Origin of the sequence: Streptomyces sp. NBC_01515 (genome assembly GCF_045040345.1) — a bacterium.
Lineage (GTDB): Bacteria > Actinomycetota > Actinomycetes > Streptomycetales > Streptomycetaceae > Streptomyces.
In genome coordinates, this window is the sequence record NZ_CP109416.1 from 3,022,245 (window position 1) to 3,079,915 (window position 57,671).

The 57,671-nt window shown below is 69.4% G+C and carries 47 protein-coding genes, 3 rRNA genes and 1 pseudogene (1 of these 51 only partly in view); 15 read left to right on the forward strand and 36 right to left on the reverse strand.

The annotated features are described in order from the left end of the window. The 9 genes from OG407_RS13340 to OG407_RS13380 all read right to left on the reverse strand — a co-directional run. On the reverse strand, positions 1 to 695 hold the 5' portion of the coding sequence (locus OG407_RS13340) for a pseudouridine synthase (protein WP_405857931.1). The gene continues 532 nt to the left of window position 1, outside the view; 695 of the gene's 1,227 nt are visible here — the first part of the coding sequence; its start codon is at positions 693 to 695; the stop codon falls past the left edge of the window. After that, a complete protein-coding gene (scpB, locus tag OG407_RS13345) occupies positions 695 to 1,351 on the reverse strand; it encodes an SMC-Scp complex subunit ScpB (RefSeq protein WP_328684223.1) in 657 nt (218 codons plus the stop codon). Before scpB ends, OG407_RS13340 begins: the two co-directional genes overlap by 1 nt. Beyond that, entirely contained in the window at positions 1,348 to 2,355 is a 1,008-nt protein-coding gene (locus tag OG407_RS13350) for a segregation and condensation protein A (protein ID WP_405857933.1), read from the reverse strand. The genes scpB and OG407_RS13350 overlap by 4 nt, the downstream gene beginning before the upstream one ends. An 18-nt stretch (positions 2,356 to 2,373) precedes the next feature. Next, entirely contained in the window at positions 2,374 to 2,925 is a 552-nt protein-coding gene (locus OG407_RS13355) for a hypothetical protein (protein WP_366497819.1), read from the reverse strand. Then, positions 2,910 to 4,088, reverse strand: coding sequence for a ParA family protein (locus OG407_RS13360; protein ID WP_365308520.1), 1,179 nt, complete (start codon positions 4,086 to 4,088; stop codon positions 2,910 to 2,912). The genes OG407_RS13355 and OG407_RS13360 overlap by 16 nt, the downstream gene beginning before the upstream one ends. Before the next feature lie 359 nt (positions 4,089 to 4,447). Beyond that, positions 4,448 to 5,563 (reverse strand): alanine dehydrogenase, encoded by a 1,116-nt coding sequence (ald, locus tag OG407_RS13365; RefSeq protein WP_366097855.1) that lies wholly within the window; start codon positions 5,561 to 5,563, stop codon positions 4,448 to 4,450. A 142-nt stretch (positions 5,564 to 5,705) separates the two neighbouring features. Further along, complete coding sequence (locus OG407_RS13370; protein ID WP_405857935.1) at positions 5,706 to 7,793, reverse strand: tetratricopeptide repeat protein; 2,088 nt, start codon at positions 7,791 to 7,793, stop codon at positions 5,706 to 5,708. A 171-nt stretch (positions 7,794 to 7,964) separates the two neighbouring features. Continuing rightward, on the reverse strand, positions 7,965 to 8,591 hold the full coding sequence (locus OG407_RS13375; protein WP_405857937.1) for an NUDIX domain-containing protein: 627 nt from the start codon (positions 8,589 to 8,591) through the stop codon (positions 7,965 to 7,967). 124 nt (positions 8,592 to 8,715) lie between these two features. Continuing rightward, positions 8,716 to 10,383: a CTP synthase gene (locus tag OG407_RS13380; RefSeq protein WP_405857939.1), complete on the reverse strand. Its 1,668-nt coding sequence runs from the start codon at positions 10,381 to 10,383 to the stop codon at positions 8,716 to 8,718. Positions 10,384 to 10,916: 533 nt separating this feature from the next. Between OG407_RS13380 and OG407_RS13385 the strand changes: the two genes are divergently transcribed. The 4 genes from OG407_RS13385 to OG407_RS13400 all read left to right on the forward strand — a co-directional run bounded on the left by OG407_RS13385 (position 10,917) and on the right by OG407_RS13400 (position 15,484). Further along, positions 10,917 to 12,719, forward strand: a complete 1,803-nt coding sequence (locus OG407_RS13385) for a glycoside hydrolase family 15 protein (protein ID WP_403590609.1) — start codon at positions 10,917 to 10,919, stop codon at positions 12,717 to 12,719. Positions 12,720 to 12,847: 128 nt separating this feature from the next. Next, positions 12,848 to 13,465: an exonuclease domain-containing protein gene (locus OG407_RS13390; RefSeq protein ID WP_405868390.1), complete on the forward strand. Its 618-nt coding sequence runs from the start codon at positions 12,848 to 12,850 to the stop codon at positions 13,463 to 13,465. A gap of 62 nt (positions 13,466 to 13,527) precedes the next feature. Next, complete coding sequence (locus OG407_RS13395) at positions 13,528 to 13,743, forward strand: DUF6243 family protein (protein WP_403590541.1); 216 nt, start codon at positions 13,528 to 13,530, stop codon at positions 13,741 to 13,743. Positions 13,744 to 13,837: 94 nt separating this feature from the next. Further along, positions 13,838 to 15,484 carry a PucR family transcriptional regulator gene (locus OG407_RS13400; RefSeq protein WP_405857941.1) on the forward strand — a complete coding sequence of 549 codons (1,647 nt, stop codon included), beginning with the start codon at positions 13,838 to 13,840 and terminating at the stop codon, positions 15,482 to 15,484. Between the two features lie 132 nt (positions 15,485 to 15,616). On the opposite strand, the gene OG407_RS13405 is transcribed toward OG407_RS13400, so the two are convergent. The 5 genes from OG407_RS13405 to OG407_RS13425 form a co-directional block, all read right to left on the reverse strand. Further along, complete coding sequence (locus OG407_RS13405) at positions 15,617 to 16,756, reverse strand: glycosyltransferase family 4 protein (RefSeq protein WP_405857943.1); 1,140 nt, start codon at positions 16,754 to 16,756, stop codon at positions 15,617 to 15,619. Between the two features lie 451 nt (positions 16,757 to 17,207). After that, complete coding sequence (recN, locus tag OG407_RS13410) at positions 17,208 to 18,926, reverse strand: DNA repair protein RecN (protein WP_405868392.1); 1,719 nt, start codon at positions 18,924 to 18,926, stop codon at positions 17,208 to 17,210. A 139-nt stretch (positions 18,927 to 19,065) separates the two neighbouring features. Continuing rightward, positions 19,066 to 19,971, reverse strand: coding sequence for an NAD kinase (locus OG407_RS13415; RefSeq protein WP_026179466.1), 906 nt, complete (start codon positions 19,969 to 19,971; stop codon positions 19,066 to 19,068). Continuing rightward, on the reverse strand, positions 19,968 to 20,783 hold the full coding sequence (locus OG407_RS13420) for a TlyA family RNA methyltransferase (protein WP_327405102.1): 816 nt from the start codon (positions 20,781 to 20,783) through the stop codon (positions 19,968 to 19,970). Before OG407_RS13420 ends, OG407_RS13415 begins: the two co-directional genes overlap by 4 nt. A 7-nt stretch (positions 20,784 to 20,790) precedes the next feature. Then, positions 20,791 to 21,096, reverse strand: coding sequence for a hypothetical protein (locus OG407_RS13425; RefSeq protein WP_405857945.1), 306 nt, complete (start codon positions 21,094 to 21,096; stop codon positions 20,791 to 20,793). 42 nt (positions 21,097 to 21,138) lie between these two features. Here OG407_RS13425 and OG407_RS13430 point away from each other — a divergent pair, with 42 nt between their 5' ends. Continuing rightward, positions 21,139 to 21,486, forward strand: coding sequence for an SCP2 sterol-binding domain-containing protein (locus tag OG407_RS13430; protein WP_403590555.1), 348 nt, complete (start codon positions 21,139 to 21,141; stop codon positions 21,484 to 21,486). Here the strand turns inward: OG407_RS13430 and OG407_RS13435 are convergent. From OG407_RS13435 to OG407_RS13450, 4 genes are all read right to left on the reverse strand, one after another. Next, a complete protein-coding gene (locus OG407_RS13435; RefSeq protein ID WP_405857947.1) occupies positions 21,470 to 22,393 on the reverse strand; it encodes an ABC transporter ATP-binding protein in 924 nt (307 codons plus the stop codon). The genes OG407_RS13430 and OG407_RS13435 overlap by 17 nt on opposite strands. Further along, positions 22,390 to 23,484 (reverse strand): FecCD family ABC transporter permease, encoded by a 1,095-nt coding sequence (locus tag OG407_RS13440; RefSeq protein ID WP_405857949.1) that lies wholly within the window; start codon positions 23,482 to 23,484, stop codon positions 22,390 to 22,392. The genes OG407_RS13435 and OG407_RS13440 overlap by 4 nt, the downstream gene beginning before the upstream one ends. Further along, positions 23,481 to 24,524 carry a FecCD family ABC transporter permease gene (locus tag OG407_RS13445; RefSeq protein ID WP_405857951.1) on the reverse strand — a complete coding sequence of 348 codons (1,044 nt, stop codon included), beginning with the start codon at positions 24,522 to 24,524 and terminating at the stop codon, positions 23,481 to 23,483. The genes OG407_RS13440 and OG407_RS13445 overlap by 4 nt, the downstream gene beginning before the upstream one ends. An 89-nt stretch (positions 24,525 to 24,613) precedes the next feature. Next, positions 24,614 to 25,642 carry an HAD hydrolase-like protein gene (locus OG407_RS13450; protein WP_405857953.1) on the reverse strand — a complete coding sequence of 343 codons (1,029 nt, stop codon included), beginning with the start codon at positions 25,640 to 25,642 and terminating at the stop codon, positions 24,614 to 24,616. A gap of 72 nt (positions 25,643 to 25,714) precedes the next feature. Between OG407_RS13450 and OG407_RS13455 the strand changes: the two genes are divergently transcribed. Next, complete coding sequence (locus OG407_RS13455) at positions 25,715 to 27,007, forward strand: DUF1015 family protein (RefSeq protein WP_405857954.1); 1,293 nt, start codon at positions 25,715 to 25,717, stop codon at positions 27,005 to 27,007. 82 nt (positions 27,008 to 27,089) lie between these two features. Here the strand turns inward: OG407_RS13455 and OG407_RS13460 are convergent, their stop codons facing one another. From OG407_RS13460 to OG407_RS13485, 6 genes are all read right to left on the reverse strand, one after another. Next, positions 27,090 to 27,941 (reverse strand): hypothetical protein, encoded by an 852-nt coding sequence (locus tag OG407_RS13460; protein WP_405857956.1) that lies wholly within the window; start codon positions 27,939 to 27,941, stop codon positions 27,090 to 27,092. Beyond that, a complete protein-coding gene (locus OG407_RS13465) occupies positions 27,941 to 29,428 on the reverse strand; it encodes a hypothetical protein (protein ID WP_405857958.1) in 1,488 nt (495 codons plus the stop codon). Before OG407_RS13465 ends, OG407_RS13460 begins: the two co-directional genes overlap by 1 nt. A 205-nt stretch (positions 29,429 to 29,633) precedes the next feature. After that, positions 29,634 to 29,750, reverse strand: a 5S ribosomal RNA gene (gene rrf / locus OG407_RS13470). Positions 29,751 to 29,856: 106 nt separating this feature from the next. Further along, positions 29,857 to 32,978 (reverse strand): 23S ribosomal RNA (locus OG407_RS13475). 315 nt (positions 32,979 to 33,293) lie between these two features. Then, positions 33,294 to 34,821 (reverse strand): 16S ribosomal RNA (locus OG407_RS13480). Together the 16S, 23S and 5S rRNA genes form the textbook arrangement of a ribosomal RNA operon. Positions 34,822 to 35,357: 536 nt before the next feature. Then, positions 35,358 to 35,999 carry a DNA-3-methyladenine glycosylase gene (locus OG407_RS13485; protein WP_405857960.1) on the reverse strand — a complete coding sequence of 214 codons (642 nt, stop codon included), beginning with the start codon at positions 35,997 to 35,999 and terminating at the stop codon, positions 35,358 to 35,360. A 137-nt stretch (positions 36,000 to 36,136) separates the two neighbouring features. Between OG407_RS13485 and OG407_RS13490 the strand changes: the two genes are divergently transcribed. The 3 genes from OG407_RS13490 to OG407_RS13500 all read left to right on the forward strand — a co-directional run bounded on the left by OG407_RS13490 (position 36,137) and on the right by OG407_RS13500 (position 38,152). After that, complete coding sequence (locus OG407_RS13490; protein WP_405857962.1) at positions 36,137 to 36,919, forward strand: sporulation protein; 783 nt, start codon at positions 36,137 to 36,139, stop codon at positions 36,917 to 36,919. Between the two features lie 41 nt (positions 36,920 to 36,960). Next, positions 36,961 to 37,500, forward strand: coding sequence for a YbhB/YbcL family Raf kinase inhibitor-like protein (locus OG407_RS13495; RefSeq protein WP_405857964.1), 540 nt, complete (start codon positions 36,961 to 36,963; stop codon positions 37,498 to 37,500). A 145-nt stretch (positions 37,501 to 37,645) separates the two neighbouring features. Then, on the forward strand, positions 37,646 to 38,152 hold the full coding sequence (locus OG407_RS13500) for an HNH endonuclease (RefSeq protein ID WP_266874676.1): 507 nt from the start codon (positions 37,646 to 37,648) through the stop codon (positions 38,150 to 38,152). Between the two features lie 67 nt (positions 38,153 to 38,219). Here OG407_RS13500 and OG407_RS13505 read toward each other — a convergent pair whose 3' ends face one another. From OG407_RS13505 to OG407_RS13515, 3 genes are all read right to left on the reverse strand, one after another. Continuing rightward, on the reverse strand, positions 38,220 to 39,197 hold the full coding sequence (locus OG407_RS13505) for an SPFH domain-containing protein (protein WP_405857967.1): 978 nt from the start codon (positions 39,195 to 39,197) through the stop codon (positions 38,220 to 38,222). Positions 39,198 to 39,371: 174 nt separating this feature from the next. Next, complete coding sequence (locus OG407_RS13510) at positions 39,372 to 39,806, reverse strand: NfeD family protein (RefSeq protein ID WP_403601717.1); 435 nt, start codon at positions 39,804 to 39,806, stop codon at positions 39,372 to 39,374. A gap of 76 nt (positions 39,807 to 39,882) precedes the next feature. After that, the gene (locus OG407_RS13515; RefSeq protein ID WP_327405090.1) at positions 39,883 to 40,674 is read right to left on the reverse strand and encodes an ABC transporter ATP-binding protein; all 792 of its coding nucleotides are present in this window, start codon (positions 40,672 to 40,674) and stop codon (positions 39,883 to 39,885) included. Positions 40,675 to 40,806: 132 nt separating this feature from the next. Between OG407_RS13515 and OG407_RS13520 the strand changes: the two genes are divergently transcribed. After that, a complete protein-coding gene (locus tag OG407_RS13520; protein ID WP_063746274.1) occupies positions 40,807 to 41,595 on the forward strand; it encodes a hypothetical protein in 789 nt (262 codons plus the stop codon). Positions 41,596 to 41,804: 209 nt separating this feature from the next. Here OG407_RS13520 and OG407_RS13525 read toward each other — a convergent pair whose 3' ends face one another. From OG407_RS13525 to OG407_RS13540, 4 genes are all read right to left on the reverse strand, one after another. After that, positions 41,805 to 42,044, reverse strand: a complete 240-nt coding sequence (locus OG407_RS13525) for a chaplin family protein (protein WP_365309011.1) — start codon at positions 42,042 to 42,044, stop codon at positions 41,805 to 41,807. A gap of 222 nt (positions 42,045 to 42,266) precedes the next feature. Beyond that, positions 42,267 to 42,506, reverse strand: a complete 240-nt coding sequence (locus OG407_RS13530; RefSeq protein WP_328684198.1) for a chaplin — start codon at positions 42,504 to 42,506, stop codon at positions 42,267 to 42,269. Positions 42,507 to 42,687: 181 nt separating this feature from the next. Then, positions 42,688 to 43,329 (reverse strand): response regulator transcription factor, encoded by a 642-nt coding sequence (locus OG407_RS13535; RefSeq protein ID WP_328684197.1) that lies wholly within the window; start codon positions 43,327 to 43,329, stop codon positions 42,688 to 42,690. Beyond that, the gene (locus tag OG407_RS13540) at positions 43,322 to 44,467 is read right to left on the reverse strand and encodes a GAF domain-containing sensor histidine kinase (protein WP_405857970.1); all 1,146 of its coding nucleotides are present in this window, start codon (positions 44,465 to 44,467) and stop codon (positions 43,322 to 43,324) included. Before OG407_RS13540 ends, OG407_RS13535 begins: the two co-directional genes overlap by 8 nt. Positions 44,468 to 44,652: 185 nt before the next feature. On the opposite strand from OG407_RS13540, the gene OG407_RS13545 reads away from it, so the two are divergent. From OG407_RS13545 to OG407_RS13555, 3 genes are all read left to right on the forward strand, one after another. Next, positions 44,653 to 45,348 carry an SDR family NAD(P)-dependent oxidoreductase gene (locus tag OG407_RS13545; protein ID WP_405857972.1) on the forward strand — a complete coding sequence of 232 codons (696 nt, stop codon included), beginning with the start codon at positions 44,653 to 44,655 and terminating at the stop codon, positions 45,346 to 45,348. Further along, entirely contained in the window at positions 45,345 to 46,703 is a 1,359-nt protein-coding gene (locus OG407_RS13550; protein WP_405857974.1) for an S-adenosylmethionine:tRNA ribosyltransferase-isomerase, read from the forward strand. The genes OG407_RS13545 and OG407_RS13550 overlap by 4 nt, the downstream gene beginning before the upstream one ends. A gap of 299 nt (positions 46,704 to 47,002) precedes the next feature. Continuing rightward, a complete protein-coding gene (locus tag OG407_RS13555) occupies positions 47,003 to 47,776 on the forward strand; it encodes a transglycosylase SLT domain-containing protein (protein ID WP_405857976.1) in 774 nt (257 codons plus the stop codon). A gap of 102 nt (positions 47,777 to 47,878) precedes the next feature. Here OG407_RS13555 and OG407_RS13560 read toward each other — a convergent pair whose 3' ends face one another. Next, entirely contained in the window at positions 47,879 to 50,398 is a 2,520-nt protein-coding gene (locus OG407_RS13560; RefSeq protein ID WP_405857978.1) for an FHA domain-containing protein, read from the reverse strand. Positions 50,399 to 50,638: 240 nt separating this feature from the next. Here OG407_RS13560 and OG407_RS13565 point away from each other — a divergent pair. Next, positions 50,639 to 52,321 (forward strand): annotated as a pseudogene (locus OG407_RS13565) (streptophobe family protein); the annotation flags it as partial. Positions 52,322 to 53,638: 1,317 nt separating this feature from the next. Further along, on the forward strand, positions 53,639 to 54,847 hold the full coding sequence (gene serB, locus OG407_RS13570) for a phosphoserine phosphatase SerB (RefSeq protein ID WP_403601693.1): 1,209 nt from the start codon (positions 53,639 to 53,641) through the stop codon (positions 54,845 to 54,847). A gap of 145 nt (positions 54,848 to 54,992) precedes the next feature. On the opposite strand, the gene OG407_RS13575 is transcribed toward serB, so the two are convergent. The 4 genes from OG407_RS13575 to OG407_RS13590 all read right to left on the reverse strand — a co-directional run bounded on the left by OG407_RS13575 (position 54,993) and on the right by OG407_RS13590 (position 57,650). Further along, positions 54,993 to 55,559, reverse strand: a complete 567-nt coding sequence (locus OG407_RS13575; RefSeq protein WP_405857980.1) for a SixA phosphatase family protein — start codon at positions 55,557 to 55,559, stop codon at positions 54,993 to 54,995. 77 nt (positions 55,560 to 55,636) lie between these two features. Continuing rightward, a complete protein-coding gene (locus OG407_RS13580; protein WP_019067400.1) occupies positions 55,637 to 55,843 on the reverse strand; it encodes a hypothetical protein in 207 nt (68 codons plus the stop codon). Positions 55,844 to 56,036: 193 nt separating this feature from the next. Continuing rightward, positions 56,037 to 56,153: an SGM_5486 family transporter-associated protein gene (locus OG407_RS13585; protein WP_088245544.1), complete on the reverse strand. Its 117-nt coding sequence runs from the start codon at positions 56,151 to 56,153 to the stop codon at positions 56,037 to 56,039. A 99-nt stretch (positions 56,154 to 56,252) separates the two neighbouring features. After that, entirely contained in the window at positions 56,253 to 57,650 is a 1,398-nt protein-coding gene (locus OG407_RS13590; RefSeq protein WP_405857982.1) for a CynX/NimT family MFS transporter, read from the reverse strand. Between the last annotated feature and the right edge of the window lie 21 nt (positions 57,651 to 57,671).

Below are 57,671 nucleotides of genomic sequence, written 5' to 3' on the forward strand. Positions count from 1 at the left end.
TGGTACGACTGCGTCGCCACCGTCAGCCCGTCGACCTTGATCTCGTCGTGCTCGGGGTCGACGCGCAGCCCCTGCTCGACGACGATCTCGCCGTTGACCTCGACCCGGGACTGCTCGATCAGCTCCTCGCAGGACCGCCGGGAGCCGTAGCCCGCGCGCGCGAGGACCTTCTGCAGCCGCTCGCCCTCTGCCTCGGCGCCCGGGAAGGTCTTGGGCGGCTTGATGTCCTTCTTGCCCGCGTACCGCTCCCGGTTGCGCTCCTCGGCCCGCGCGTCGTACTCACGCGAGGTCGCCGGCACCCAGCGCCCGCGTCCGGTGTCCTGGCCCTGCTTGGGGCCGCCCTTGGCACCACCGCGCGCGGCGGCACCCCGCCCTGACTTGGGACCTTCGTGGGATCCCGTGGGGCCCACGTCGTAGCGCCGCTCCTCGGGACGCGGCTTTCCGGCGCGCTTCGGCTTGTCGTCGCGCCCTCCCGCGCCGCCCGCGCCCCTCGACTGGGAGCCGCCCCCGCTTGCACCCCGGGAGTTGCCGGCCCCACCGGTTCCCCGGGAGTTGCCGCCCGCGCCGGAGCTACGGGGGTTGCCGCCTCCGCCGCCCCCGCGAGGACCGCCGCCCCCGCCGGAACCGCGGGGGTTACCGCGCCCGCCGCTCCTACCGCTGCCGCCACCACTGCTGCCACTGCCACTGCTTCGCATCAAAGTTCCGTCGTCGTCGTTTCGTCTGCATCTGCATCCGGTGCATCCGGATCGAACGACGGGACCCCTTCCAGCGTCTCCGCCTCGATCGCCTCAGCCTCAGGGAGGAAGGGCGCGAGCTCCGGGAGCTCGTCCAGGCCACGCAGGCCCATCCGCTCCAGAAAGTAGTTCGTCGTCACGTACAGGATCGCACCTGTTTCGGGTTCCGTGCCCGCCTCCTCGACCAGACCCCGCTGCAAGAGGGTGCGCATCACACCGTCGCAGTTGACTCCGCGGACCATCGAGACCCTGCTGCGGCTGACCGGCTGGCGGTACGCGACGACCGCCAGGGTCTCCAGCGCCGCCTGCGTGAGCCGGGCCTGCTGCCCGTCCAGGACGAACCCCTCGACGGCCGGCGCGTACTCCGGCCGCGAGTAGAACCGCCACCCGCCGGCGATCAGGCGCAGCTCGAAACCGCGCCCCTGGACGGTGTACTCGTCGGCCAGCTCGCGCAACGCGTCCGCGATCCGCCGTTTGGGCCGCTGGAGTATTTTCGCGAGGTGTTCCTCGGTCGCGGGCTCGTCCACGACCATCAGGACGGCCTCCAGAGCGGGCTTGAGGGCGAGATCCGCGACGGCGGACGGGCTCGCCGGTACGCCCGTGCTCTCCTCGCTCACGCCGACTCCTCCTTGGTCTCCTTGGGCGGCTCGGGCGGCCGGTCGAACTCGTCCGTCACCACCGGCTCGCCCTCCCCCTCCCCACCGGTCCAGCGCACGATCAGATCCCCAAGCGCGGTCTCCTGGTCCAGCGCGACGGCCTTCTCCCGGTACAGCTCCAGAAGGGCCAGGAACCTCGCTACGACGGTCAGGGTGTCGTCGGTGTCGTCCACGAGCACGCTGAAGCTGGCCTCGCCCAGCTCCCGCAGCCGCGCGACCATGATCCCGGCCTGCTCCTGCACGCTGACGAGCGGCGCGTGGATGTGATCGATGTACACCTGCGGCCTGGGCCTGGGCTGCATCGCCTTCACGGCGAGCTTGGCGAAGCCCTCGGGCCCGATCCGGATGACGACCTCGGGCAGCAGCTCGGCGTGGTGCGGTTCGAGCCCGACGGTACGGGGATAGCGCCGGGCTTCTTCGTCGAGGCGCCGGTTGAAGATGTCGGCGATCTGCTTGTACGCCCGGTACTGCAACAACCGCGCGAACAACAAGTCCCGCGCCTCCAGCAACGCGAGATCGGCCTCGTCCTCGACCTCGGCGGCGGGCAGCAGCCTGGCCGCCTTCAGATCCAGCAGGGTCGCCGCGACGACGAGGAACTCGGTCGTCTCGTCCAGGTCCCAGTCAGGACCCATCGCCCTGATGTACACCATGAACTCATCGGTGACCTTGGACAGCGCCACCTCGGTCACATCGAGCTTGTGCTTCGAGATCAGCTGGAGGAGAAGATCGAAGGGCCCCTCGAAGTTGGCGAGCCGCACCTTGAAGACCCCGTCACCGGGTTCTCCGGCCGAGACCTCCTCAACAGCCGCCCCAGGCTCTGCTACGACGACCTCGGGCTCCGGCACCAACTCCGGCTCCGCCACGACGATCTCGGCCTCGGCCGCCGGAGCCGCACCCGGCCCCTTGCCCAGCGCACGCCGACGGCCGGCCGGTGCGCCGGATGCGGGAGCGTCGTTCGAGGTCATGGCCCCCGCAGGCTACCGCTACCGCCCGCGAAGCCGGCGTACGAGAATGCTCGCGTCCCCGCGGGATTCCAGATCGGCCAGGACGACGGCGACCGCCTCGCGGACGATCCGGCCGCGGTCGACAGCGAGGCCGTGCTCGCCCCGGAGCATCAGGCGTGCGTGCTCCAGGTCGATGAGTTCCTCGGCGGAGACGTACACGGTGATCTTCTCGTCGTGCCGCTCGCGCCCGCTGGGCCGACGGTTGGCCTGCGCCCGCTGTCGCTGCTTCCGAGGCTGGGCAGAACCTTCCTGCACCTCCTGACGGCGTCCTGAGCCGTCCGCGGAGCGGCTGCGGGACTCACCGCCGTCCGAGTCCGCCGCGACGTGCTCGGCGCCCTCTCCGTCACCGCCCTGGGCGGGTACGGACTGCGGGGCGTCCTCCCCGGCGGCGGCACCGTCGCTCTCCCCCGCCGGAGCCGGTACCCGAGCCTCGCCGTTGGCCCGGCTCCTGGGGGTGGACGACTGAAGCGCCATCCCCCCTGTCGTACGGAACAGTTCGTCGGCCCCCGGCAGACTCACTCGGCGTGACACCGGGCGAGCACCTCCCTGGCGAGCTGGCGATAGGCGGCGGCACCGACGGAGTTGGAGGCGTACGTGGTGATCGGTTCACCGGCGACCGTGGTCTCCGGGAAGCGCACCGTGCGCCCGATGACCGTGTGGTAGACGTGATCGTCGAACGCCTCGACCACGCGGGCGAGGACCTCACGGCTGTGCACGGTGCGGGAGTCGTACATCGTGGCGAGGATCCCGTCGAGCTCCAACTCGGGGTTGAGGCGCTCCTGGACCTTCTCGATGGTCTCCGTCAGCAGCGCGACTCCGCGCAGCGCGAAGAACTCGCACTCCAGCGGCACGATCACCTTGTGAGCCGCCGTCAGGGCGTTCACGGTGAGCAGGCCGAGGGAGGGCTGACAGTCGATCACGATGTAGTCGTAGTCGGCCATCAGCGGCTTCAACGCCCGCTGCAGGGTGGACTCGCGCGCGACCTCGCTCACCAACTGCACTTCGGCGGCCGACAAGTCGATGTTGCTGGGCAGCAAGTCCATGTTCGGGACAGCTGTCTTGAGAAGCACCTCGTCGGCCGACATGCCCCGCTCCATGAGCAGGTTGTAGACGGTGAGGTCCAACTCCATGGGATTGACGCCCAGTCCGACCGAGAGCGCGCCCTGCGGGTCGAAGTCGACGAGCAGTACGCGCCGGCCGTACTCCGCGAGCGCGGCACCCAGGTTGATGGTCGACGTGGTCTTGCCGACGCCGCCCTTCTGGTTGCACATCGCGACGATCGTGGCGGGGCCGTGACTGGTCAGCGGACCCGGGATCGGGAAGTAGGGCAGCGGGCGTCCGGTCGGGCCCACGCGCTCACGGCGCTGGCGGGCCGCGTCGGGCGCGAGCGTGGCCGCGTACTCGGGATCGGGCTCGTACTCGGCGTCGGGGTCGTAGAAGTGCCCGTCGGGCAGTTCGTCGTAGTCGGCGAACTGGTTGCGGGGCGTGCCCCTTCCATCGCCGGCCATGGCGTTCACGTGATGGCCATCCATGCTCTGGTGTGCTGGCTGGGTCACCCCTGGCTGCTGGTGACCCTGGTGGGCTGCGAAGGTTCGCACCGCAACGGAGCCGACAGCCTCGAACCCCGCGGGCTCCTGGCCCCTTGCAGCCGTTCCTGGTTGACCACCCCCGGGAGAAAATGTCGACTCATTCACAAGTCGTCTTACCTCCTTGGTGACCAGGGAATTTCTCGATAGGTCAGCGTGGCACCATGCCGACGGTTGGCGACTCTATGGCGTGTCGGGTGTTCGCAGCAACACAATCCGCCTTACCCGGCCCGATGTGTCGGCAATGAAACATCCCTCTGTCAAGGGCGTACGGCAGTCGCACGGCAGGTTTCACCGGTGCACGAATCGGCTCAAGCGTTACGTTCGGGGCGAGTTGGCCGAGTGCCGCAAAGTGACCATACACACACCCGGCCGGACCTTGTCGGGCAAGGTCCGGCCGGGCGTGCGGTGTTGACGACCTGTGTTGACGTATCGCCTTTTACTGAACGGTGACTTAGTCGACAGAGTCAGCCGAGCAGCGATTCCAGCTCGACGTGCTCCAGTCCGTGCGCCTCGGCGACCTCGCGGTAAATCACCTTGCCGTCATGGGTGTTGAGACCCTTGGCGAGAGCAGGATCACGTCGCAGCGCGTCGGCCCAGCCGCGGTTCGCGAGCTCCACGATGTACGGGAGCGTGGCGTTGGTGAGCGCGTAGGTCGACGTGTTGGGCACCGCGCCGGGCATGTTGGCGACGCAGTAGAAGACCGAGTTGTGGACCGGGAAGGTCGGCTCGGCGTGGGTCGTCGGGCGCGAGTCCTCGAAGCAGCCGCCCTGGTCGATCGCGATGTCGACAAGAACACTTCCGGGCTTCATGCGCGACACGAGTTCGTTGGTGACGAGCTTCGGTGCCTTGGCGCCCGGGATGAGCACCGCGCCGATGACGAGGTCGGCGTCCAGGACGGCCTTCTCCAGCTCGAAGGCGTTGGACATGATCGCCCGGACCTTGGTGCCGAAGACCTTGTCGGCCTCGCGGAGCTTGTTGATGTCGCGGTCGAGCAGCGTGACGTGGAAGCCCATGCCGACGGCGATCTGCGTGGCGTTCCAGCCGGAGACACCGCCACCGATGACGACGGCGCGCGCGGGCTGGGTGCCGGGGACACCGCCGGGGAGGACACCGCGGCCGCCGACCGAGCGCATGAGGTGGTAGGCGCCGACCTGCGGGGCCAGCCGGCCCGCGACCTCGGACATCGGGGCGAGCAACGGCAGGGCGCGGCCGGGCAGTTCGACGGTCTCGTAGGCGATGGCCGTGGTGCCGGACTCGACGAGCGCGTCGGTGCACTCCTTGGAGGCGGCGAGGTGCAGGTACGTGAAGAGCGTCTGGTCCTTGCGGAGGCGGTGGTACTCCTCGGCGATGGGCTCCTTGACCTTGAGCAGCAGGTCGGTGGTGGCCCACACCTCGTCGGCGGTGGCCAGGATCCGCGCACCGGCCGAGACGTACTCGTCGTCCGTGATCGAGGAGCCGACGCCGGCGTTCTGCTCGATGAAGACCTGGTGGCCGTGGCGCACCAGCTCGTGCACGCCGGCGGGGGTGATGGCCACCCGGAACTCGTTGTTCTTGACCTCGCGGGGGATGCCGACCTTCACGTCGATCACGGTCCTTGGCTCAGAGGGTGTGGGGCAATACATCTCATACCTGGGCATGACACAGCACACCAGGAGACCGCAGGAGAAGGTGCGGCAGAGCCAGTCTAATGAAGGCGTTCTCCGTGTCTAGCCTTTCAATGCATCAATCTTCTGCGGATGTACTACGGATTTCGCAGGCGTTAGCGTCTTGTTCCAGGGGTTCGGAGGCGGATTCCAAGGATTCGGGGGCGGAATGGCCCTCCACAAGCTCCTCGCCCAGCATCCGCTCGGCCGTCCCGCGGTGCAGCGCGGCGGACGCCGGGTCGCCGAGCCGGTCCAGGGTGTCGGCCAGCCGCAGCTGCAGTGCCGCCTGCAGCCGTACGTCCTCGGCGCGGCGCGCCCACTCGACGGCCTCGTGGCAGGTGGCGAGTGATTCCTCGGGGCGGCCCGCGTACTCCTGGACCCGGGCCAGCTCGCTCAACGCCCTTGCCTGGGCGGCCACATCACCGTTCTTGCGGTGCCCGGCGACGGCGGCCCGCCAGTTCCTGAGCGCCTCGCCGTAACGGCCCGCGTAGGTGTGCGCGGCGCCGATCCGGCCGTAGAGCCGGGCGGCGTCCACGCGCTCGTCCCGGGCCTGCCGCTGGGCGAGCGCGCGGCCGAACCAGTCGGCGGCCCGGTCGTGGTCCCCCAGCTCCTGGTGCGCGCCGCCTACGGATTCCATCGCGCGGCCGGTCGCATACGGGTCGTTCGCCTCGCGTCCGGCGTCCAGCGCGGCCCGGTAGCGGGCCAGTGCATCGGTCGTCCGGCCGGTCTGCGCGTCCAGATCGGCGAGGTTGAGCAGCGCGGCGGCCTTCTCGCGGGGCAGGTTGCGCCGCTCGGCCACGTCGAGGACGAGGCGGTGGATGCCGTAGAGCTCGGGGGCGGCGGCCTGGGTGCCGACGTGGGCGACCATCGCGCGCACCAGCTGGGACATCAACCGGCGGGCCAGTGTGTCGAGTTCGCCGTCGGCGACCGCGAGGCGGGCGGAGGCGAGCAGGGCGGGCCGGCGGACGCGGAGCCAGTCGGCGGCGGCCCGGGGGGTCGGGAAGCGCAGCGCGCTGGGCGTGCCGAGGAGTTTCTCGCGGGCCTGGGGGCTGTCCGTCTCGGTGATGGCACGGCAGGACTGGAGCAGCCGTACGGTCCGCTCCAGCATGCGGGCGCGGGCCAGCTGGAGTTCGGCCGGGCGGTCCTGGGCCTCGGCGAGGGCGTGCAGGAGGGGCTGGAGGCAGCCGGGGACCTCGTACTGCGGCAGCGGCGAGTCCAGGGCCCGCAGCAGGCCGGCCGCGACGAAGTCGTCCAGGGTGGTGCGGGCGCCGTTGACGGAGCAGCCGGCGAGCGCGGAGGCGGTCTGCGGGTCGACCAGGCCGGCCGGGGCGAGGGAGAGCAGTCGCAGTATCCGGGCGGCGGGGCTGGGCAGCGAGCCGTAGACGAGCCGGAAGACGCGGCTCAGGGGGGCGCCCTCGTCGCTCTCTGCGTGCAGGTGCTTGGCGAGGTCGGCCACGGCCGCCTGCGGGCGGGCGGCGAGCCAGCCGCCGGCCAGGGTCAGCGCGGCGGGCTGGGACCGGCACACCTCGACGAGGCCCTCGGCGGCGACCGGGTCGACGGTGATGCGGACCGCGCCGGTGTAGCGGGTGAGGAGTTCCAGTGCGGACTTGGTGTCGAGGCCGCCCAGGGTGCAGGGGCGGACGTCGGCGATGCCGGTGAGCGGGCCGCCGGAGACGGCGACGACCAGGCAGTCCGGGGAGTCCGGCAGCAGCGCGTCGACCTGCTCGGCGTCGGCCGCGTCGTCCAGCAGGAGCAGCGCCCGCCGGTCGGTGAGGGCCGCGCGCAGGATGTCCGAGAGGTCGTCCTCGGAGGCGCCGGCCGGGGTCGGCAGCTCCAGGGCGGTGAGGAGTTCGCGGGCGGTGCGCTCGGTGGGGACGGGGGTGCCGTCGGGCTCGCTGAGCCGCGCGCGGAACACCCCGGCGTCGTAACGGTCAGCGACCTGTCGGACGAGTTCCTCGGCCAGCGCGCTGCGGCCGGAGCCGGGCTTGCCCGCGATGAGGAGGACCCGCGCGCGCGGGGCCTTGCGGCCGGCGATGGTGTCCAGGCCCGCACGCTCGATGTCGGCGCGCAGCTCCTTCAACTCTCTTGCGCGGCCCAGGAATTGGCCCTCGGGAGTAGTGTCCTCGGACAGCCTCACGCCGCCGGTGTCCACCGCCTGATCCGTCACGGGCCACACTCCCGTCCCACTGCACGCGCATAGCCCGCCGGGACTCCGGATCGGGTGATTCCAGAGCCTAGTTCACGCTCTGCGACGAACCGTGCGGAGCGCGGCGGGCACGTCCCCCGATCGGATCAGCCGATCGTCACACCGGGGATCGATGGCAAAGGGAGTCCGGGTTCAGGACTCGAAGGGACGCGCGGGCCACGGCGCCTCGGCGGGGCGCAGCGCGTCGACGCCGTCCCCGTGCCGGGCGGCGACCAGGGAGAGGACGCCGACGGCGAGGCAGTTGTTGTGCAGCTCGCCCGCGAGGACCCCGCGGACCAGGTCGTCGAGGGGCACACGCGCGTGCTCCATGTCGGCCTCCTCGTCCTCCACCTCGAAGCGCTGTCCGTCGGCCTCGGACAGGTTCCGGGCCAGGAAGATGCGGATGGCCTCGTCGCAGCCGCCGGGCGTGGTGTAGACGTCGGTCAGCACCCGCCAGTCCTCGGCCTTGACGTGCGCCTCCTCGTACAGCTCGCGCTGGGCGGCGTGCAGCGGGTTCTCGCCCGGGATGTCGAGCAGTCCGGCCGGGATCTCCCACAGCTTCTGCCGTACGGGGTGGCGGTACTGCTTGATGACCAGCACCCGGTCCTGCTCGTCGAGGGCGAGGACGGCCACGGAGCCGGGGTGGACCTGGTAGTCGCGGTGCACGACGGCGCCGCCGGGCATGACCACGTCGTCGGTGCGTACGGAGGTCTTGTTGCCGACGAAGGGGGTCACGGTCGCCCGGATCTCCCACTCCTCCGGGGTGTCCTTGATCGTCATGCGCTGTCCCTCCACACGTACACGAACCACGTACCCGAACCACACGTTCACGGACGTCACGTAAAAACGGCCGGGGTGCACACCTTTTGAAGGCGCGCACCCCGGTCACCGTACAACCTTCGTACTACTTGCCCGTCTTGCGTTCCACGGCCGCCTTGACCAGGCCCGCGAAGAGCGGGTGCGGCCGGGTCGGGCGGGAGCGCAGCTCGGGGTGGGCCTGGGTCGCGACGAGGTAGGGGTGCGCCTCGCGCGGGTACTCCACGTACTCCACGAGCTTGCCGTCCGGGGACGTGCCGGAGAACTGCAGACCGGCCTTCTTCTCCAGCTCGGCGCGGTAGGCGTTGTTGACCTCGTAGCGGTGGCGGTGGCGCTCCTCGACGTACTCCTTGCCGTCGTAGACCTCGCGCACGATGGAGCCCTCGGCGAGCTTGGCCGGGTACATGCCCAGGCGCATGGTGCCGCCCATGTCGCCCTCGCCCGCGACGATGTCGAGCTGCTCGGCCATGGTGGAGATGACCGGGTGGCCGGTGGCCGGGTCGAACTCGGTGGAGTTGGCGTCCGCGATGCCGGCCAGGTTGCGCGCGGCCTCGATCACGATGCACTGGAGGCCCAGGCAGAGGCCGAGCAGCGGGATCTTGTGCTCGCGGGCGTACTGGATGGCGCCGACCTTGCCGGAGACACCGCGGTCGCCGAAGCCGCCGGGGATGCAGATCGCGTCCACGTCGGCGAGCTGCTTGGCGGCGCCGGCCGGGGTCCTGCAGTCGTCCGAGGTGACCCACTTGATCTTCACGCGGGCCTTGTTGGCGAACCCGCCGGCGCGCAGTGCCTCGGTGACCGAGAGGTAGGCGTCGGGCAGGTCGATGTACTTGCCGACCAGCGCGAGGTTGATCTCGTGCACCGGGTTGTGGACCCGGTCGAGCAGGTCGTCCCAGGTCGTCCAGTCCACATCGCGGAACGGGAGGTCCAGCTTGCGGACGACATAGGCGTCCAGGCCCTCGGTGTGCACGGTCTTCGGGATGTCGTAGATCGAGCGGGCGTCGGGGCAGGCCACCACGGCGGCCTCGTCGACGTCGCACATCAGCGAGATCTTGCGCTTGATCGCGGTCGGTACCTCGCGGTCGGAGCGCAGCACGATGGCGTCGGGCTGGATGCCGATGTTGCGCAGGGCCGCGACCGAGTGCTGGGTCGGCTTGGTCTTCAGCTCGCCCGAGGGGCCGATGTAGGGCAGGAGCGAGATGTGGACGACGAACACGTTGTCGCGGCCGACCTCGTGGCGGACCTGGCGGACCGTCTCCAGGAAGGGCAGCGACTCGATGTCGCCGACCGTGCCGCCGACCTCGGTGATGACGACGTCGACCTCGTCGGTCGCCATGCGCCGGATGCGGTGCTTGATCTCGTTGGTGATGTGCGGGATGACCTGCACGGTGTCGCCCAGGTACTCGCCGCGCCGCTCCTTGGCGATCACCGTCGAGTAGACCTGGCCCGTGGTGACGTTGGCGCTGCCGTCCAGGTCGCGGTCGAGGAAGCGCTCGTAGTGGCCGATGTCGAGGTCGGTCTCGGCACCGTCGTTGGTGACGAACACCTCACCGTGCTGGAAGGGGTTCATCGTGCCGGGGTCGACGTTCAGGTACGGGTCGAGCTTCTGCATCACGACGCGCAGGCCCCGCGCCTTGAGGAGCATGCCGAGGCTGGAGGCGGTGAGGCCCTTGCCGAGTGAGGAGGCGACACCCCCGGTGACGAAGATGTGCTTGGTCGTCGTGGTGTTGCTGTTTCGGAAAGCAGCGGGCGGCATGGCCAAGAGGGGGCTCCCGTGGTCGCGGTCTGGGGTGCGGTGCGGCTGCCCGCCCGGAGAACCCGGGTTTTTCTGGAGGCGCCGTCGCTGCGGTTCGGGGGTTTCTTGCCCACCGGTCCACGGGCTACCAGGGTATCAGCGCCCGGAGGGGATGGCTTCCGGCCACGCTCCGCGCCCGCCTCGACACGGACGCGACCTGCATCGACATGAACACGCCTCCCGTCGACACAGACGCGCCCTGGTTACCTGCTTCTCACCGGGTGCTCACCCGTTCGGCCCAGGTCCGTTGGCGAGAGCGGCACACAGATCATCTACGTGCGTCGTATCCTGCTCGGACACTCGCTGCCGAGCCGGTCCGGAACACGGCACCACCCCCGCCCGTATCTCCCGGAACAACGAGAGCTCGTCAGTCCGTTGGGCGACGACCCCCATTTGCTTCATGGCTCAACGACGCACTACAAACGATCCCTTGACCGCACACAGCGACCGCCCCTTTTCCCTGGGGCGACGTGGCCGTTCGACTGGAGTTGCACGTGGCCGGGCGCATCGAAGATTACGCACTCATCGGAGACATGCAGACCGCTGCCCTGGTCTGCCGGGACGGCACGGTGGACTGGCTCTGCCTGCCCCGATTCGACTCCCATGCCATCTTCGCCGGTCTACTGGGAACCGAGGAACACGGCTTCTGGCGGCTGGGCCCGGCCCACGCCTCCGACACGCCGCCGCCCATGGCGGCCCGGCGCGGCTACCGCGGCGACTCGCTGATCCTGGAATCCGAGTGGGACACCCCGCGAGGCACGGTCCGCGTGACCGATTTCATGCCCCCTCGCGACGGCGCCCCCCAGCTGATCCGCATCGTGGAGGGCATCTCCGGCCGCGTCCCGATGCGCTCGGCCCTCCGGATGCGTTTCTCCTACGGCCGGGTCGTCCCCTGGGTGCACAAGCACGAGGGCCGCACGGTCGCCGTCGCGGGCCCCGACTCCGTGTGGTTCGACACATCGGCGGAGACCTACGGCAAGCGGCTCACGACGTACGCGGACTTCACGGTCGCGCCGGGTGACCGCATCGCGTTCACCATCTCGTGGGAGCCCTCGCACAAGCAGCCGCCGGCGCTCCCCGAGCCGGAGCAGTCGCTGGAGGCCACGGAGGACTTCTGGCGCGACTGGGTCGACCAGTGCACGTACCACGGCCCGTACCGCGAGGCGGTGGTCCGCTCCCTGATCACGCTGAAGGCGCTGACGTACGCCCCGACGGGCGGCATCGTCGCCGCGCCCACCACCTCCCTCCCGGAGGAGATCGGCGGCGTCCGCAACTGGGACTACCGCTACACCTGGCTCCGCGACGCGGCCATCACCCTCTCCTCGCTCCTGCGCACCGGCTACCGCGAGGAGGCCCGCGCCTGGCGCGAGTGGCTCCTGCGGGCCGTCGCCGGTGACCCGGAGAACCTGCAGATCATGTACGGCATCGCCGGCGAGCGCGAGCTGGGCGAGGCGGAGCTGGACTGGCTGCCGGGCTACGAGAACTCGGGCCCGGTCCGGGTGGGCAACGGCGCGGCGCACCAGCTCCAGCTGGACGTCTACGGCGAGGTCACCGAGGCCCTGCACCTGGCTCACATGACGGGCCTGGCCCGCAACGACTACGCCTCCCTCCTCCAGCTGAAGCTGATCCGCTACCTGGAGAAGCACTGGGACGAGCCCGACGAGGGCATCTGGGAGGTGCGCGGCCCGCGCCGCCACTTCGTGCACTCGAAGGTGATGGCCTGGGTCGCGGTCGACCGCACGATCAAGCTGATCGAGTCGGGCGACGCGGACGGCCCGCTGGAGAAGTGGCGCGAACTGCGCGACGACATCCACCGGGACGTGTGCGAGCGCGGCTACGACAAGGAGCGCAACACCTTCACGCAGTCGTACGGCTCGAAGGAGCTGGACGCCTCGCTGCTCCTCATCCCGCAGATGGGCTTCCTGCCCCCGGACGACAAGCGCGTGATCGGCACGATCGAGGCGATCCAGCGCGAGCTGTCCACCCCGGACGGCTTCATCCTGCGGTACCCGACCTCGGGCACGGACGAGGGCGTGGACGGCCTCCCCGGCGACGAGGGCGCGTTCCTGGCCTGCTCGTTCTGGATGGCGGACGACCTCGCGATGATCGGCCGCGTGGACGAGGCCCGCAAGCTCTTCGAGAAGCTCCTGTCGCTCCGCAACGACCTGGGCCTCCTCGCCGAGGAGTGGGACCCGCGCCTGCAACGCCAGGTCGGCAACTTCCCGCAGGCCTTCAGCCACGTCCCCCTGATCGACACGGCCCTGCGCCTGACGGCTTCGGGGGCCTACGGCGGCTGACACCCGCCGAGCCCGCGCCCCGGGCCCGAGTTGTGCCCGGGGACGGCGGCACCGCCGCATCCGTACCGCAGCGGGAAATCCAGGTGCCCCGGCCGCCGCTCGTCCCTACCCTTCCCGCCATGGAGAGCATGGACAGCACCGGGGCCGGGCGGCTCCTGAACGTCGTGGACGTCGAAGCCACCTGCTGGGATCGTGGCCAACCGCCGGGCGAGGTCAGCGAGATCATCGAGATCGGACTGACCGTCGTCGACCTGGCCACCGCGGAGCGCCTCGCCCGGCATCGGATCCTGGTGCGGCCTGTCCGGTCCACGGTCAGCGCGTTCTGCACGGAGCTGACCGGCCTCACGCAGCACGAGGTGGACGGAGGGGTCGGCTTCGCCGAGGCGTGCCGGCTGCTGGCGGCCGACCACCACGCCGGGTCCCGCCCGTGGGCCAGTTGGGGCGACTACGACCGCAACCAGTTCACCCTGCAGTGCCGGCACACCCGGACGCCCTACCCCTTCGGCCAACACCACACCAACGCCAAAACGGCCTTCACCGAGGCATACGGCCTGCGCAAACGCCCCGGCATGGCGCAGGCCCTGGAAATCGCCGGACTGCGGCTCGAAGGCCGGCACCACCGCGGCGAGGACGATGCCTGGAACATCGCCGCCCTCGTTCTCCATCTGTCGGAGCGGGGCACCTGGCCGGACACAACGCCCGCGGCGGCGAACAGATTGGTGCGAGGGGCCGATGGAACCGGGTAACGTCCTTGTCGTGTTCTTCCGATGAATCCGTAGATCACTCCACATCACTACCGGGAGAACCCGTGACCGTGAGCAAGAACATCAACAACCCCGTGGGCATGGGCGGCGGCCAGCGCAAGAAGCAGTCCCGCGCCGAACGGCAGAACCACGGTCCGCACCGCAACCTCGACCGCCAGAGCGCGGCCGACCAGAAGGCGGAGCTGGTACGCAAGATGCGCGAGAAGGCCCGCGCGGCCGAGGACGCCGGCCAGCCGGACGAGGACACCGCACAGAGCTGACACACCGCCGCGGCAGGGAACTGGACACCGCCGCCGAGCGCACGCCCCGGGCCCGAGATGTGCCCGGGGCGTTTCCGCAGGTACCGTCCGCTGCATGGACAGCCGTACGGACAGCACATTCGACAGCCAGGGCGCCGGCATCACCGTTCAGCGGGCGCTGGAGCTGCCCGGGCTGCGCAGCGGGCTGCCGGAGATCCTGGCGGGCGCCGACCGGCTCCAGCGGACCGTGCGGTGGGTGCACGCGGGCGAGGTCCCGAACATCGCCTCCCTCCTCAAGGGCGGCGAACTCCTCCTGACCACGGGCTACGGCCTCGGCACACGCCCGGCGGAGCAGCGTGCGTTCGTCCGCACCCTCGCCGAGCGGGGCATCGCGGCCCTGGTCGTCGAACTCGGCCCGCGCTTCGACCGTCTCCCCGCCACCCTGGTCGAGACGGCCCGCGCGACCGGCCTCCCCCTCGTCCAGCTGCACCGCGAGGTGCCGTTCGTGGCGGTCACCGAGGAGATCCACACCGAGATCGTCAACGGCCACTACGCGCTGCTCCAGCAGGCCGAGGAGGTCCACCGCCGCTGCACGGAGGCCCTGCTCGGCGGCGGCGGAATCCCCCAAGTCCTGGGCATCCTGGCCGACTTCAGCGGCAACCCGGTCTTCCTGGAGACCCCGGACGGCCAACTCCTCTACGCGGCGGGATCGGGCCCCGAGGGCGCCGACCCGCTCCAGGTCTGGGAGGGGCTGCGCGGCCAGCACAAGGACGTGTCGCCGCCCGCCGGTTCGGTGGTGGTGGACGTGCCGGGCGGTGGTCCCGGTACGGGTTCGGTGCGGGCGCGAATCGTCCTTCTCCCGGTCCGCGCTCCCCTGGCCCCCGTGCACCGCATCGCCGCCGAACGGGCCGCGGACATCCTCGCCGTGGTCCTGATGCAGGCCCGCCAGGAGGAGGAACTGGCGGCCCGCGGACGCGGCGACTTCCTCACCGACCTCGCCGAGGGCCGCATCGCCGCCGACGACGCCCCGGCACAGGCCCGCGTACTGGGCTTCAAGCCCGGCACCAGCCCGCTGCTGCCGGTGGTCATGCGGCTGGGCGACGCCCTGACCGCCCCCGGCGGCGGCTGGGCGGTCCTGGCCCGCGCGGTCGCCGAGGAACTCGCCTCGGTGGGCGTCCCGGTCCTGCTGGGCGTACGACCGGTCGAGGGCCGCGTCCCGCTCCTCCTCGGCCTGCGCTCGGAGTCGGAGCGATCGGCGGTCGCGGACCGAGTGGCGGCGGCGCTGCGCGCGGGAGTTGAGCGGGCCGGGATGCAACGCCCGGGCGCGCAGCCCCCGATCGTGGTCGTCGGCGTGGCCGGCGGCTGGGCGGCGGCATCGGCGGGTCTACGGCACGCGGCCGAGACGGCGACGGCGGCACAGGGCCTGACCGACCAGCCCTGGTACGACGCCCGGCGCCTGGACATCGAGCTGCTGCTGTGGCGCCTCCGCGACCACCCGGACCTCGCGGCCTTCGTGGACCGCGCGATCGGCCCGCTCCGCGACCACGACAACCGCTCCAAGCCGCCGCTACTGCCCACCCTGGAAACGTACTTGGCCCACGCGGGCCGCAAGGCGGAGACGGCCCGCGAACTCCACCTCAACCGGCAGACCCTCTACAACAGGCTCGCCCGCATCGGGGAGTTGCTCGGCACGGACCTCGAAGACCCGCAGACGGTACTGGCGTTGAGCCTGGCGCTGCGGGCCCGCAGGCTAGTGCCGTAGAAGTCCGTCTCGGGTCAGCGGCAGGGGATGGGGGCTGGGGCTGAGGCTGGGGCTGGGCCAACTCGTCGTAGACGGTACTGGCATCGAGCCTCGCGCCGCGCACACGCAGGCTCGCCCCACAAGGGTCCGCACTCAGGTCAACGGCAGAGGCTGGGTCAACTCGTCGTAGACGCTCAGCACTTGGGCGACGGTCTCGTCCTCCGTCGGCCAAGTCGCCGCCTGTCGGGCGCCCTTCTCCCGGAGCAGTTCCCGGCGTTCGGGGTCGCGCAGCAGGCCGGTGACCGCGTCGGCGAGGGCTTTCGCATCGCCGTAGGGCACGAGTTCGGCGGCGTCGCCGACGAGTTCGGGGATGCCGCCGACGGCGGTCGCGACGAGCGGCACGCGGGCGTGGAGGGCCTCCTGGGCGATCATCGAGCGGGACTCCCAGCTGCTGGGCAGGAGGGCGACATCGGCGGCGGCGAGGAGTTCGCTCACGTCGTCGCGCCGCCCGATGAGCCGCACCGGCAGTTCCTCGTCCTCGATCCGGCGCTGCAACTCGCCCCGCAGCGGCCCCTCCCCCGCGATCACGAGCAACGGCGTCGGATCGAGGCGGCACCAGCCGCGCGAGGCGTCCAGGAGCGTGTCGTAGCCGCGCTGCCGGTCGAGGGAGCCGACGGCGACGAGCAACGGGCGGGCGGTGGCGCCGAGTTCGGCCCGGAGCTTGGGGCTCAGCCGATCGGGGTCTTCGTGGTCCACGGCGGCCCGGCGCGGTCCCGGGAGTGCGACGGCGGCGAGGCGGGCGTCCCGGGCGCCGCTCCGCCGGGCCCGGTCGACCAGATCGGACGTGGTCCCGAGGACGACCACGGCGGCCTTCACGACCCGCCGCTCCAGCAGCCGCAGCAGGTGCGCCCGCGCTCCTTCGGCGTGGGCGCGGTTGTGCCACGTGACGACGAGCGGGGTGCGGCGGCCGCTGAGGGCGAGGACGGCGCGGAAGGAGGCGTGCAGGCCGTGCGCGTGGACCAGGTCGGCGTCCGCGCAGGCGGCTCGCAGCGCGGCGACGGACGCCGGGTCGCTGCTGCGGGGCACGTGCACGTGTTCGGCACCGGTGCCCGTGAAGTCGTAGGTGTGATCGGCCTCGACGGGGGCGCACACCGTGACCCGCACGCCCCGCGCGACGAGCCCGGAGGCCAGGGAGCGCACATGCGCGCTACTGGCGGCATTGCCTCCGCCGAGCACCTGCACGGTGCGCAGCGGCGACTGGCCGTGCGGTGAGTGGCTGCTCACGGGGGTCACGTGGCCGGGGCTCCTGGTTCGGCGACGGGCGGTCACGAAGAAAGTACAGAAGGATCGGGCGGAGGGGGTGTACCGCACGCTTCCTACGCGTTCCGTCTCAAGGATGCCAGCACGTACGGGTGTTCCGACAACGCGGGAAGGTGTGGGGGCTGTGCGGAAGGGCAACAGGGGCGCGGGGATCACCCGTACGAGTGAGGGGGCGGGGGGTTCTGTGGTGGGTGAGGCGGGAGGGGTGCGTGCAGCGGGCCGCGTGCGAGGAAGCACGCTCACAGACCGCCCGAGCCCGCCCCGTCCAAGAAGGCACACTCACACACCGCCCCGCCCGTCCGGCAGTACCGCACCGGCGGCGCCGATCGTGGCGGCGGCCAGTTCCGCTCCAGGCCCTGGGCGCACCAACCCCGGTACCACGAGGGCGAGTACGGAGCACCCTGCACCCCTACGGAACGGCCCGCTAGCCGTCCGCCCGCGCCGTCGCCAGCAACTCCTCCGCATGCGCCCGTGCCGTCTCCGAGTCCTCCTGGCCGGCCAGCATCCGGGACAACTCCCGTACCCGGTCCTCGCCTTCGAGGACCTTCACGCCGGAGCGGGTGACGGAGCCGTCGTTGGTCTTCTCCACCAGCAACTGCCGGTCGGCGAAGGCCGCCACCTGGGGCAGGTGGGTCACGACGACGACCTGCGCGGTCTTCGCGAGCTTCGCGAGGCGGCGCCCGATCTCGACCGCCGCCTTGCCGCCGACGCCCGCGTCGACCTCGTCGAAGAGGTAGGTCGGGACGGGGTCGGTCCCGGCGAACACGACCTCCACGGCGAGCATCACGCGCGACAGTTCACCGCCGGACGCGCCCTTGGCGATGGGCCGCGGCGGAGCGCCCGGATGCGGGGCGAGGAGCAGTTCGACCTCGTCGACGCCCGAGGGGCCGTAGGCGACCGCACGGCCCCCGACCTCGACGCCCACCGGGTCCTCGGTCTGGCGGATCTCGAACGACACACGCGCGTGCGGCATCGCCAGGGAAGCCAACTCCGCGGTCACCGCCGCGGCGAACCGCTCGGCGGCTTCCGTACGCGCGTCGGTCAACGCCTGGGCGAGGCCGCCCAGTTCACCGCGCAGGGCGTCCCGCTCGACGGTCAGTTCGTCGATGCGCTCGTCGTCGCCGTCGAGTTCGGTGAGCCGCGAGGCACCCTGCTCGGCGTACGCGAGCACGGCGGTGATGTTCTCGCCGTACTTCCGGGTGAGCGTGTTGAGGGCGGCCCGGCGTTCCTCGACTGCGGCCAGCCGCAGCGGATCGGCGTCCAGGTCGTCGGCGTATCCCGCCAACTCCCCCGCCACATCGCCCAGAAGGATGCCGATCTCACCGATCCGGTCGGTGAGCGAGGCCAGTTCGGAGTCGTGCGACCGTACGGCCTCCAGGGCCCGCTGCGCACCCGCGACGAGGGTCGCCGCGTCGATGCCCTCGGGGTCCTCGGGGTTGCCCGCGAGCGCGGCGTGCGCGGCCGTGGCGGCGGACGCCAACGCCTCGGCGTGCCCGAGCCGTTCGGCCTCGGCGGCGAGTTCGACGTCCTCACCGGGACGCGGCTCCACACCCGCGATCTCGTCCAGGCCGTAGCGCAACATGTCGGCTTCCTGGGCCCGTTCACGCGCACGCGTGGTGATCTCGTCCAGCTCGACGGCGACCGCGCGCAGCCGCCGATACGCCTCCGCGTACTTCGTGAGCGGCCCGGTGACGGCGTCCCCGGCGTACCGGTCGAGCGCCTGCCGCTGCCGGGACTGCTTCAGCAGCCCCTGCTGGTCGGTCTGCCCGTGCACGGCGACCAGCTCGTCCGCCAGCTCCGCGAGCACCCCCACCGGCACGGACCGCCCGCCCAGGTGCGCCCGGGAGCGCCCTTCGGCGGAAACGGTACGGCTGATGAGCAGCGTCCCGTCCTCCAGCTCGGCGCCGGCCTCCTCGGCGCGCAGCACGGCGGAGCCGCCGGGAGGCACGGAGATCCGTCCCTCCACGACCGCGTTCTTCGCCCCGATCCGCACCAGCGCCGGGTCCGCCCGCCCCCCGAGCAACAGCCCGAGGCTGGTGACGACCATGGTCTTGCCCGCACCGGTCTCACCCGTGACAGCGGTGAACCCCGGCGACAACTCGACAACAGCGTCGTCGATGACTCCGAGCGACCGTATCCGCATCTCTTCCAGCACGGTGAAGACCTTACGAGGTAGGGCGGGAGAAGCGCGAGGCACCCTGTCACCCGGTGGAGTGTCCCCACCTGTTTTTTGTTTTCAGGGGCGCGGGGAACTGCGCGCTCAGCCCCCACCGGGCCCGCGCTTAGTGAGGAGCCCCACGCCACCCGGAAACAGGCAACGCGAACTTCGCAACAAGCCGATCGGTAAACGACGCATGGTGCAGCCGAGCAAGCCGCACGGGAACAGCCCCCCGCCGAACCTCAACCCGAGCCCCAGCAGGCAGTTCAACAGTCCGCCGCCCGTCACACCACAAAACCCCCGGAGGGATGTGCGGCAACACCTCAACGGCAAGCACAGAATCCGGCGAGGTCACCAACGGCTTCGCGAACAGCGCGTGCGCACTGATAGGCACCATCAGCAACGCCTCGACTTCGGGCCACACCACAGGCCCACCGGCAGAGAAGGCGTACGCGGTAGACCCGGTGGGCGTCGCACAAACAATCCCATCGCACCCGAACCCCGTCACCGGGCGCCCATCAATCTCCAGCACGACCTCAAGCAGCTTCTCGGCGCCGGCCTTCTGCACCGCCGCCTCGTTCAGCGCCCAGTCCGTGTGCACGATGTTGCCGTTCTTGTGCACGACGACATCGACGGTCATCCGCTCCTCGACCTCGTACGCCCGGGTGACCACCCGGTCCACGACCTTGTCGAGATCGTCCCGCTCCGCCTCCGCGAGGAACCCCACGCTGCCGAGGTTGACGCCGAGCATCGGCACCCCGGACGCCCGCGCGAACTCCGCGCCGCGCAGCAGCGTGCCGTCGCCGCCGAGAACGATGAGCAGCTCGCAGCCCTCAAGGCACTGCGGGGTAGCCTCGGTGACCGTCTCCACCTCGTCGGGCAGCGGCAGGTCGCGTGCCTCGTACTCCAGGACGCGCACTCCGATACCGGACTGGAGCAGCCCCTTGACGACCAGCTCCGCGCTCCGGATGGCCGCAGGCCGACCCGTGTGCGCGAGCAGGAAAACAGTACGAGCTCGGTTCTGTGTCAACGCGGCCCCTCCGCCACTGCACGGTCAACATCGGCCGGGTCCAGCTCGGGTGCGCCGGCCCGCAGCCACAGAAAGTACTCGACATTCCCGGAGGGCCCGGGCAGCGGGCTGGCGGTCACGCCCTCCACCCCGAGCCCCAGTTCCGCGGCCCGCCGGGCGACACCGCGCACGGCCTCGGCCCGGAGTTCGGGGCTGCGTACGACACCGCCGCTCCCCAGCCGTTCCTTCCCCACCTCGAACTGCGGCTTGACCATCATCACCAGGTCCGCGTCGGGCTTCGTGCACCGCGCCAAGGCGGGCAGCACCAGCCCGAGCGGGATGAAGGACAGATCCCCCACGACTAGATCCACAGGCTCCCCATCGATCGCTTCAAGCGTCAACTCGCGTACGTTCGTACGGTCCTTGACGGTGACGCGTTCATCGCTCTGAAGAGACCACGCGAGTTGTCCGTATCCGACGTCGACCGCCACGACCTGCGTGGCACCCGCGCGCAGCAGCACATCGGTGAAGCCTCCGGTGGACGCGCCGGCGTCCAGCGCCCGCCGGCCCTCCACCACGAGTCCCCGCGGTACGAAGACCTCCAGCGCGCCCGCGAGCTTGTGGCCGCCCCGCGAGACGTAGTCGGGGTCGCCGTCATCCGCTACGACGACGATGGCCGCCGCGGTCTCCACCTGGGTGGCGGGCTTGGTCGCGACGGTCTTGCCGACGGTGACCCGGCCGGCCGCGATCAACTGGCTCGCGTGCTCCCGCGACCGCGCGAGCTTCCGTCGGACCAGCTCGGCGTCGAGACGTCGGCGTGCCACTCCTGCCACGTTCGGTTCAGCTCCTGCGGTCGTACGTCGATGGGGGCGCCGGAGGTCCCGGGCGGGCGTCGAGCGCGGTGAGCGCGTCGCGCAGCCCCCGGTGTACATCCTCGTACACCTCGACATGCCCGTCCGTGGCGAGGTGGTCGGTGTCGGCCAGCCGCCCGAGCTGGGCGTCGACGTCGGCGTTGCCGCTCGGGGCGCGGTCCACGTTCAGGGGCTCGGGGGCGGCGGGGTCGTATGTGGGCTCCGCCTCCGGAACGGCCTCCGGAAGGCCCTCCGCCACGGCCCCGACCTCGGCCTCGGGCAATGAGTCGCTCATGCCCAGACGCTACCCCGAAGGCCTGGGGTACCGTCGATCACGATGGCAACGATCGAAGAGTGCCGCGTCGCACTCGAAAAGCTCTCGGACAACATGCAGAAGGCCGATGGGAATGTCCGCGCCGCCGCGGCCATGGACCGTTCGGTCAGCTGCCGGATCACCGACCTCGACATCACGTTCGTCGGCCGGCTCACCGGTGGCCGGATCGTGGTGGACGAGACCGTGCAGGGCCTTCCGGCGGAGAAGGCCCAGATCAGGCTGACCATGGCCGGTGACGACCTGGTCGCCATGGTCGACGGCGGCCTGAACTTCGCGAAGGCCTGGGGCTCGGGCCGGGTGAAGCTGGAGGCCAACGTGTTCGACCTGTTCCGCCTCAGGAAACTTCTGTAGCCACCGCTGCGGCCCCTGCCCCCGCCGTGGCTTCCGCACGCGCGCGTGCCTTGCGCGCCGCCGGCACCACCAGCGGCGTCCCCGTCTCCGGGTCGTCGATGACCTGACAGCGCAGCCCGAAGACCTCCTCGACCAGCTCGGCCGTGACGATGTCGCCCGGCGCGCCCTGCGCGATGACCGCGCCCTCCCGCAGCGCGATGAGGTGGGTGGCGTACCGGGCCGCGTGGTTGAGGTCGTGCAGCACCGCGACCAGGGTGCGGCCCTGCTCCTCGTGCAGTTCGGCGCACAGGTCGAGGACGTCGATCTGGTGCTGGATGTCCAGGTAGGTGGTCGGCTCGTCGAGCAGCAGCAGGGGCGTCTGCTGGGCGAGCGCCATCGCGATCCACACGCGCTGCCGCTGCCCGCCGGACAGTTCGTCGACATAGCGATCGGCCAGCTCGGCGACACCGGTCTGCGCCATCGACTCCTGTACGACCCGCTCGTCCTCGCTCGACCACTGGCGCAGGATGCCCTGGTGCGGGTACCGGCCGCGGCCCACCAGGTCGCCGACGGTGATCCCGTCGGGCGCGATCGACGACTGCGGGAGCAGACCCAGGGTGCGCGCGACCTTCTTCGCCGGCATCGACTGGATGACCTGCCCGTCGAGGAGCACCCGGCCCTCGTTCGGCTTCAGCATCCGCGACAGGGCCCGCAGCAGTGTGGACTTGCCGCACGCGTTCGGGCCGACGATCACCGTGAAGGAGTTGTCGGGTATCTCCACCGACAACTCGCGTGCGATGACGCGCTGGTCGTAGGCGAGGGTGACGTTCTCGGCGGACAGGCGGTTCACGGTGCTCCTTCGATTGTTCAGCCCGCTGCTGAGGCCGCGCTGGTCGGTCTGGTTGCGCTGGTCGGTCTGGTTGCTCATATCCGGCCCGCCTTGCGCTCGGTGACCAGGAGCCACAGCAGGTAGACCCCGCCGAGGACTCCGGTGACCACGCCCACGGGCAACTGGTCGGCGCCGAACGCCCGTTGGGACGCCCAGTCGGCGGTGACCAGCAGGGTGGCGCCCATGCACAGCGAGGGCACCAGGTTGGGACCCGGCGAGCGGGTCAGGCGCCGGGCGAGCTGCGGTGCCGTGAGGGCCACGAAGCCGACCGGTCCGGCGGCGGCGGTCGCGGCCGAGGTGAGCAGCACGGCGGCCACCATCAGCAGCAGCCGTACGCGCTCGACGCGCACCCCGAGGGCGTACGACACGTCGTCGCCCATCTCCATCATCCGCAGCCCGCGCGCGTTGGCGAGAACGAGCGGCAGAAGTACGGCGCACAGCGCGAGGAGGGGCCAGACCTGGGTCCAGTCACGGCCGTTGAGGGAACCGGTCATCCACACGACCGCGCGGGCCGCGTCGACGAGGTCGGCCTTGGTGAGCAGATAGCCGTTGACCGCGGTGACGACGGCGGAGACGCCGATGCCGACCAGGACGAGCCGGTACCCGTGCACCCCCTGCTTCCAGGCGAGCAGATAGATCGCGGCCCCGGTGACCAGACCGCCGACGAGCGCCCCGAGGGTGACGGCGGTCGCGCTGCCGGAGAACAGCACGATCATGACGAGCGCCCCGGCCGTGGACCCCTGCGAGAGGCCGAGCACGTCCGGACTGCCCAGCGGATTGCGGGAGATGGACTGGAACAGCGCACCGCCGAGCCCGAGCGAGGCACCGACAAGCAGCCCGACGAGGACACGCGGCAGCCGCAGCTCGTTGACGATGAACTCCTGACCCGCGTCACCGCCCCCGAACAGCGTCTTGAGCACGTCCCCGGCGGAGATCGGGAAGTCCCCGGTACCGATCAGCACCACACTCGCGGCGAGCGCGCAGACCAGGAGAAGGACGACGACCGTGAAGGCACGGGGGTCGAGGCGGACGGAGAGGCCGCCGGTCCGGACAGCCCGCGTACGGAGCGCCCGAGTCGGCGTGGCCTCCGCAACCGGGCCGCCCTGCGCCGCCGTAGAAGAGGGATTCACAGCTGAGTCGTCCTTCGGCGCCGCACCAGATAGATGAAGACCGGACCGCCGATGACCGCGGTGACGATGCCGACCTGAAGCTCCGCGGGCCGCGCGATCAACCGGCCCAGGACGTCGGCCCCGAGCAGCAGCACGGGCGACAGGATCGTGGCGTACGGCAGGATCCAGCGCAGGTCGGGGCCGGTGAAGGAGCGCACCACGTGCGGCACCATCAGGCCGACGAACACGATCGGGCCGCAGGCCGCGGTCGCCGCGCCGCACAGCACGGTCGCGGAGAGCATGGCGAGCGCCCGGGTGCGGTTGAGGTTGGCGCCGAGGGCGCGGGCGGTGTCGTCGCCCATCGCGACCGCGTTCAGCGGCCGGGCGAGCAGCAGCGAGATCACCGTGCCGACCGCGAAGAACGGCGCGACCTGTGTGATCGTCGAGCCGCTGGCCGAGGCCAGTGAACCGACCGTCCAGAAGCGCATCTTGGACAGCGCCGCGTCGTCCATGATCATGACGGCCTGGAGATAGCCGTAGAGCGCGGCGCTGATCGCGGTGCCGGCGAGCGCGAGTCGCACGGGGGTGGCGCCCCGGCTGCCGCCCAGGAACCAGACCAGCGCGCCGACCACGGCCGCGCCCGCGAAGGCGAACCAGACGTAGCCGCTCAGCGAGGTGACACCGAAGTACGTGATCGCGGTGACGACCGCGGCCGAGGCACCGGCGTTGATGCCGAGCAGGCCGGGGTCGGCGAGGGGGTTGCGGGTGAGCGCCTGGAGGACGGCGCCGGAGAGGCCGAGCGCGGCACCGGCGAGCAGCCCGAGGACCGTACGGGATATCCGGTCGCCGACCACGACGTCCGCGTACGTCCCCGAGTCATGGAACAGGCCGTGCCACACATCCCCCAACGGCAGCGATTTCGCGCCGATCGCGATGCTCGCCAGAGCCACGAGGACCAGGAGCGCCACGGCGGCGAAGAGCCCAAGGACCCGTATCGCCCGGCGGGTTGGGGGCGCGGGGGCGGTCTCCGCGCGCTGTTCTGGGGGACTGTCGACCAACACGAGGTTAGGTTAGCCTACCCTCGCATGCGAGCCGAAAGGCGAGTCCCGCTCGACCGCCGTTCAGCGCCCTGGATGCCGACTCCCCCGTGTCACAACCCCAGTCGCGCCAGCGCCTTCTCCGCGTCCAGCGCGCAAGAACCGTCCCCCGCCGCCGTCCAGGCCGCCGCACACAGCGCCCGGAGCCCGTCCAGAGGCTCACCCTCACCGTCGAGTTCCAGTCGGTCGCGGCCCGCCGTCGCCGTCCAGCCACCGCACCGGAAGCCGTCTCCCGCCCCGGTGACCTCGGGCTGCCCGGTGAGCATGCCCCGCAGATCGGCGTCGACGTACGTCGGCCGGTGCTGCGGGGGCGCCGCAAGGAGCTGCGCGCCGTCGGTCACACCGGTCAGCACGAGCAGCGAATCGACCTCACCGTTGAACGCCCCCTCGATGTCCGTGTCCAGCCGGTCCCCCACGACCAACGGCCGCTCGGCGCCCGTCCGCAGGATCGTCTCCTTGTGCATCGGCGGCAACGGCTTCCCCGCCACCTGCGGCTCGGCCCCGGTCGCTATCCGTACGACCTCCACCGCCGCGCCGTTGCCCGGCGCGATACCGCGCGCGCTCGGGATCGTCAGGTCGGTGTTGGACGCGAACCACGGCACCCCGCGCGCGATGGCGTAACAGGCCTCCGCGAACCGCCCCCAGGCCAGGTCGGGACCGCCGTAGCCCTGCGCGACCGCCACCGGCTCGTCGTCCGCCGAGTCGACGGGCTCAAGCCCGCGCTCACGCAGCGCGACCCGCAGCCCCTCCCCGCCGATCACCAGCACGCGCGAACCCGCCGGCACCTGCTCGCTGATCAGCCGGGCGACGGCCTGCGCGGAGGTGATGACGTCGTCGGCCCCGGTCGGTATCCCCAGCTCGGTGAGATGCTCGGCCACGGCATCCGGCGTCCGCAGCGCGTTGTTGGTGACGTAGGCGAGCCGCATGCCGCCCGCGCGGGCGGTGGCGAGCGAGTCGACCGCGTGGGCGATCGCGTTGCCTCCCGCGTACACCACCCCGTCGAGGTCGAGCAGCGCAGTGTCGTACGCCTCGCTCAGGGCCCGGGCACTGCCCTCGGGGCTCGTCCTGACGCTCTGGCTCATTCCACATCGCTCCTCGTTCGATCGCTTTCACCCGATCATCCCGCATGCCACTGACACACGTACGATGCCGGGATGAACACCGCAGGTCACTCGGAAGCAACGGAGCGCCGAGGCCTGGAACTCACCCCGTTCCGAGGCCTTCGCTACGATCCCGACCTGGTCGGCAGCCTCGCCGCCGTGACGTCCCCACCGTACGACGTGGTCGTACGCCCCGACGGCCTGCACCACCTCCAGGACTCCGACCCGCACAACATCGTCCGGCTGATCCTCCCGCAGGCCGTCACCCCGAGCGCCCGCAACGAACAGGCCGCCGACACCCTGCACCGCTGGCTCTCCGAGGGAGTCCTCACCACCGACCCCGAGCCCGGCCTGTACGTCTACGAACAGCGCGACGGCAACGGCCTGTTGCAGCGCGGCGTCATCGGCGCCCTGCGCCTGTCGGACCCGTCGGAGGGTGTGGTCCTGCCCCACGAGGACGTCATGCCGCATGTGGTCGCCGACCGCGCGGCCCTCATGCGCGCCACCTCCGCGAACCTCGAACCCCTGCTCCTGACCTACCGGGGCAACGGCTCACCGGCCGACACGACGACGGTGGTCGAGCGCATCGCCGAGGACCCCGCCCTCCTCTCGACGACTACGGAGGACGGCTACAGCCACCGCCTCTGGTCCGTCACCGACCCCACCGACCTGGCCCGCATCCAGCAGGACCTCGCCCACCACCAGGCCCTGATCGCCGACGGCCACCATCGCTGGGCCACGTATCGACGTCTACGCGCGGAGCATCCCTCCCCCAGCCCCTGGGACTACGGCCTGGTCCTCCTCGTCGACACGGCCCGCTACCCGCTCCGCGTCCGCGCGATCCACCGCCTCCTGCACGGCGTCCCGGTGTCCGACGCCCTGACGGCCCTGGACGGCCTGTTCCGCGTACGGCACCTGGACGTGCCCCTCCCGGAGGCCCTGGAGGCCCTCGCCGACGCGGCCTGCGAGGGCAACGCCTTCCTCCTGGCCGGCGACGGCGCCTTCCACCTGGTCGACCACCCGGACCCGGACCTCCTGGCCCGCACGATCCCGGCCGACCGCCCCGCCGCCTGGCGCACCCTGGACGCCACGGTCCTGCACGCCACCCTCCTGGACCACGTCTGGCACATCCCTGAGGACGACCCGGCCCACATCGCCTACATCCACGACACCGCCGCCACGGTCCGCAAGGCCGAACGCGACGGCGGTACGGCCGTGTTGATGCACCCCGTCCGCGAGGAGGTCGTACGCGACCTGGCCCGCCAGGGCGTCACGATGCCCCGCAAGTCGACGTCCTTCGGCCCGAAACCGGCCTCGGGACTGGTGCTGCGCGCGCTGGACGTCTGAGCCGCGGCCATCGACACCGGAAACGCGAAAGGGCGGGACCCCAGATGCAGGGGTCCCGCCCTTGTCACTTCACTGACGTAGGTCAGTTCTTGTCATCGTCTTCTTCTTTAAGAAGGACATCTTCCTTGACGACGTCTTCGTCGGCCTCGGTCTCGGCCGCGGCTTCGACCTCGTCGTCGTCCTCGTCCTCGATGTCGTCGTCCTCGTCCTCATCGTCCAACTCGTCGACTACGGAGACGTCGTCCTGAGGCTCGACCTCGTCGACCTCGATCTCAGCGTCGATCTCGGTGTCACTGTCGTCCTCGTCCTCGTCCTCGACGAACGCGTCGACGAACTCGACACCGTCCATCTCGGCGAGCCGGTCCGACGCGTCCGTGCTGCCGTCCTTGTCGGACTCCACGGCCTTGGCGAACCACTCCCGCGCCTCGCCCTCACGCCCGGCGGCGAGCAGGGCATCGGCGTAGGCGTACCGCAGGCGCGCGGTCCACGGCTGCACGGTGTTCGAGGCCAATTCCGGGCTCTGCAACGTGACGATGGCCGCGTCGAGCTGGTCCATGTCACGCCGGGCGCCGGCCGCGACGAGCCGCATCTCGACCTGCCCGGCCTTGTCGAGCTTGTGCACCTCGGCGGCGCCGGCCATCTCCAGCGCCTTCTCGGGCCGCCCGAGCCCACGCTCACAGTCGGCCATCACGGGCCACAGGTCCACGCTGCCGGTCATCCGCCGCGCGGCCCGGAACTCGGCCAGCGCCTCGCTGTACTTCTGGTTCGCGTACGCGGCGAACCCGGCCGCCTCACGTACGGCGGCGACACGCGACGCCAGACGCAGGGCGATCTTCGAGTAGGCGTAGGCGGCCTCGGGGTCCTCGTCGATGAGCCTGGCGACCATCACCAGGTTCTTGGAGACATCCTCCGCGAGCCCCTTCGGCAGACTCATCAGCTCCTGCCGTACGTCCTTGTCGATCTCCTCGCCCGTGACGTCCTCGGGGATCGGCAGCCGCTTGATCGGCTCACGGTCCCGCTCCCGCTCGTCCCGGAACCGGCTGCCGCCACCGCGGCGGTCGTCGCCCCGACGGTCGTCACGCCGGTCATCGCGGCGGTCGTCACGCCGGAACGGAGGCCGCTCACCCCGGTTGTCGTCCCGCCGGAAGGCCGGACGATCGCCGCCGCGGTCATCCCGACGGGGGCCGGCGGGCCGGTCGTCACGACGCGGAGCCGCGGAGCGGTCATCCCGGCGGGGACCGGAGGGCCGGTCGTCACGACGAGGAGCAGCGGAACGGTCATCACGCCCACGGAAACCACCACGGTCGCCACGGTCGTCGTCACGCCGGAAGGCAGGACGCTCGCCCCGGTTGTCGCCGCGGTCGTCGCGACGGAACGGAGGCCGCTCACCCCGGTTGTCGTCCCGACGGAAGGCCGGCCGCTCACCACCGCGGTCATCACGACGCGGACCGGCCGGACGGTCGTCGCGGCGGGGGTAGCTGCCACGGTCACCACGGTTGTCGTCACGCCGGAAAGCGGGACGGTCACCGTCACGACGGTCGTCCCTACGGTCATCACGACGGAAGGGCGGACGCTCGCCACCCCGGTTGTCGCCGCGGTCGTCACGCCGGAACGGCGGACGCTCACCACGGTTGTCGTCACGCCGGAAGGCCGGACGATCGCCGCCGCGGTCATCACGACGAGGGCCGGCGGGCCGGTCGTCACGACGCGGAGCCGCGGAACGGTCGTCACGGCCACGGTAGCCACCACGATCGTCACTGCCACGGCTGTCGCTACGGCGGTCATCGCGCCGGTCGTCACGACGGGGGTAGCTGCCACGGTCACCGCGGTCGTCGTCGCGACGGAAAGCGGGACGCTCGCCGCGGTTGTCGCCTCGGTTGTCGCTGCGGTCGTCGCGACGGAACGGAGGCCGCTCGCCACGACTGTCGTCACGCCGGAAACCACCACCGCCACCGCGGTTGTCGTCACGCCGGAACGGCGGACGCTCGCCACGGCTGTCATCGCGCCGGAAACCACCGCGATCACCACCACCACGGTTGTCGTCGCGACGCTCGCCACCCCGGTTGTCACTGCGGTCGTCACGGCGGAACGCGGGCCGCTCACCACGGTTGTCGTCCCGACGGAAACCACCGGGACGCCCTCCGCGCTCGCCACCGCGGTCATCTCGACGGGGACCGGACGGACGGTCGTCACGACGCGGCCCCGCAGGACGGTCATCCCGACGCGGACCCGCAGGACGGTCATCCCGACGCGGGCCGGCGGAGCGGTCGTCACGGCCACGGAAACCACCGCGATCGCCACCGCCACCACTGCTGGGACCGCCACTGCTACGGTCGTCGCGGCGAGGGGCGCCACCGCGGTTGTCGTCGCGACGGCCGTAGCCACCGCGATCGTTGCTGCCGCCGCGGTCGCCGCGGCCACCACTGTCCCGTCGCCGCTCCTCGCGCTCGGGCCGGTCCTCGGGAGAGTTGGTGGACATCGGTGACTCCTGTCTTCGGTACCGCAAGTCATTCTCGCGCAGCCAGCTACTCGGCGCGCTCCGGACTGTGTTTCTGAGAGTTTCTGGAAAAACAAAAGGACCCCTGGTCCCAGCGTGAACGCTGGGACCAGGGGTCCTCCAAATATTGTTCGGCGGCGTCCTACTCTCCCACAGGGTCCCCCCTGCAGTACCATCGGCGCTGTGAGGCTTAGCTTCCGGGTTCGAAATGTAACCGGGCGTTTCCCTCACGCTATGACCACCGAAACCCTAATGGTTTCGAGCGAACAAGCACACTTTTCTGTTGTGTGGTTCAAGCTCTAGCCGACAACTGTTCGTTGTCTCAGAACTAACACAGTGGACGCGAGCAACTGAGGACAAGCCCTCGGCCTATTAGTACCGGTCACCTCCACCCATTACTGGGCTTCCAGATCCGGCCTATCAACCCAGTCGTCTACTGGGAGCCTTAACCCCTCAAGGGGGTGGGAACACTCATCTCGAAGCAGGCTTCCCGCTTAGATGCTTTCAGCGGTTATCCCTCCCGAACGTAGCCAACCAGCCATGCCCTTGGCAGAACAACTGGCACACCAGAGGTTCGTCCGTCCCGGTCCTCTCGTACTAGGGACAGCCCTTCTCAATGTTCCTGCGCGCGCAGCGGATAGGGACCGAACTGTCTCACGACGTTCTAAACCCAGCTCGCGTACCGCTTTAATGGGCGAACAGCCCAACCCTTGGGACCGACTCCAGCCCCAGGATGCGACGAGCCGACATCGAGGTGCCAAACCATCCCGTCGATATGGACTCTTGGGGAAGATCAGCCTGTTATCCCCGGGGTACCTTTTATCCGTTGAGCGACGGCGCTTCCACAAGCCACCGCCGGATCACTAGTCCCGACTTTCGTCCCTGCTCGACCCGTCGGTCTCACAGTCAAGCTCCCTTGTGCACTTACACTCAACACCTGATTGCCAACCAGGCTGAGGGAACCTTTGGGCGCCTCCGTTACTCTTTAGGAGGCAACCGCCCCAGTTAAACTACCCATCAGACACTGTCCCTGATCCGGATCACGGACCCAGGTTAGACATCCAGCACGACCAGACTGGTATTTCAACGACGACTCCCCCTGAACTGGCGTCCAGAGTTCACAGTCTCCCAGCTATCCTACACAAGCCGAACCGAACACCAATATCAAACTGTAGTAAAGGTCCCGGGGTCTTTCCGTCCTGCTGCGCGAAACGAGCATCTTTACTCGTAGTGCAATTTCACCGGGCCTATGGTTGAGACAGTCGAGAAGTCGTTACGCCATTCGTGCAGGTCGGAACTTACCCGACAAGGAATTTCGCTACCTTAGGATGGTTATAGTTACCACCGCCGTTTACTGGCGCTTAAGTTCTCAGCTTCGCCACCCCGAAGAGTGACTAACCGGTCCCCTTAACGTTCCAGCACCGGGCAGGCGTCAGTCCGTATACATCGCCTTACGGCTTCGCACGGACCTGTGTTTTTAGTAAACAGTCGCTTCTCGCTGGTCTCTGCGGCCACCCCCAGCTCAAGGAGTAAATCCTTTCACCGGTGATGGCCCCCCTTCTCCCGAAGTTACGGGGGCATTTTGCCGAGTTCCTTAACCATAGTTCACCCGAACGCCTCGGTATTCTCTACCTGACCACCTGAGTCGGTTTAGGGTACGGGCCGCCATGAAACTCGCTAGAGGCTTTTCTCGACAGCATAGGATCATCCACTTCACCACAATCGGCTCGGCATCAGGTCTCACCCTTGTGTCATCCGGATTTGCCTAGATGACGGGCTACACCCTTACCCCGGGACAACCACCGCCCGGGATGGACTACCTTCCTGCGTCACCCCATCACTCACCTACTACCATCTTGGGCCGGCGGCTCCACCACTTTCCATTCCCCGAAGGGTCCGGAACGGCTTCACGGCCTTAGCATTAATGGGCTCGATGTTTGACGCTTCACAGCGGGTACCGGAATATCAACCGGTTATCCATCGACTACGCCTGTCGGCCTCGCCTTAGGTCCCGACTTACCCTGGGCAGATCAGCTTGACCCAGGAACCCTTAGTCAATCGGCGCACACGTTTCTCACGTGTGTATCGCTACTCATGCCTGCATTCTCACTCGTGAACCGTCCACCACTAGCTTCCGCTGCGGCTTCACCCGGCACACGACGCTCCCCTACCCATCCATACAGGCGTTGGCCCTATTGTATGAATGACACGACTTCGGCGGTACGCTTGAGCCCCGCTACATTGTCGGCGCGGAATCACTAGACCAGTGAGCTATTACGCACTCTTTCAAGGGTGGCTGCTTCTAAGCCAACCTCCTGGTTGTCTCTGCGACTCCACATCCTTTCCCACTTAGCGTACGCTTAGGGGCCTTAGTCGATGCTCTGGGCTGTTTCCCTCTCGACCATGGAGCTTATCCCCCACAGTCTCACTGCCGTGCTCTCACTTACCGGCATTCGGAGTTTGGCTAAGGTCAGTAACCCGGTAGGGCCCATCGCCTATCCAGTGCTCTACCTCCGGCAAGAAACACACGACGCTGCACCTAAATGCATTTCGGGGAGAACCAGCTATCACGGAGTTTGATTGGCCTTTCACCCCTAACCACAGGTCATCCCCCAGGTTTTCAACCCTGGTGGGTTCGGTCCTCCACGAAGTCTTACCTCCGCTTCAACCTGCCCATGGCTAGATCACTCCGCTTCGGGTCTTGAGCGCGCTACTAAATCGCCCTATTCGGACTCGCTTTCGCTACGGCTTCCCCACACGGGTTAACCTCGCAACACACCGCAAACTCGCAGGCTCATTCTTCAAAAGGCACGCAGTCACGAGAGTGCATGCGAGCATGCACTCCGACGCTCCCACGGCTTGTAGGCACACGGTTTCAGGTACTATTTCACTCCGCTCCCGCGGTACTTTTCACCATTCCCTCACGGTACTATCCGCTATCGGTCACCAGGGAATATTTAGGCTTAGCGGGTGGTCCCGCCAGATTCACACGGGATTTCTCGGGCCCCGTGCTACTTGGGTGTCTCTCAAACGAGCCGTTGATGTTTCGACTACGGGGGTCTTACCCTCTACGCCGGACCTTTCGCATGTCCTTCGCCTACATCAACGGTTTCTGACTCGCCTCACAGCCGGCAGACTGTGAAAGAGAGATCCCACAACCCCGCATACGCAACCCCTGCCGGGTCTCACACGTATACGGTTTGGCCTCATCCGGTTTCGCTCGCCACTACTCCCGGAATCACGGTTGTTTTCTCTTCCTGCGGGTACTGAGATGTTTCACTTCCCCGCGTTCCCTCCACTTGCCCTATGTGTTCAGGCAAGGGTGACAGCCCATGACGACTGCCGGGTTTCCCCATTCGGAAACCCCCGGATCAAAGCCTGGTTGACGACTCCCCGGGGACTATCGTGGCCTCCCACGTCCTTCATCGGTTCCTGGTGCCAAGGCATCCACCGTGCGCCCTTAAAAACTTGGCCACAGATGCTCGCGTCCACTGTGCAGTTCTCAAACAACGACCAACCACCCATCACCCTGCCTCTTACGGCAAGTTCACTGGGGTCGGCACTGAAGGCAGCTTGTTACAGCCGTGCCCTCAGACACCCAACAGCGTGCCCGGCCCTGTCGCCACCCATGATCAGCTTTCCACGCCCCGAAGAGCAGTACTCGCAGCCATGAGATGACCGACAGTGCCGAATAATCAACGTTCCACCCTTGAGCAACCACCGTCGAACGTGTGCCGACGTAATGGCCCTGGACCACCAAGCAAGCTTGGCGGCCTAGATGCTCCTTAGAAAGGAGGTGATCCAGCCGCACCTTCCGGTACGGCTACCTTGTTACGACTTCGTCCCAATCGCCAGTCCCACCTTCGACAGCTCCCTCCCCACAAGGGGGTTGGGCCACCGGCTTCGGGTGTTACCGACTTTCGTGACGTGACGGGCGGTGTGTACAAGGCCCGGGAACGTATTCACCGCAGCAATGCTGATCTGCGATTACTAGCAACTCCGACTTCATGGGGTCGAGTTGCAGACCCCAATCCGAACTGAGACCGGCTTTTTGAGATTCGCTCCACCTCACGGTATCGCAGCTCATTGTACCGGCCATTGTAGCACGTGTGCAGCCCAAGACATAAGGGGCATGATGACTTGACGTCGTCCCCACCTTCCTCCGAGTTGACCCCGGCGGTCTCCTGTGAGTCCCCGTCACCCCGAAGGGCACGCTGGCAACACAGGACAAGGGTTGCGCTCGTTGCGGGACTTAACCCAACATCTCACGACACGAGCTGACGACAGCCATGCACCACCTGTACACCGACCACAAGGGGGGCACTATCTCTAATGCTTTCCGGTGTATGTCAAGCCTTGGTAAGGTTCTTCGCGTTGCGTCGAATTAAGCCACATGCTCCGCTGCTTGTGCGGGCCCCCGTCAATTCCTTTGAGTTTTAGCCTTGCGGCCGTACTCCCCAGGCGGGGAACTTAATGCGTTAGCTGCGGCACCGACGACGTGGAATGTCGCCAACACCTAGTTCCCACCGTTTACGGCGTGGACTACCAGGGTATCTAATCCTGTTCGCTCCCCACGCTTTCGCTCCTCAGCGTCAGTAATGGCCCAGAGATCCGCCTTCGCCACCGGTGTTCCTCCTGATATCTGCGCATTTCACCGCTACACCAGGAATTCCGATCTCCCCTACCACACTCTAGCTAGCCCGTATCGAATGCAGACCCGGGGTTAAGCCCCGGGCTTTCACACCCGACGTGACAAGCCGCCTACGAGCTCTTTACGCCCAATAATTCCGGACAACGCTTGCGCCCTACGTATTACCGCGGCTGCTGGCACGTAGTTAGCCGGCGCTTCTTCTGCAGGTACCGTCACTTTCGCTTCTTCCCTGCTGAAAGAGGTTTACAACCCGAAGGCCGTCATCCCTCACGCGGCGTCGCTGCATCAGGCTTTCGCCCATTGTGCAATATTCCCCACTGCTGCCTCCCGTAGGAGTCTGGGCCGTGTCTCAGTCCCAGTGTGGCCGGTCGCCCTCTCAGGCCGGCTACCCGTCGTCGCCTTGGTGAGCCATTACCTCACCAACAAGCTGATAGGCCGCGGGCTCATCCTGCACCGCCGGAGCTTTTAACCCCCACACATGAGTGCGGGAGTATTATCCGGTATTAGACCCCGTTTCCAGGGCTTGTCCCAGAGTGCAGGGCAGATTGCCCACGTGTTACTCACCCGTTCGCCACTAATCCCCACCGAAGTGGTTCATCGTTCGACTTGCATGTGTTAAGCACGCCGCCAGCGTTCGTCCTGAGCCAGGATCAAACTCTCCGTGAATGTTTTCCCGTAATCGGGATCGCATACACGAGAGCGGAACAGTCAGGCGGAATAAGCCCGACCGTTCACAACGTCCTCGCTGTATGTTTTCTTCAAAGGAACCTCGCCCCAGACATCAGATGATGACTGGAGACGGGGTATCAACATATCTGGCGTTGATTTTTGGCACGCTGTTGAGTTCTCAAGGAACGGACGCTTCCTTTGTACTCACCCTCTCGGGCTTTCCTCCGGGCTTTTCCCTTCGGTCTTGCGTTTCCGACTCTATCAGACCGTTTCCGGTCCCGATTCCCTGTCGGAGGGGATTGTCAAGGGCTTTGGGCTTTCGCCTGTCGGCCTTTCGACATTCACTACGTTAGCCGATCCCCTCGGCAACTCATAATCGAGTTCCGCGAGTTCGAATTCAGGCATGCAGGCACGCCGAATGCGCCCTCAGCGAGGGAGAGTCGTAAGTAGTGGGTTGGCCGCTTCCGGCTGCAGGCGATTGCCGTACCCGGGTCAAGCGGCTCGGGCTACATTACGCACCCCGCCAAGACGCGTCAACTTGGCCGACGTCGCGGCGTATGAGCCCGATACGGGCTAACCGTGGGGTCGTTGGTGATCCAGAACCGCCACGGGTGGACCGCGCCCTCGCCGGACACTCCGGTGCGGGGACCGTTGCTTACCTGATGGGAGGGGACGGGTGTACCGGCCAGCATCCTCAAGGGTGTCTCGCCCGTGGTGCACGCGTCCGTGCCGTCCAGGGAGCGGTCGACGTCCAGGGCGGTGGCCAGGCGGGCGGGGCCTTTGGCCAGTTCTTTGTCATTTCGGGCCGAGAGTCGACGTTTGCGAGCCAGCTCGACGCCCTCGACGATCTCGCCGGCGCGGAGCAGGACCCCCCTCGCCGTGCCCTCCGGGCCGCACACCAGGTTCATGCAGTGCCACATGCCGTAGGTGAAGTAGACGTACACGTACCCGGGCGGACCGAACATCACGCCGTTGCGGGCCGTCGGACCTCTGTATGCGTGTGACGCGGGGTCGTTGCCGCCGTCGTAGGCCTCGACCTCTGTGATGCGCAGGACGATCGGGCCGTCGGGCGTCGTACGGACGACGAGACGGCCCAGGAGGTCGGGGGCGACCTCCAGTACAGGGCGGTCGAAGAACTCTCTGGGGAGTGGCTTACGGTCCGGGGGCGCGATCATGGCGTCCGAGCCTAGTCCAGGCGTACTTGTGCCAAGGGGTGGTCAAGGTTCCGTCCGCTTGCCAGGGTGTGGCGCGGAACCGGGCGCGGTCGGTTCGCGTTTGTAGGGATCAAGGGTCCATACGTAAAGGGAGAGTCATGGCGTTCAAGAAGCTGCTCGCGAGCCTGGGGGCCGGCGGGGCTTCGGTGGAGACGGTGCTGACCGAGGTCAACGTCGTTCCGGGCGGTGTCGTCCAGGGTGAGGTGCGGATCCAGGGCGGGTCGGTGAACCAGGAGATCCAGGGGCTCTCCGTGGGACTGCAGGCCAAGGTCGAGATCGAGAGCGGCGACCAGGAGTACAAGCAGGACATCGAGTTCACGAAGGTGCGGCTGGGCGGCGCCTTCGAGCTGCGGGCGGGGACCGCGCACAACGTGCCGTTCGGTCTGGAGATCCCCTGGGAGACGCCGATCACGACGATCGACGGTCAGCCGCTGCGCGGAATGCACATCGGGGTGAGCACGGAGCTGGCGATCGCGCGGGCCGTGGACTCCAGTGACCTCGACGCGGTCAGCGTGCACCCGCTGCCGGCGCAGAAGGCGATCCTGGACGCCTTCATCCGGCTGGGCTTCCGCTTCAAGAACGCGGACATGGAGCGCGGTCACATCCGGGGGACGCGGCAGAAGCTGCCGTTCTACCAGGAGATCGAGTTCCACCCGCCGTCGCAGTACCGCGGCCTGAACCAGGTCGAGTTGAGCTTCGTGGCCGACGAGAACGCGATGGACGTCATCCTGGAGATGGACAAGAAGCCGGGCCTGTTCAGTGAGGGCAGTGACACCTTCCGGTCCTTCCAGGTGGGTCTGCACGACTTCCAGGGGACGGACTGGGCCGCGTACCTCAACCAGTGGCTGTCCGAGGTCGGCAGCAAGCGCAACTGGTTCTAGGCTCGGTATCCACTGAAGAAACCGATCAGGGAGGTACCGAGGTGACCGAGCTCAAGCGGCGGCCGCTCCCCCATGACTTCCACCCGCCCGTGCCGTCGTTCACGGTGACGAGCGAGGACGTCGACCCGGGGGCCACGCTCAAGGACGCTCAGGTCTACGCGGCCGGCAACACCTCGCCGCAGCTGCGGTGGGAGGGCTTCCCGCCCGAGACCAAGAGTTTCGCCGTGACCTGCTACGACCCGGACGCCCCTACGGGCAGCGGGTTCTGGCACTGGACGGTGTTCGACATCCCGGCCTCGGTGACCGAGCTGCCGGAGGGGGCGGGCAGCGGCAAGTTCGAGGGGCTGCCGGAGGGCGCCGTACAGGTGCGGAACGACTACGGGTCGAAGGACTTCGGCGGGGCCGCGCCGCCGCCCGGGGACGGGTCGCACCGTTATGTGTTCACGGTGTACGCCGTGGACGCGGAGAAGCTCGGTCCGGACTCGGACGTTTCTCCCGCGGTCGTCGGTTTCAACCTGCGGTTCCACACGCTGGCGCGTGCCCAGCTGATCGGTGAGTACGAGGTTCCCGCCGAAGACTGACGTTCATGGAACGTTTGCCCGCCTCTGGTCATGGAATTGATCAGGGGCGGGCATTTTTTATTGCGTTGTCCATCTCGGCGTGCCCGGCCAGAGTTGATCCAAGCCCGCCGTGCGGTGGGCCGGTTGCACATGGGAGGTGGGCTGGATGCGGGACACGCTGGTGCTGAACGCGAGCTTCGAGCCGCTGTCGACGGTGTCGTTGAATCGAGCCGTCGTTCTGGTGCTGCAGGACAAGGCTGTCGTCGAGCAGGCCCACCCCGAACTGCGTATGCGCGGAGCCGAGGTCGACATACCGGTCCCCCGGGTGATCCGGTTGTGCAGGTACGTCAGGGTGCCGTTCCGAAGACAAGCTCCGTGGTCGAGGCGCGGTGTGCTGGTCCGGGACCGGCACCGGTGCGCGTACTGCGGCAGGCGGGCGACGACGGTCGACCACGTGGTGCCGAGGGCGCAGGGGGGTCAGGACTCCTGGCTGAACACGGTGGCGTCGTGCGCGGAGGACAACCACCGCAAGGCGGCGCGGACTCCGGAGCAGGCGGGGATGCCGTTGCTGCGGCATCCGTTCGAGCCGACTCCGGCCGATGCGATGCTGTTGGCGCTGGGGACCGAGGACTTCGACGCGCTGCCTGAGTGGCTGGTGCAGCCGGCCGCGTAGGGCACGTGAACAGAACTGGGGTCCACCTCCCGCGGGAGGTGGACCCCAGTGTCGTAGGACGAGATCCTCAGTCGATGGACGGCTTCTCGCGACGTTGGCGGTCCGAATTGCCGCCCGAATTGCCGCCCGAATTGCCGGAGTTGCCTCCGTCGTTGCCCGAACCTCCGCCGAACGGGCCCACGTTGCCCATGGCGCCGGAGAGGCCCTTGAGGGCGTCGCCGATCTCGCTGGGGACGATCCAGAGCTTGTTGGCGTCACCTGCAGCGATCTTGGGCAGCATCTGGAGGTACTGGTAGGAGAGGAGCTTCTGGTCGGCGTCGCCCGCGTGGATCGCCTCGAAGACCGTACGGACGGCCTGTGCCTCACCCTCGGCGCGCAGGGCCGCGGCCTTGGCCTCACCTTCGGCGCGCAGGATCTGGGACTGCTTCTCACCTTCGGCGGTGAGGATGGCGGCCTGGCGCGTGCCTTCGGCGGTGAGGATGGCGGCGCGCTTGTCACGGTCGGCGCGCATCTGCTTCTCCATCGAGTCCTGGATGGAGGTGGGGGGCTCAATCGCCTTGAGCTCGACGCGGTTTACGCGGATGCCCCACTTGCCCGTCGCCTCGTCGAGGACTCCGCGCAGGGCCGCGTTGATCTCCTCGCGGGAGGTCAGGGTCCGCTCCAGGTCCATGCCGCCGATGATGTTGCGGAGCGTGGTGACCGTGAGCTGTTCGATCGCCTGGATGTAGCTGGCCACTTCGTAGGTCGCGGCCCGCGCGTCCGTCACCTGGTAGTAGATGACCGTGTCGATGTTGACGACCAGGTTGTCCTGCGTGATCACCGGCTGCGGCGGGAACGGTACGACCTGTTCGCGCAGGTCGATGCGGTTGCGGATCGTGTCGATGAACGGGACGACGATGTTGAGTCCCGCGTTGAGTGTCCGTGTGTAGCGGCCGAACCGCTCCACGATCGCGGCACTTGCCTGCGGGATGACCTGGATCGTCTTGATCAAAGCGATGAAGACCAACACCACCAGGATGATCAAGACGATGATGACCGGTTCCATCGTGCTCCCCGTACCCTTCTCCGCCTCGGCGCTTTCGGAAGATCTTATGGTTGTTGAAGATCTTGCTGGTCGAGTCTGTCAGACCGTCACGCAACTCGTGTGCTGTTCGGTTCAGTTGAGACCTGCGAGGTCACCAGTCGTGTCCTGCGAGGTCATCGGTTGAGTCCCGCAAGGTCAGATGACGATCGCGGTGGCTCCCTCGATCTCCACGACGTCCACCTCCTGGCCCGGTTCGTAGGCGCGGTCGGTGTCGAGCGAGCGGGCCGACCAGATCTCTCCGGCCAGCTTGATCCGGCCGCCGCCCGAGCTGTCGACGCGCTCCAGGACGACGGCCTGTTTGCCCTTCAAGGCATCGATGCCCGTGGCGAGTTGGGGCAGCGTCGCTCGGTGCCGGGTGGCGATGGGCCGTACGACCGCGATGAGGGCGACCGAGACGACGACGAAGACGAGGACCTGGACGACGACGTCCCCGCCGATCCCGGCGGTCGCCGCGGCGGCGACGGCGCCCACGGCGAACATGCCGAACTCCGGCATCGCGGTCACCACAAGGGGGATCCCGAGTGCTGCCGCGCCGACGAGCCACCACACCCATGCGCCGATGTCGTTCACATGGTCAATGGTAGGGCTGCGGGTCCCGTCACGGACAGGGCGCATATGTCCCTACACCCGCTTCTTACAAGGCAGTTCAGGCCATGGGGAGACCGTGAGCGGTCCAGCGGTCGCCGACCTGCTCCACGATGAGCGGGAGGCCGAAGCACAACGACAGGTTGCGGGCGGTGAGTTCGAGCTCCAGCGGGCCCGCGGCGAGGACCTTGCCCTGACGGATCAGCAGGACGTGGGTGAAGCCGGGGGCGATCTCCTCGACATGGTGCGTGACCATGATCATGGAGGGGGCGATCGGGTCGCGGGCGAGGCGGCCGAGGCGGCGTACGAGGTCCTCGCGGCCGCCGAGGTCGAGGCCGGCGGCGGGCTCGTCGAGGAGGAGCAGCTCGGGGTCGGTCATCAGGGCGCGGGCGATGAGGGTGCGCTTGCGCTCGCCCTCGGAGAGGGTGCCGAACCTGCGGTCCAGGTAGTCGCTCATGCCGAGGCGGTCGAGGAAGGCGCGGGCGCGCTGCTCGTCGATGTCCTCGTAGTCCTCGTTCCACCCGGCGGTCATGCCGTAGGCGGCGGTCAGGACGGTCTGGAGGACGGTCTGGCGCTTGGGGAGCTTCTCGGCCATGGCGATGCCGGCGACGCCGATGCGGGGGCGCAGTTCGAAGACGTCGACCTTGCCGAGGGTCTCGCCGAGGATGGTGGCGGTGCCGCTGCTGGGGAACAGGTAGCTGGACGCGACGTTCAGGAGCGTGGTCTTGCCGGCGCCGTTCGGGCCGAGGATGACCCAGCGCTCGCCCTCCTTGACCGACCAGGAGACCTGGTCCACCAGAGCCCGGCCCTCCCGGACCACGGTTACGTCCTCCAGCTCCAGAACATCGCTCATGAGCGCGCTGTCTCCCATTGCATCGTCGGCCTGTCTCGGCTGTCGCGTGCGCCGGTAGGCGCAGCCCTCGAAGAAATCTACGCCACCGGCCGGGCGGTCCATTCCATCGGTCCTGTCCTTAGGGTGGACGCCATGCTTTCGGAACCACGTTCAGGACGCCTCGCCGCCTGGGGAAATGCCCTGTTGGCCGGACTTGTCTCACCGGACGACGCCGTGCTCGCCATCGTGGGCGAGGACGCCGTGCACCGGGTGGAGGGACTGCCGGGCGAGTCGGCACCCGTCGGACTCACCCTCGCCCTGGGGCGCCTGCGCACCCTCGGGGCAACCGGCCTGCGGGTCGCCCTGCCCACCTCGGGACACCCGCTGGGCCTCAGCGGCCCGCCCGACTTCAACGCCCGGGCCCTTGAGGCCGAGGAGGCGGTGATCTGCTACGGCGTCGCGCTCGGCCTCGTCCCCGAGGTCTACGAGGCCGGTCCCGCCGGTGACGTCCATGTCGAGGTCGTGTGGCACTGCCTGCCGGTGCGGGAGGCGCCGCCCGCCGATGTGCCCTCGCTCGGGGAGGCCGAGCGGGAGCTGGCGGAGGCGCTACGGGACGCTACGGCGGTGTTGTCGCGGCTCGATGTCGCCGGGTCGGGGCCGGTGGCCGAGGCGGCGGTCGACGCGTATCGCGCGCGGGCGGAGCGGGGGCGGGAGGTGTTGGCGCCGGGGTATCCGCCGCGGGCGGTGCGGGTGCTGGAGCTGGCGCAGCGGGTGGGGTTGTTGGTGTCCGTGGCGTACGAGAACGGGCCCGGGGGTGCGGTGAGCGCGTCCGAGATGGGGGCGCGGGCCGAGGCGTTGCGGCCGGTGGAGCGGACGGCTCGGCGGGCGCAGGTCGCGGCGTACAACTCCGTTGTGGAGGAGCGGGAGAAGGGGGTGCGCTGAATGTTCCGTCGCGTGGGTGCCCGGTGTTGGGGTGGGCGCCTCTGGGGGCTCCGCCCTCAGACCCCCGATCGGCCCTGAAGGGCCCCGTCCTCCAACGCCGGACGGGCTGAACAATGCGGGCCTGTGCTCCAAAAGACCTGTGCTCCAAGAAGAAGGGGCCCCACGAGTCGTCGTTGACTCGTGGGGCCCCTTCTTCAGTGCTGTGGGTGTCAGCCGTTGACGCCCTTGTTGCCGAACGCGGGGTTCAGCAGGCCGATGACGTTGATGCTGTCACCGACGACGTTGACCGGGACGTGGACCGGGACCTGGACGGCGTTGCCCGAACCGACACCCGGGGACTTCACGGCCGCGCCGTCGGCACCGGCGTCGGCGAAAGCGGCACCGGCGGAGGCACCGGCGGCGATACCGGCGACGGTGAGGGCCACAGCGGCCTTCTTGGCGATGTTCATGGGAAGCGTTCCTCCTGCGATTGCGTGACCGACCCGGCCGCGGGTCGTGCGCTGATCAACGCGGGGGAAGGCGGAAACGGCACGGACATCCGCGTTTGACTGCCCGTTCGGATCATTGGCGCGACAAGCCGACCAGGTGACCAGGTGACCAGGTGACGAGCAGACCGGCCTCCCAGGGAGTGCCCTGGGAGGCCGGAGGTCACTGTCGCGGAGCGACGTGCGTCACTGGTTGACGCCCAGGTTGCCGAAGGCGGGGTTCAGGACGCCGATGACGTTCACGCTGTTGCCGACCGCGTTGACCGGGATGTGCACCGGGACCTGGATGACGTTGCCCGAGACCACGCCGGGCGAACCGGCGGCCTGGCCGTTCGCCAGGCCGTCGGCGGAGGCCAGCCCGGCACCGGCGGCTACCAGCCCGCCGGCCACCATCGTCACGGCCGCTGCCTTCTTCAGGTTCTTCACTTCTGAGCCCTCCTAGCGATCACCGCGGCAGGCGCCGCGGCACGCACTGGAGAACGGCGGAGATCCACGAAGGATGCGCCATTCGAGGGACATTCCCACGACGGTATGAATCTCAGCCCGGAACGAGACGCTCCGTGTTGCCGCCGCACCCCGCTCACCTCGGCGGATCACCTCGCTCAGGTCACCGCGTCAGACCGTGGCGTACGGCGAACAGGGCGGCCTGGGTGCGGTCCGCCAGGTCGAGTTTCATCAGAATGTTCGAGACGTGGGTCTTGACCGTCTTCTCGGAGAGCACCAGGGCGCGGGCTATCTCGCGGTTGGAGCGGCCGTCGGCGATCAGGCCGAGCACCTCGCGCTCCCGCTCGGTGAGCGAACCGCCTCTCCCCTGCCCCGAGTTGGACTCCTCCTGGGACAACAGGACGCCGGCGACCTCGGGTTGGAGCAGGATGTGGCCCGCGTGCACGGACCGGATGGCGCCGGCCAGGGCGTCCGGGTCCACGTCCTTGTAGACGTAGCCGGCGGCGCCCGCGCGCAGGGCCGGGATCACCGTGCGCTGTTCGGTGAAGCTGGTGACGATCAACACGCGCGCGGGGAGGTCGAGTTCGCGGAGTCGGCGCAGCGCGTCGATGCCGTCCATGCCCGGCATCTTGACGTCCATGAGGACGACGTCGGGCTTCAACTCCTCGGTGCGGGCGACTCCTTCGGCGCCGTCGGCCGCCTCGCCGACGACCTCGATGTCGTCCTGCACCTCCAGGAAGGTGCGCAGGCCCCGGCGGACGACCTGGTGGTCGTCGACGATGAGCACCTTGATGGGTTCAGCCACCGGGGACCTCCATCTCGATCGTGGTGCCCTTTCCGGGCGCCGATTCCACGGTCAGCGTGCCGCCGACGCCGTTGGTCCGGTCCCGCATGGAGACCAGGCCGAGATGGCGTCCGGCGCGGCGGATCGACTGGGGTTCGAAGCCGCTGCCGTCGTCGGTGATCCGTAGCACCGCTCCGCAGCCGCTTCGCTCCAGGGTCACGGCGACGTGCTCCGCGCCGGAGTGCCGCAGCGCGTTGTGCAGGGCCTCCTGGGCGACGCGGAGCAGGGCCTCCTCCTGGGCGGCGGGAACGGCGCGGAAGCCGCGGCCGGTGAAGGTCACGCGTGCGGTGTGGGCGCGGTCGAGGACCTGGATCTGGGTGCGCAGGGTGGCGATCAGGCCGTCCTCGTCGAGCGCGGCGGGGCGCAACTCGACCACTGCGGCGCGCAGTTCGTCGGCGGCCTCGGCGGCGAGCGCGGCGACCTGCTGGAGTTCGCCCTTGGCGCGGGAGGGGTCGCGGTCCACGAGGGTGGCGGCGGCCTGTGCGGTGAGGCGGAGCGAGAACAGTTTCTGGGCCACCGCGTCGTGCAGTTCGTGGGCCAGGCGGGAGCGCTCCTCGGCGATGGTCAACTCGCGGCTGCGCTCGTACAGGCGGGCGTTGGTGAGGGCGATGGCCGCGTGCTGGGCGAGGATGGAGAGGAGTTCCTCGTCCTCCTCGGTGAAGCCGCAACCGCCGTCCGGCTTGGGGCAGTTCTTGTTCGCGAGGAACAGCGCGCCGATGACCTCGTCGTCGTCGCGGATGGGCAGGCCCAGGAAGTCGGACATGTCGGGGTGGGCCGAGGGCCAGCCCTCGAAACGCGGGTCCTCGCGGACGTCGGCGAGGCGCTCGGCCTTGGCCTCGTGCAGCATCGCGGCGAGGATGCCGTGCTGGCGCGGGAGCGGGCCGATGGCCTTCCACTGGGCGTCGCTGACACCGTCGACCACGAACTGGGCGAAGCCGCCGTGGTCGTCGGGCACGCCGAGGGCGGCGTACTGCGCGTCGAGCAGCTCGCGGGCCGAGGCGACGATCGTCTTGAGGACGTCGCGCACCTCCAGATGCCTGCTCATGGCCAGCAGCGCGGAACTCACCGCCGCGAGGCCGGACCGTGGACCTTGACTCATGTCCTCACGGTACCGGCGGGGTGTGACAACGCGGATCGGGCCGGTGGCGGCCGTCGTCTGGTCCGGTGGACCTAGGGCGAAGGGCCCCGGTGGATGCGGCCCGGGTCCGACGCGGCGGGGCCGGTCCCGTTCCTACGTTGGGGGCACGCCGACGGAGGCGTAATGGACGAGGGGACGTGTGTGTCATGTCGGTAGCGATCATCACGGGGGCGTCCAAGGGGCTGGGCCGGGCACTCGCCGAGGCTCTGGCCGAGCGGGGCTGGGACCTGGTGCTCGACGCCAGGACCGAGGGGGTGCTGACGGAGGCCGCAGTGTCCGTCGCCGCGTACGGCACGCGCGTGGAGGCCGTTCCCGGGGATGTCACCGACGCCGCACACCGGGCCGAGCTGGTGGCCGCGGCGGGGAAGCTGGGCGGCGTCGACCTGGTCGTCAGCAACGCGAGCGCGTTGGGCGCCGAGCCGCTCGTACGCCTGGAGGAGCTGACCCTGGACGGGCTGCGGCGGGCGCTGGAGGTGAACGCGGTGGCCGCGCTGGGGCTGGTCCAGGAGGCGCTGCCGGCGCTGCGGGCCTCGCGGGCGGGCGCGGTGATCGCGGTCAGCTCGGACGCGGCGGCCGAGGCGTACGAGACGTGGGGCGGCTACGGGGCGTCCAAGGCGGCCCTCGACCATCTCGCCGCCGTGCTCGCCGCCGAGGAACCCGGGCTGCGGGTGTGGGCGGTCGACCCCGGGGACATGGGCACGGACCTGTACGCGGCGGCCGTACCGGACGACGACGATCCCCGGCCGTCGCCGACCTCCGTGGTGCCGGCCTTCCTACGACTGCTGGACGAGCGTCCGGCGAGCGGGCGCTACGGCGCACCGGCTCTCCTGGAGGAGCGATGACCGTGGCCGTGCGGGTCCCGGAGGAACTGTCCGCGCGCGTGCCCGTCGAGCAGCGCGGGCCCGGGCTCGACCGGGACGCCGTACGACTGCTCGTGTCACGGGGTACCGAGGTGTCGCATCACGTGTTCGCGGAGTTGCCGCGGCTGCTGCGGGCCGGGGATCTGCTGGTCGTGAACACGTCGCCGACGCTCGCCGCGGCGGTGGACGGGTGGATCGGGCACGCACGCGTGGTGGTGCATTTCTCCACCCGGGGCGACGACGGGCGGTGGGCGGTCGAGCTGCGCGATCCGGACGGGAAGGGCACCACACGCGCGCGTGCGGGCGGCCCGGCCGGCGTGGAGGTGCGGCTGCCCGAGGGTGTGCGGCTGGTCCTGGAGGAGCCGCTGAGCGGGCGGGGTGAGCGGTTGTGGTGGGGGCGGGTGTCGGGGGAGGAACAGGCGGGGACGGGCGGGCCCGGGATCGGGGTGGCGGGGACCGGAGTACCCGGGATCGGAGTGGCAGGTCCGGGAGGGCCGAGCGGACGGGTGTCGGAGCCAGGGACTGGAGTGGTGCGTCCAGGAACGCCCGAGGCTGCGGCATCAGGGCCAGGGGCGCCGGGGCCGGGAGTACCGAGGCCCGTGGCCGGGGCGGGAGCCCTGGGGCCGGAAGTGTCGCGCCCAAGGGTGTCGGAGCCGGCGACGTCGGGCTCATCGGTATCGGGAGCAGGCGTGCTCGCGCTGCTGCGGGAGCACGGGCGCCCCATTCGCTACTCCTATACGGAGCGGGATCAGCCGTTGTCCGTCTACCAGACGGTCTTCTCCTTGCCGGCCGAGGACGGGGCCGGCAGTGCGGAGATGCCCAGTGCGGCCCGGCCCTTCACCGCGCGGCTGGTCGCGGAGCTGGTGAGTCGCGGGGTGCAGTTCGCGCCGATCACCCTGCACACCGGGGTGGCGTCGGCCGAGGCGCATGAGCCGCCGTATCCGGAGCGGTTCGCGGTGTCGGAGGTGTCGGCCCGGTTGATCAACGCGGCCCGGGCCGGGGACGGGCGGGTGATCGCGGTCGGGACCACTGCCGTACGGGCCGTCGAGTCCGCCGCCGGGGCCGACGGGGTCGTACGCGCGCGTGCGGGGTGGACGGATCTCGTCGTGACGCCGGAGCGGGGTGTGCGGGTCGTGGACGGGCTGCTGACGGGGCTGCACGAGCCGGAGGCCTCGCATCTGCTGATGCTGGAGGCGGTCGCCGGGCGGGCCGCCGTAGGCCGGAGTTATGAGGAGGCGCTGCGCGGGCTCTACCTGTGGCACGAGTTCGGGGACGTGCATCTCATCCTCCCGGAGGAGGGTCCTCACGCGGCGCGTTGCTTCAGCAACTGCGGGTGAGGTTGATGTGCGGTCGATGTGAGCCCGCACATAGGGCGCAGATCACGTACTAGCGGACATAGGAGATATGGACGCCCCGCCTGAGCGGGACAGACGGTCCCGTCTGTCCCGTTTTGCCCTGGACCGGTCAACTACCCGGGATCGTATGTCACACCTTTGCCAGGGGTTTTTGCGGCCGCTAAGAATTGCAGCCGTCGCTCAGCGCCGTGGATCCCGTCCGCGGCGTTTGTGCCGGAAGCACCCGCGTCCCCCGCCGGACGGTGAGCGACCTCCGCGCCATTCGAAGAGGTCCATCCGCCATGCCCAAGAACTCGAACACTCCTGGTCATAGTCGCCTGACCAAGCTGAACAGGCTGACGAAGCAGCACAAGATCGCGCTCGCCGGTGTCGCCACGCTCGGCGCCGCCGCCCTCGCCTTCTCCGCGGTGCCCGGCGACGCGGGGACGACCACGAGCGACGCCGCGACCTCGGCGAAGATCACGTACAGCACGGAGCCCATCAAGGGCGTCAAGGCCAGCGTCACCGACCAGCTCGCCGGTGCCGGCGTGAAGACCGAGGCGATCCAGGCCAAGGCCGACGCCAAGGCGAAGGCCGCGAAGGCGGCGAAGGACAAGGTGGACGCCGCCGCGAAGAAGAAGGCCGCCGCCGAAGCCGCCGCCAAGAAGAAGGCGGAGGCCGCGCGCAAGGCCAAGAAGGCCGCGAGCCGCTCCAGCCAGCGCGTCAGGCTCCAGCCCGTCGCCGCGACGACGTACGCCGACAACCTCAACGGCTGGATCGACCACGCCCTCGCGATCATGAAGCAGAAGGGCATCCCGGGCTCGTACAACGGCCTGTACAAGAACATCATGCGGGAGTCCTCGGGCAACCCGAGCGCGATCAACGGCTGGGACGTCAACGCGGTCAACGGCACCCCGTCGATCGGCCTGCTCCAGGTCATCCAGCCGACGTTCAACGCGTACCACGTCTCCGGTACCTCGACGAACATCTACGACCCGGTCGCCAACATCACCGCCGCGGCGAACTACGCGGCCGACCGGTACGGCTCGATCGACAACGTCAACAGCGCGTACTGAGACGCGTACCGAGGCCTCCGGCGGACCTCTGGGTCTCGGTATCGACGCCGAAGGGCGGCACCCGTGTGAGGGGTGCCGCCCTTCGGCGTCGTACGGGAACGACTACTTGCGCATGACCTCGGGCTCGTGGCGGCGCAGGAAGCGGGCCACGAAGAAGCCGCAGATCACGCCGAGGACGATCAGGGCGGCCATGTCCATGCCCCAGGCGCCGACGGTGTGCTCCCACAGCGGGTCGGTGCTGTCGCCGGGCTTGGGCGGACTGATCTTGTTGAAGTCCAGCGTGGCGCCCGCGGCGCCGACCGCCCAGCGCGAGGGCATCAGGAACGAGAACTGGTTGACGCCGACCGCGCCGTTCAGGGTGAACAGGCAGCCGGTGAACACGACCTGGATGATCGCGAACATGACCAGCAGCGGCATGGTCTTCTCGGCCGTCTTCACCAGCGAGGAGATGATCAGGCCGAACATCATCGCGGTGAAGCCGAGACCCATGATCGGGATGCAGAGCTCGAACATGGTCTGGCTGCCGAGCACCAGGCCCTGCTTGGGGATCTCGCGGCTGGCGAAGCCGATGACACCGACCATCAGGCCCTGCAGCGCGGTGATCACGCCGAGCACGAACACCTTGGACATCAGGTACGCGGAACGGGACAGGCCGGTGGCGCGCTCCCGTTCGTAGATGACCCGTTCCTTGATCAGCTCACGGACGGAGTTGGCCGCACCGGCGAAGCACGCGCCGACCGCGAGGATCAGCAGGACCGTGGTGGCCGTGCCGTTCGGGATGGTGTTGCCGTTCGCCCGGGGCGGGTTGGGCAGCAGGCTGTTGCCCGAGTCGATGAGCAGGCTCACCGCGCCGAGGACGCCCGGCAGGATCACCATCAGCGCCAGGAAGCCCTTGTCGGAGGCGATCACCGAGACGTAGCGGCGCACCAGCGTGACGAACTGCGACATCCAGCCCTGCGGCTTCGGCGGCTTCATCGCCTGCATCGGCGGCATCTGTACGGACTGCGGTGCGATCGCGTCGATGTCCGCGGCGTACATCTGGTAGTGCTGCGAGCCCTTCCAGCGGCCCGCCCAGTCGTAGTCGCGGTAGTTCTCGAAGGCGGAGAAGACGTCGGCCCAGGTGTCGTAGCCGAAGAAGTTCAGCGCCTCCTCCGGCGGGCCGAAGTAGGCGACGGAGCCGCCCGGCGCCATCACCAACAGCTTGTCGCAGATCGCCAGTTCGGCCACGGAGTGGGTGACGACGAGGACCGTGCGGCCGTCGTCGGCGAGGCCGCGCAGCAGCTGCATGACATCGCGGTCCATGCCCGGGTCGAGGCCCGAGGTGGGCTCGTCCAGGAAGATCAGCGAGGGCTTGGTGAGGAGTTCCAGGGCCACCGAGACGCGCTTGCGCTGGCCGCCGGAGAGGGAGGTGATCTTCTTCTCTTTGTGGATGTCGAGCTTCAGCTCGCGCAGCACCTCGTCGATACGGGCCTCGCGCTCGGCGCCGGTGGTGTCGGCGGGGAAGCGCAGCTTGGCCGCGTACTTGAGGGCCTTCTTGACGGTCAGTTCCTTGTGCAGGATGTCGTCCTGCGGAACCAGACCGATGCGCTGGCGCAGCTCGGCGAACTGCTTGTAGAGGTTCCGGTTGTCGTAGAGGACGTCGCCCTGGTTGGCGGGCCGGTAGCCGGTGAGCGCCTTGAGCAGGGTCGACTTGCCGGAGCCCGACGGGCCGATGACCGCGATCAGCGACTTCTCCGGTACGCCGAAGGAGACGTCCTTGAGGATCTGCTTGCCGCCGTCGACCTCGACGGTCAAGTGCCGGGCGGAGAAGGAGACTTCACCGGTGTCGACGAACTCTTCGAGCCGGTCCCCGACCAGCCGGAACGTCGAGTGGCCGACGCCGACGATGTCGTTCGGGCCGAGCAGCGCGGAGCCGCCCTTGGTGATCGGCTGGCCGTTGACGTACGTGCCGTTGTGCGAGCCCAGGTCACGGATCTCGAAGCGGCCGTCGGGCGTCGCGTGGAACTCGGCGTGGTGGCGCGAGACTTGGAGGTCGGAGACCACCAACTCGTTCTCCAGCGCACGGCCGATGCGCATCACGCGCCCCAGCGAGAACTGGTGGAACGTGGTCGGGCTGCGGTCGCCGTAGACCGACGGCGCCCCCGCGCCGACGCCGGATCCCTGCTGCGGCGGAATGTTCGCGGCGGCCGGCGGCGGCTGATAACGCTGCTGCTCGGGCGTCTGCGCCGGGGCCTGCTGCGACGGTGCCTGCTGCGCCCAGCCGGGGCCCGCTCCCTGTGCGGCGTACGGCTGTTGCTGCGGCTGGGCCTGCGGAGTCGCTACGGCGGCCGCGGCGCCGGAGAGGTTCAGGCGCGGGCCGTCGGTCGCGTTGCCCAGGTACACGGACGAGCCCGGGCCGATCTCCATCTGATGGATGCGCTGGCCCTGCACGAACGTGCCGTTGGTGCTGCCGTGGTCGTCGATGACCCAACTCCGGCCGCCCCAGCTGATCGTGGCGTGCCGCCAGGAGACCCTGGCGTCGTCGACCACGACGTCCCCCTGCGGATCACGTCCGAGGGTGTAGGGCCTGGACGCGTCGAGCGTCCAGGTCCGTCCATTCAATTCCAGTACGAGTTCCGGCACTCCATGCCCCACTGAGTAGTCCCCCGAGTTACCCCCATCACAGGGAGTCTAGGGATGGCGAACATCGTCGGGAACTATTTCAGGCTGCACCCCCTGACCGAAAGTCGGGCCTTGTGAAGACCACGTCCATACGCTTCCGTCGGTTCCGTTGACGGGGTTGAAACCGGCCCGGAGAGTGGTAATCCACGCGAGGGGGACATGCGTGGTGTCCGCACCGCGCCGCGGATCGGGGGGTCTGCCATGAACTCGGCGACGAGCGTCAGGACGGCGAACTACGACACGAGGGTGCCCTGGATCGACGTCCTCCTGTCCGCGATCGCAGCGGTGAGCTGGGCCCTGATCGGCATGGCGGGCACGGCCGCGCTCGGCCTGCACCTGCTGGGCGCCGACGCGACGGGCTCGCTCGGCCCGATGACCGCGGCGGTGGTGGCCCTCGGAGCGGGCGGCTCGGTCACCCCGACCGGCGACGTGTCGGCTTTCGGCCTGACCGGCGCCCAGGCGACGACGGCGGTGACGATCACCCCGCTGGGCGTGAGCCTGGTGGGCGCTCTCCTCCTGTCGTACTTCTTCCTGCGATCCCTGCGGGCGGCCGGAGTTGTGATCGCCCCGGCCGAACTCCTCGCGCGCGCGGGCTCGGTGATCGCGCTCTTCGTGGCGATGCTGGGCGGGCTGGCCTGGGCGGGCCACGACGTCATCACGATCGACGGCAGCAAGCTGGGCCTGGACAAACTGACAGGCGGCGGTGGCGGCAACGGCGGCGGGCTGAACATCCCCGGCCTCGGCGACATCGGTGACATCGGCGGCCTGCTCCCGGGAAAGATCAGCGACCTGGTCAAGGCGAAGGCGGCGGTCGGCTTCACGGTCGACACCGCGCCGACGCTGCTGGGCGGCCTCGGCTGGTCGGCCGGCATCCTGCTGATCGCCCTGCTGGCATCCCGCCGAACTCCTTTGCCGCGCGGTTGGGAGGCCGTCCACCGCGTCGTACGCCCGGCCGCGTCCGCGCTCGTGGCGGTCCTGCTGGTCGCGGTGGCGGCGGGCCTCGCGGCGGCGGCGTACGCGGCGATCGGCGACGACCACCCGAAGCGCATCGCCGGCGCGGCCCTGCTGGGCGCCCCCAACGGGGTTTGGCTCGGCATCCCGATCGGCCTCTTCGTCCCCTGGGACGGCAGGGCGACGGGCGAACTCGCGAAGCTCCTCCCCCACCCCCTGGACCAACTCCTCAGCGTGAAGTCCAACCAGCCTGTGACCTTGGGGCGACTGGCCGAACTGGACGGCCGGGTTTGGCTGTTGGGGGTCGCGGCGGCGTTGATGATGCTGCTGGCGGGGGTGTTGACGGCGGTACGGACGCCCTGGGGAGCGGGGGCGGGGGGTGGCTCCGATCATGGTGGTACGGGGGGTCGCGGGAGTGCTCTCGGTTTCGCCGGGCGGTGTGCTGTACGGCTCGGGGTCGTCACCGCACTGACGTTGCCGCTGCTGGCCTGGCTGACGGACGTGTCGGTGGACGCGTCACTGTCGGTACTGGGCTTCGACGCGTTCGGCGCGGGGATCGAGCTGCACGGGCACCTGGGCATGGCGTTGGTGCTGGGTGCGGTGTGGGGGGCGGGCGCGGGCGGTGTCGGGGGGTTGCTCGCGTATGCGACGGGGGCTGCGGGGAGGCACGCTTCGGGGTTGGCACGGGGTGACTTGGGGGTGACGCCGGGGTCGGGGTCAGGGACCGGTTCAGGGTCAGGGACGGGTTCAGGGTCGGGGTCGGGGTCGGGGTCGGGGTCGGGGTCGGGGTCGGGGTCGGGGTCGGGGTCGGGGACAGGGACAGGGACAGGGTCGGATGCCTGGGCGTCGGGGCAGCCGGGTTATCCGGAGCATGCGCAGGCTGCGGGGGGTGCGGGAGACGCAGGGCGTCCGGAGACTGCTGGGGACTCGGGGCCCTACGCGCCGAGTTCGCCTTACCGGGCGCCGAATCCTGCGACCAACCCGTATCTGCAACTGCCGGATGAGCTACGGCAACCGGAGGACCGTAGGCCGGCGCCGCCTGGTGGGGCTTGGCCTGGCGGGAAGTCGCCGGGGCAGGGGGGTGCGGCGGGGGCCAGGGGGTCGGGGTCTGGTAGGGCGGGGTCGGGTGGTTCTGGGCCGGGTGGTTCACGGGCAGGCGGTGCAGGGCCGGGTGCTTCCGGGACTGGCGGTGCAGGGCCGGGTGGTGGGGCTCGGTCCCGTGGGCCTGGGTGGCCGCCGGACGCGGGGGCGCCTCAGGGAGGTGGTCGGCCGCCTGGCGGAGGTCCGCGGGCTTCAAATGCCGCGCAGCCACCGGGAGATGCGGGACCAGATGTTGGGCCCCGACCCCGCGGACCGGCCCGGCCACCGGACGCCGGATCACCGACGCAGGCCGCATGGCCGCCAAGTGCGCGGTCGCCGCAGGAAGGTGGTCGGCCGCCGAGCGGAGGCTCACGGCCCGGCGATGCCCCTCAACCTCCGGGAAACGCAGGGCAGTTCGGGGCCGGTCCCGCACCCGGAGCCGTAGGGCCCGGTGGAGTTGGCCCGTACTCCGGGAGCTCGCAGCCGGGCGGAGCTGTCCCGCCGGACGACGGCACTCGTCCCTACCGCGACCCGCAGGCACCCGGCATCCCTTCGCCGCCCGCCGACATGTACGGCGCTCCGACCATGGCCCAGTCCTACGAGCCGCCGTCGCGGCCGCCTCGGCGTCGGCCCGGGTCGCGTTCGCGGGACTGGCCGGAGGACGACTCGGATGGTGGGCAGCAACCTCCTCCGCCCCCGCCAGCAGCGCCGCCACCCCCAGGGAAGCCCAAGGGTCGGCGGTGATCCACGTCCACGTCGGGTGAGCCCTCTTCGGTGCCCGGCGGACCTGCCCGGCGTCGGATGAGCCGGGGCCGGGGGGCGACGCGGGCCAGAGTGCGGGTGGCGGCGTCGCCATGGGCCAACGGCTCCATATCCGGCGCGCCACCCGTCCGGACGTATCCCTCGCATCCGGCCCCGCACCAGTCCCCCCTCACTCAATGACCAGCCAATTCCCGAGCGGTGGCCACACTCGCCACGATCACATCAACACACCTTCCGACCGCCCATCAGCCCACTTGCGACCAACCCGGGCCCACTCCCGACCACCGTCCCGCCCCTCCGTGATCGCCCCGTAAGGTTCGCGCCACCGACCCGACACCCACTGTTCCGTGTCCGCTAGGCGGACCTCTGCGGCATAAGGCACTCCGTGCCGGATACGGTGGGTGCATCATGAGCGCTTCGCAGACCTCTGACGTCCCCACTCTCCTCGTCAAGATCTTCGGCAAGGACAGGCCGGGTATCACGGCCGGACTCTTCGACACCCTCGCCGCCTACTCCGTCGACGTGGTCGACATCGAGCAGGTCGTCACGCGTGGCCGGATGGTGCTGTGCGCACTCGTGACCCCGCCGCCCGCCGGGCTCGAAGGGGATCTGCGGGCCACCGTGCACAGCTGGGCCGAGTCGATGAAGATGCAGGCCGAGATCATCTCCGGCCTCGGCGACAACCGGCCGCGCGGGCTCGGGCGTTCGCTGGTGACCGTGCTCGGCCACCCCCTCACCGCGGAGTCCACCGCCGCGATCGCCGCCCGCATCACCAAGGCCGGCGGCAACATCGACCGTATCTTCCGGCTCGCCAAGTACCCCGTGACAGCAGTGGAGTTCGCGGTGTCCGGCGTGGAGACCGAGCCCCTGCGCACCGCCCTCGTCACCCACGCGGCGACGTTCGGCGTCGACATCGCCGTCGTGGCGGCGGGGCTGCACCGGCGGGCCCAGCGGCTCGTCGTCATGGACGTCGATTCCACGCTCATCCAGGACGAGGTCATCGAACTCTTCGCCGCGCACGCCGGCTGCGAGGACGAGGTCGCCGAGGTCACCGCCGCCGCGATGCGCGGGGAACTGGACTTCGAGCAGTCGCTGCACGCACGCGTGGCACTGCTGGAAGGGTTGGACGCCTCGGTCGTCGACAAGGTGCGCAGCGAGGTGCGCCTGACGCCGGGGGCGCGCACGCTCATCCGTACGCTCAAGCGGCTCGGCTACCAAGTCGGCGTCGTATCAGGCGGGTTCACCCAGGTCACCGACGACCTCAAGGACCGGCTCGGGCTCGACTTCGCCCAGGCCAACACCCTGGAGATCGTCGACGGCAAGCTGACCGGCAGGGTCACCGGCGAGATCGTCGACCGCGCGGGCAAGGCACGGCTCCTGCGCCGCTTCGCCGCCGAGGCGGGCGTACCGCTCGCGCAGACCGTGGCGATCGGCGACGGCGCCAACGACCTGGACATGCTCAACGCGGCCGGTCTCGGTGTCGCCTTCAACGCGAAGCCTGTCGTACGGCAGGCCGCGCACACCGCGGTGAACGTGCCGTTCCTCGACACCGTGCTGTATCTGCTGGGCGTCACCCGCGAAGAGGTCGAGGCCGCGGACACGCACGACGAGGACTGATCCCGGACGACTTTCCATACCGACGACTTTCCATACCTTCGGGGCCCGGCACCGCGCGGTGCCGGGCCCCTTGTCGTGCACGGTCGGTTCCGATTGTCGTGCGCGGTCGGTTCGACTACTTGGACTTGGACACGTGGAACGTGGACTACTCCGACGGCGCCCAGTAGTCGTCCAGCGTCGCCACACCCGGCTCCAGCGCCTTCCAGGATCCGGTGAAGGACAGCACGGCGAAACCGGCCGCCGCGAACCCACGCTGCTTCAGCCATTCGCGAGCCTCGGCGCTGCCCGTACCGGTGTCCGCTTCGGCGTCCGCTCCACTGCCTGTGCCGGTCTCCGCGCCGGGGAGGATCTCGGCCAGACCCTGCACGCTCGGGTTGTGGCCCACGAGGATCACGTTCCGCGCGTCGTCCGGCGTCTCGTTCAGCACCGCGATCAGCTCGCCGGGAGAGGCTTCGTAGAGCCGTTCCTCGTAGACGGTTTTCGGCCGGTGCGCGAGTTCGTGGACGGCGAGCTTCCAGGTCTCCCGGGTCCGGACCGCGGTGGAGCAGAGGGCCAGATCGAAGGGGATGCCGGTGTCGGCCAGCCTGCTTCCGGCGGTGGCCGCGTCCAGGCGGCCCCGCTCAGCGAGCGGCCGCTCGTGATCGGTCACCTGGGGCCAGTCGGCTTTCGCATGCCGGAAGAGGACGATCCTGCGGGATTCTGCGACGCTCATGGGATCCAGCTTCGCATGAAACAGGCCATGGGGCGCAGGGAGTTGACGGGGCGGCTCCGCAGGTGCTCAGCGGGTGCTCAGCGGGCTATGAGCTGCTGCACGCGCTCGAACAAATGGGTGATCATCGGGTCCGAGGCCGCCGCTTGCGCGTCCGTCGGGTTGAGCATCATCACGAGCAGCACGACGAACGCGAGCGCCGGCAGGGCGAGGGCCCACCACGGCAGCCTGATGTCGACGCCGCCCGTGGTCGCCGGGTGGGGCCGGGTGTGCGTAGGGGCCGACATGGATGCCTCCGCTGGTCTCCGAGTGGTCCGCGATCCGCTTCTCGCGGTCACACCTCGAAGTTACGGAACGCGCGGCCCCCAACCCATCCGGAGATCCACCCACTTGACCCTGAGCCTCACCCCCTAGGGGATGGTGGGGACAACCCCACCATCGGCCCGCGAAGGTACTCACACGGTCACGGAAACGCGACCGTCAGGGCGACGCGATCGTCGCGATGATGGCGATCACGATGAAGATGGCGAAGAACGAGCCGAAGACGAGCAGCATCTTCTTCTGACCGTTCTGGGGGTTCGGGTCGAGCACTGGCATACGGCAAGTCTTACACCCTTCGTCCGCACCGGATCCGCCGGGGTGAGGTCCAGTGGGGTGAGGTCCAGTGGGGTGAGGTCGGCCGGGCCCCGGGCGGGCTCAGCGGGCCGCCTCGTCCTCCACCGTGCGGTTGCGGCCCGCGAGGACGCCCACGGCCATCTGCGGGATCATCAGCCCGGCCATGAGGGCGATCGGCAGCCCCCAGCCGCCGCTGTGCTGGTAGAGCACGCCGACCAGGAGCGGCCCCGGGATGGAGATCAGATACCCGGTGCTCTGCGCGAAGGCCGACAACTGGGCGACGCCCGCACCGGTCCTGGCCCGCATCCCAACCATCGTCAGGGCCAGCGGGAAGGAGCAGTTGGCGATGCCGAGCAGGACCGCCCAGACCCAGGCGCCGCCGGCCGGCGCGAGGTACAGGCCCGCGTATCCGGCGAGGCCGCAGACGCCGAGGGCGATCACGATCGGGCCCTGCCGGGGCAGCCGGGTGGCCACGCGCGGGATGACGAACGCCAGCGGCACACCCATCACCATGGTGACGGCCAGCAGCAGCCCGGCGGTGCCCGCGGAGACCCCCGCGTCCCGGAAGATCTGCGCCATCCACCCCATCGTGATGTACGCGGCGGTGGCCTGGAGCCCGAAGAACACGGCGAGCGCCCACGCGGTACGGCTGCGGGTGATCCGCAGCACCGGCCGCGCCTGCTCGGCCTCCCGCGCGCGGGCTCGCGTCGCCGTCGGAGTCCCGGGCGCGGGTGTCCCGTCGGCGCCGTCCCGCGCGCGGGAGCGCTGTTCCCCGGCTGCCTCCGGTCCGGAGGGCGCCTCCCGGTGTCGTACGAGAGCGATCCACGGCAGTACGGCCGCGGCGGCCAGGGCTGCCCACACGGCGAGGCCGGAGCGCCAACTGCCGCCCAGGGCATCGGTGATGGGGACGGTGACCGCGGCGGCGGAGGCCGTGCCGAGGGCCAGGGCCATCGAGTACAGGCCGGTCATCGAGCCGACCCGGTCCGGGAACCAGCGCTTGACGATCACCGGCATCAGGACGTTGCTGACCGCGATGCCCATGAGTGCGAGCGCGCTGCCGACCAGGAAGCCGGTCGTGCCGCCTATGTAGGGCCGTATGAGCAGGCCCGCGGTGATGAGGACCATGCCCGCGCAGACCACCGCGGCGGGGCCGAAGCGGCGGGCGAGGCGCGGGGCCATGACGCCGAAGACGGCGAAGCACAGCGGGGGTACGGAGGTGAGCAGTCCGGCGACGCTGCCGCTCATGCCGAGCCCGTCGCGGACCTCTTCGAGGAGGGCGCCGAGGCTGGTGATGGCGGGGCGGAGGTTCAGCGCGGCCAGCACGATACCGAGGACGAGCAGACGCGTCGTCCACGCGCGCGTGGACGCTTTCCCGGTCTGCTCCCCTGTCGGCGCCGGGGAGTCGCTCGCGGCGGAGCTGCCGACGTTGCCGCTGACGTTCGTCGTGGACTTCAGTGTCCGGGTTTCCTCGCTTGCCATGCTGCCCATCATAGAATGATG

What these genes read in the sequence shown, in the direction of transcription:
- OG407_RS13400 (WP_405857941.1), top strand. Translation starts at nt 13,838, where the DNA reads ATGGACAGCCGTACGGACAGCACATTCGACAGCCAGGGCGCCGGCATC.
- OG407_RS13425 (WP_405857945.1), bottom strand. Translation starts at nt 21,096, where the DNA reads ATGAGCGACTCATTGCCCGAGGCCGAGGTCGGGGCCGTGGCGGAGGGC.
- recN (WP_405868392.1), bottom strand. Translation starts at nt 18,926, where the DNA reads ATGCGGATACGGTCGCTCGGAGTCATCGACGACGCTGTTGTCGAGTTG.
- OG407_RS13545 (WP_405857972.1), top strand. Translation starts at nt 44,653, where the DNA reads ATGTCGGTAGCGATCATCACGGGGGCGTCCAAGGGGCTGGGCCGGGCA.
- OG407_RS13555 (WP_405857976.1), top strand. Translation starts at nt 47,003, where the DNA reads ATGCCCAAGAACTCGAACACTCCTGGTCATAGTCGCCTGACCAAGCTG.
- OG407_RS13450 (WP_405857953.1), bottom strand. Translation starts at nt 25,642, where the DNA reads ATGAGCCAGAGCGTCAGGACGAGCCCCGAGGGCAGTGCCCGGGCCCTG.
- OG407_RS13550 (WP_405857974.1), top strand. Translation starts at nt 45,345, where the DNA reads ATGACCGTGGCCGTGCGGGTCCCGGAGGAACTGTCCGCGCGCGTGCCC.
- OG407_RS13500 (WP_266874676.1), top strand. Translation starts at nt 37,646, where the DNA reads ATGCGGGACACGCTGGTGCTGAACGCGAGCTTCGAGCCGCTGTCGACG.
- OG407_RS13525 (WP_365309011.1), bottom strand. Translation starts at nt 42,044, where the DNA reads ATGAACATCGCCAAGAAGGCCGCTGTGGCCCTCACCGTCGCCGGTATC.
- OG407_RS13590 (WP_405857982.1), bottom strand. Translation starts at nt 57,650, where the DNA reads ATGGCAAGCGAGGAAACCCGGACACTGAAGTCCACGACGAACGTCAGC.
- OG407_RS13585 (WP_088245544.1), bottom strand. Translation starts at nt 56,153, where the DNA reads ATGCCAGTGCTCGACCCGAACCCCCAGAACGGTCAGAAGAAGATGCTG.
- OG407_RS13350 (WP_405857933.1), bottom strand. Translation starts at nt 2,355, where the DNA reads ATGACCTCGAACGACGCTCCCGCATCCGGCGCACCGGCCGGCCGTCGG.
- OG407_RS13540 (WP_405857970.1), bottom strand. Translation starts at nt 44,467, where the DNA reads ATGAGTCAAGGTCCACGGTCCGGCCTCGCGGCGGTGAGTTCCGCGCTG.
- OG407_RS13430 (WP_403590555.1), top strand. Translation starts at nt 21,139, where the DNA reads ATGGCAACGATCGAAGAGTGCCGCGTCGCACTCGAAAAGCTCTCGGAC.
- serB (WP_403601693.1), top strand. Translation starts at nt 53,639, where the DNA reads ATGAGCGCTTCGCAGACCTCTGACGTCCCCACTCTCCTCGTCAAGATC.
- OG407_RS13485 (WP_405857960.1), bottom strand. Translation starts at nt 35,999, where the DNA reads ATGATCGCGCCCCCGGACCGTAAGCCACTCCCCAGAGAGTTCTTCGAC.
- OG407_RS13380 (WP_405857939.1), bottom strand. Translation starts at nt 10,383, where the DNA reads ATGCCGCCCGCTGCTTTCCGAAACAGCAACACCACGACGACCAAGCAC.
- OG407_RS13505 (WP_405857967.1), bottom strand. Translation starts at nt 39,197, where the DNA reads ATGGAACCGGTCATCATCGTCTTGATCATCCTGGTGGTGTTGGTCTTC.
- OG407_RS13390 (WP_405868390.1), top strand. Translation starts at nt 12,848, where the DNA reads ATGGACAGCACCGGGGCCGGGCGGCTCCTGAACGTCGTGGACGTCGAA.
- OG407_RS13575 (WP_405857980.1), bottom strand. Translation starts at nt 55,559, where the DNA reads ATGAGCGTCGCAGAATCCCGCAGGATCGTCCTCTTCCGGCATGCGAAA.
- OG407_RS13580 (WP_019067400.1), bottom strand. Translation starts at nt 55,843, where the DNA reads ATGTCGGCCCCTACGCACACCCGGCCCCACCCGGCGACCACGGGCGGC.
- OG407_RS13520 (WP_063746274.1), top strand. Translation starts at nt 40,807, where the DNA reads ATGCTTTCGGAACCACGTTCAGGACGCCTCGCCGCCTGGGGAAATGCC.
- OG407_RS13435 (WP_405857947.1), bottom strand. Translation starts at nt 22,393, where the DNA reads ATGAGCAACCAGACCGACCAGCGCAACCAGACCGACCAGCGCGGCCTC.
- OG407_RS13515 (WP_327405090.1), bottom strand. Translation starts at nt 40,674, where the DNA reads ATGAGCGATGTTCTGGAGCTGGAGGACGTAACCGTGGTCCGGGAGGGC.
- OG407_RS13460 (WP_405857956.1), bottom strand. Translation starts at nt 27,941, where the DNA reads ATGAGTCTGCCGAAGGGGCTCGCGGAGGATGTCTCCAAGAACCTGGTG.
- OG407_RS13455 (WP_405857954.1), top strand. Translation starts at nt 25,715, where the DNA reads ATGAACACCGCAGGTCACTCGGAAGCAACGGAGCGCCGAGGCCTGGAA.
- OG407_RS13375 (WP_405857937.1), bottom strand. Translation starts at nt 8,591, where the DNA reads ATGACGATCAAGGACACCCCGGAGGAGTGGGAGATCCGGGCGACCGTG.
- OG407_RS13490 (WP_405857962.1), top strand. Translation starts at nt 36,137, where the DNA reads ATGGCGTTCAAGAAGCTGCTCGCGAGCCTGGGGGCCGGCGGGGCTTCG.